We start from the raw sequence: 56,137 nt of genomic DNA, 5'->3' as shown, positions 1-56,137 counted from the left end.
TGATGCGTGGCGAGTTCGGCGGCGAGCCGGCACATGCCGTGGCCCGGGTGGAGCTCGATACGCGCAGCGGCCGCGCGCGGCAGACCCTGCAGGCGCACCACGCCGAGTTCCCGCGCATCGACCCGCGCTTCGTCGGCCGCCGGCACACAGAGCTCTTCATGGCCGAACGCGTGGCCGTGTCGAACCGCCCGGGCTTCGACTGCGTGACGCGCCTCCAGCTGGACAGCGGCAAGGTGGACCGCTACCGCTACGGCGCCGACGTGATGGTCGAGGAGCATGTGTTCATCCCCGCCCGCGGCGCAAGCGCCAAGGAGGGCGAGGGCTGGCTGGTGGGCACGGCGCTGGACCTACTCCGCCGACGCACGCTGCTCTCGGTGTTCGACGCGCGCCGGCTGGCCCAGGGCCCGCTGGCCCAGGGCAGCATGGACCGGGCGGTGCCGCTGGGCTTTCACGGGACCTTCATCCCGGCCTAGGGTGCAAAGGGGCTCGGCCCGGGCAATCGAACGCGACACCAGCGGTTTGCGTTCGATCGCGGCGTTCAGCGTTTGGCGCTTTGCGCAATGGCGAAGGCCGCGGCAGGCTGGCGGGCCAGTTCGATGAAGGCCCGCACGTAATCGATGGCGGTCTCCGCCTCGCGTGCGCCCAGGAAGATCTGCTTGGCGATGCCGCGCGCACCCAGCCGCACGGGCACTACGTCCATCTTGGCCGCGTACTCCTCGACCAGCCAGCGCGGCAAGGCGGCCACGCCGCGGCCGCTGGCCACCATCTGCAGCATGATGTCGGTGGTTTCGATCGCCTTGTGGCGTTTGGGCGTGACGCCGGCGGGCAGCAGGAACTGGTTGTAGATGTCCAGGCGTTCGATGTCCACTGGGTAGCTGATGAGCACCTCCTGGGTGAGTTGCTGTGGTTTCACGTAGGCCGCGCCGGCCAGGGCATGGCCCCTGGCCACGACGAGCACCTGCTCGTAGTCGAACACGGGCTCGAACTTCAGCCCGGGCTTGAACAGCGGGTCGGGCGTGACCAGGAGGTCGATCTCGTAGCCGAAGAGCGCGCCGATCCCGCCGAACTGGAATTTCTGCTTCACGTCCACATCCACGTCGGGCCATGCGGCCAGGTAGGGAGACACCACCTTGAGCAGCCACTGGTAGCACGGGTGGCATTCCATGCCGATGCGCAGCGCACCGCGCTCGCCCTGCGCGAACTGGCCCAGGCGCTCCTCGGCCAGATCCAGTTGCGGCAGCACCCGGTTGGCCACCGCCAGCAGGTACTGACCGGCCTGCGTCAGGCGCAGGCTGCGGCCTTCGCGCAGCCAGATGTCGGTGCCCAGTTGCTGCTCCAGCTTCTTCATGCTGTGGCTCAGGGCCGACTGGGTCAAGTTCAGCACGCCTGCGGCGGCCGTCAACGAGCCTTGCTTTTCAACCTGCTGGACGATGCTGAGGTGGATGCGCTCAAGCATTCGAATGAGCCATATTCATGGATATGTGAAATAAAACCATTTTACTTCATCATTCACCGCCAATAGCATCCACTCCCATGAAAGCAAACACGGCACATCCACTGCGCATCGTCGCGGTTTCTGGCGGGCTGCAGCGTCCCTCCAAGGCTGCAACCCTGGCAGGGCATCTGCTGGACCTGATCGCCGACGAACTCCCGTGCGAACAGCGCCTGGTCGAACTGGGCCAGCTCGCACCGCAGTGGGCCGGCGCGGTCTGGCGCTCCCAACTGCCCGACACGGTGGAGCGGGAACTGGCAGCGGTCGAACAAGCCGACGTTCTGGTGGTGGCAACGCCGGTGTACCGGGGCGCCTACACGGGGCTGTTCAAGCACTTCTTCGACTTCATCCACCAGGACGCCCTGGTCGACAAGCCCGTCTTGCTGGCGGCCACCGGTGGCAGCCAGCGCCATGCCTTGGTCATCGACCACCAGTTGCGGCCGTTGTTCAGCTTCTTCCAGGCGCGCACCTTGCCGCTGGGCGTCTATGCCACAGACCCCGATTTCGCCGACCACCGGCTGCAGAACGAAGCCCTGATCGAGCGGGCCCGGCTGGCAGTCCAACGGGCAATGCCGCTCATTGAACTGGCGCGGCACGCCAGGCCCTTGCAGGCCGAAGACGTGGTGCTGGCCTGAGCCATGAACCGCCCCTTCTCCCCCCCATCAGCCCACCCCATCGCCATGCACCAAGAACCTGCCTTTCACCTCAAGAGCATCAGCTTCGATGAAAACTACCAGCCATCGGACAGCACGCGCATCACCACCAACTTTGCCAACCTGGCCCGCGGAACGAGCCGGCAGCAGAACCTGCGCAACACGCTGCGGATGATCGACAACCGCTTCAATGACCTGGCGCATTGGGACAATCCGACGGGAGACCGCTACGCGGTGGAACTGGAGATCATCTCCGTCGAGATGAGTCTTGGCGCCAAGGGCAGCGGTGCTGCATTTCCGCTGATCGAGATCCTGAAAACCTGCATCCTCGACAGGAAAACCAACAAGCGCATCGACGGCATCGCGGGGAACAATTTCTCCTCCTACGTGCGCGACTACGACTTCAGCGTCGTGCTGCCGCACTACAACGCCCATCGCACGGAATTCGGCACGCCGGCCGATTTTGGCGACCTGCATGGCAAGCTGTTCCAGCAGTTTGCCAACTCGGCCCTTTACAAGCAGCACTTCGGCAAGCCCCCGGTCATCTGCATCAGCGCCTCGACCAGCAAGACCTACCAGCGCACCGAAAACCAGCACCCGGTGCTGGGTGTCGAGTACCAGCAGAATGAACTGTCCTCGACCGACCAGTACTTTGCAAAAATGGGGATGCAGGTGCGATTCTTCATGCCGCCGAATGGCGTTGCACCATTGGCTTTCTACTGTCACGGCGACCTGCTGGGCGACTACACGAATCTCGAGTTGATCGGCACCATCAGCACGATGGAAACCTTCCAGAAGATCTATCGTCCCGAGATCTACAACGCCAATTGCGCCGCAGGCAAACTCTACCAACCGAGCCTGAAGAACCAGGATTATTCGTCGACCCAGATTGTCTACGACCGCGAGGAACGCAGCCAACTGGCGGTCACGCAGGGGAAGTTTGCAGAAGAGCACTTCATCAAGCCGTACAAGAACGTTCTTGAACAATGGGCTGCCACCTGTGCGATCTGATATCCAACGGCCCCAGCATATGCTCACCCCATCCCTCTTTGCTTCAAAGGAATTTTCAGATGTTTGAAACCTCCATCGCCGGCAGCCTGCCCAAGCCCGCCTGGCTGGCCGAAACCAACAAGCTCTGGCCCCAGTGGATGGCCGAAGGCGATGCACTGCGCCAGGCCAAGGCCGACGCGACCCTGCTGTGGATCAAGGCGCAGGAAGACGCTGGCCTGGACATCGTGGGCGACGGCGAGCAGTCGCGCCAGCATTTCGTGCACGGCTTCCTCGAGCAGGTCGAGGGCATCGACTTCGAGCACAAGGTGAAGATGGGCATCCGCGACAACCGCTACGACGCGATGGTGCCGCAGGTGGTTTCGGCCCTGCACCTGAAGGGGCGCGTGCACGCCTTCGAGGCGCAACTGGCGCGCGCCCACACGAAGAAGAAGCTCAAGTTCACCCTGCCCGGCCCCATGACCATCGTCGACACCGTGGCCGACCGCTTCTACGGCGACAAGGTGAAGATGGCCTTCGCGTTTGCCGAACTGCTCAACCAGGAAGCCCTGGCGCTGCAGGCCGATGGCGTGGACATCATCCAGTTCGACGAGCCCGCGTTCAACGTCTACATGAAGGATGCCGCCGACTGGGGCGTGCAGGCGCTCGAGCGTGCGGCGCAGGGCCTGACCTGCACGACGGCGGTGCACATCTGCTACGGCTACGGCATCAAGGCCAATACCGACTGGAAGAGCACCCTGGGCGACGAATGGCGCCAGTACGAGGCGGTGTTCCCTGCCCTGGCCAAGAGCAGCATCGACCAGGTGAGCCTGGAATGCATCCACTCCCATGTGCCGCCCGACCTGATGAAGCTGCTGGCTGGCAAGGACGTGATGGTTGGCGTGATCGATGTGGCCAGCGACGTGGTCGAGACGCCCGAGGAAGTAGCCGACACCATAGCCCGGGCGCTGGAGTTCGTGCCCAAGGAGCGGCTGTTTCCGTGCACCAATTGCGGTCTGGCGCCGATGGGGCGGGACGTGGCGTGGCGCAAGCTGCAAGCGCTGGCAGCGGGCACCAAGCTGGCCAAGGAGCGGCTTGCCGCGGCGTGACGCGCACCCGGTCATCCATCCTGGCGCAGGCGGCCGCCGTTGATCGCAACAGCCGCAAGACAACCCATGGGGCCGGTTTGGCCGCGGCCACAGAGGCCCGTTGAATCAGCGACAAAGCACCTCCCGCGGCGGCGGGGGTGGCGCCTTGCATTGCGGGGCTCCCGACCCAGCCCCCGGCACTCCAGGTGGGGCCACCTGGTGCGGCGGGCGAGAATACGGCCCCGCGCACCATACCGAATTGCGCCAGAATTACCCCAAGCGCTGGCCCCATGCCGCCAAGTCATTGATTTAAATGGATAAAGCAGACATATCCTCGCACACCCCCATGATGCAGCAGTACTTCACGCTGAAGGCTGCGCACCCGGACACGCTCGTCTTCTACCGCATGGGCGACTTCTACGAGCTGTTCTATGCCGACGCGGAAAAGGCCGCTCGCCTCCTGGACATCACACTGACCCAGCGCGGCCAGTCCGGCGGGCAGCCCGTCATCATGGCCGGCGTGCCCTTCCATGCGCTGGAAAACTACCTGGGCCGGCTGATCAAGATGGGCGAGTCGGTCGCCATCTGCGAGCAGGTGGGCGACGTGGCCACGGCCAAGGGGCCGGTGGAGCGCAAGGTGGTGCGCGTGGTCACGCCCGGCACGCTGACCGATACCGAGCTGCTTTCGGACAAGGCCGAATCCATGCTGCTGGCCGTGCACCAGGGCCCGCGCGGGCGCTCTGGCCTGGCCTGGCTGAGCGTGACGCAGGGCCGCGTGTACCTGGCCGAGTGCACACAGGACGAGGTCGGCGCCTGGCTGGCGCGCGTGGCGCCCAGCGAGGTGATCTACAGCGCCGGCGTGACCGAGCGCTTCGAGCAGCAGTTGCAGGTGCTGCGCCAGGGCGGCGCCTTCACCTGCCCCATGGGCCCCCGGCCCGACTGGCAGTTCGATGCCACGCTGGGCGAGCGCAAGCTGCTCGAACACCTGGGCGCGGCCAGCCTGCAGGCCTGGGGCGCCCAGGAACTGACCCAGGCCCATGCTGCCGCAGCGGGCCTGCTGGCCTATGCCGAGCACACCCAGGGCCGCACGCTGACCCACGTGCACAGCGTGCAGGTGCAGCGCGGCGACGACCTGATCGACCTGCCCGCCAGCACGCGCCGCAACCTGGAGATCACCCGCACCTTGCGCGGCGAGGATTCGCCCACGCTGTTCTCGCTGCTCGACACCTGCATGACCGGCATGGGCAGCCGCCTGCTCAAGACCTGGCTGCTGGAGCCCCCGCGCGAGCGCACGGCCGCGCGCCGGCGCCTGGCCGCCACCACGGCGCTGCGCGGTGCAGGCGGGTCGGGTGGCGGCGCCGGCCCCTGGGCCACGCTGCGCGGCGAACTCAAGGGCGTGAGCGATGTGGAGCGCATCACCGCGCGCATCGCCCTGCGCCAGGTGCGCCCGCGCGAACTGGTGGGCCTGTGCAAGACGCTGCACAAGGCGGCCCTGCTGGCCCGTGCCGGCCAGGCCGCCGAGCCCTACCTGGCGGAGATCTTCGAGCAGCTCCACCCGCCACTGGACTGCCCCGAGCTGCTGCAGCGCGCCATCACCGAAGAGCCCGCGGCGCTGGTGCGCGACGGCGGTGTCATGGCCACGGGCTTCGACAGCGAGCTCGACGAGCTGCGCGCCATCCAGACCAACTGCGACGACTTCCTGCTCGACCTGGAGACGCGCGAGAAGGCCCGCACCGGCATCGCCAACCTGCGCGTGCAGTTCAACAAGGTGCACGGTTTCTACATCGAGGTGACCAGCAGCAACCTGGACAAGGTGCCCGATGACTACCGCCGCCGCCAGACCCTGAAGAACGCCGAGCGCTTCATCACGCCCGAGCTCAAGACCTTCGAGGACAAGGCCCTGTCGGCCAACGAGCGCGCGCTGGCGCGCGAGAAATGGCTGTACGAGCAGGTGCTGGACCAGTTGCAGCCGCATGTACCGGCCCTCACCCGCCTGGCCCAGGCGCTGGCCGCCCTGGACGTGCTGTGCGCCCTGGCCGAGCGCTCGCTCACGCTGAACTGGTGCGCACCGCAGTTCGTGGCCGAGCCCTGCATCGAGATCGAGGACGGCCGCCACCCGGTGGTGGAGGCGCGCCTGGCCGAGGTCTCGGCCGGCAGCTTCATCGCCAACCACACGCGCCTGAACGCCAACACGCGCATGCAGGTCATCACCGGCCCCAACATGGGCGGCAAGTCGACCTACATGCGCCAGGTGGCGCTCATCGTGCTGCTGGCCAGCATGGGCAGCCACGTGCCGGCCAGCGCCTGCCGCCTGGGGCCCATCGACGCCATCCACACGCGCATCGGCGCGGCCGACGACCTGGCCAACGCGCAGTCGACCTTCATGCTGGAGATGACCGAGGCCGCGCAGATCCTGCACGCCGCCACACCGCACAGCCTGGTGCTCATGGACGAGATCGGCCGCGGCACCAGCACCTTCGACGGGCTGGCCCTGGCCAGCGGCATCGCCACCCACCTGCACGACAGGACGCGCGCCTTCACGCTGTTCGCCACGCACTATTTCGAGCTGACCGAGCTGCCCGCCAAGGCGAAACACGCGGTCAACATGCATGTGAGCGCGGCCGAGGCGGGCGCCGACATCGTGTTTTTGCACGAGATCCAGCCCGGCCCTGCCAGCCGCAGTTACGGCATCCAGGTGGCCAAGCTCGCGGGCGTGCCCGGCCCGGTGCTGAACCACGCGCGCCACGCGCTGGCCGCACTGGAAGAACGCGCAGGCGAGGACGAGCTGCAGGTGGACCTGTTCGCCGTGCCGGCCATGCCCGAAAGCGCAGGCGCGAGCCCGGTCGAGGCCCTGCTGTCCACCATCCACCCCGATGCGCTGAGCCCGCGCGAGGCGCTCGACGCGCTCTACCAGCTCAAGAAGCTGGTGGGGTGAGGGAGCCTCACTCCAGCTTCAAGCCGATGTCCTTGATGAGCTGGCCCCAGCGCGCGCGCTCGACCTTGGCATAGGCGTTCATTTCCTCGGCCGTGCCGGGAACGGCCTCCACGCCCAGGGTCTGGAAGCGGGCCTTCACCGGGGTCGAGTTCAGGGCCTGCTGCAGGGCGGCGTTCAGGCGCTGCACCTCGGCAGCGGGCATGGAGGCGTTGACCGACAGGCCCTGCCAGGCAAAGGCCTCAAAATCCTTGAGGCCCTGCTCCATCAGCGTGGGCACCTCGGGCAGCGTGGCCATGCGCTTGCTGCTGGCCACCGCGATGGCGCGCAGGTTGCCGCCCGTGATGTTGGGCATGCCGCCGGCCGACTCGACGAACATGAAGGGCACCTGGCCGCCCATGATGTCCTGGATGGCGGGGGTGACGCCGCGGTAGGGCACGTGCGTCATCTTCAGGCCCGTGCGCTGGCGCAGCAACTCCATGGCCAGGTGGTGCGGCGTGCCGGCGCCCGGCGATGCGAAGTTGACGCCCTCGGGCTGGGCCTTGGCCCAGGCCACGAACTCCTGGAAGTTGCGCACCGGCAGCTTGGGCGACACCACCAGGATCAGCGGAAAGCGCACCAGCATGCCCACCGAGGCCAGGTCCTTGTCCACGTTGTAGCTGAGCTTGCTGTACAGCCAGGGGTTGGTGGCCAGCACCGCATAGTCGCCCGTGAGCAGCAGGTTGCCGGGGGTGGACGAGCGCGCCACGTAGTCGGCCGCGATGTTGTGCGCGGCACCCGGCTTGTTGACCACCACGATGGTCTGTCCCAGCGCCTTGCCCATCTGGTCGGCGACGGTGCGGGCGACGATGTCGGTGCCGCCCCCGGGGGACATGCCCACCACCCATTCGAGCGGGCGGCGCTCCTGGGCGCTGGCGCCCGGGGACAGGCAGGTGATGGCGAGCGCGGCGGCGGCGCACAGGGCCGAGCGGCGGTTGGGATGGATCGTTGGCATGGCTTGTCTCCTCACGGGTTGTTGGCAGGGAAGGTGCTTTTCAAGGTAATTAATTAACTAGCTCACTGACTAAATTTGAGTGATGGCGACGGCCTGACAGACGGTATGCTCAGTACGGGCTTGCCACGCCCGGCACGGCCTGGATGGCTGGGCGCCTGGCAAAGTGGCCGGCCAGCTCGGTCGCGGCACGCACCAGCAGCGTGGTGTCCACCCCCACGGCGACGAACAGCGCCCCGGCGTCAAGGTAGGTCTGCGCCAGCGCCCGGTCCGCCATCAGGATGCCGGCGGCCTTGCCGGCGCGGCGCACGGTGGCGATGCCATCGAGGATGGCGCGCTGCACCTCGGGGTGCCCGGGCTGGCCCCGGTAGCCCATGGATGCGGACAGGTCGGCCGGGCCGAAAAAGACACCGTCCACGCCCTCGGTCTCGGCGATGGCCTGCAGGTTCTGCAGGGCCAGCGGTGTCTCGGCCTGTACCAGCAGGCACATCTGGCCATTGGCGCGGTTCAGGTAGTCCTCCACCTGGTTCCAGCGCGAGGCACGCGCCAGCGCCGCGCCCATGCCGCGCATGCCCTCGGGCGCATAGCGCATGGCGCGCACCATCAGCGCAGCATGCTCGGGCGTGTCGACCATGGGGACGAGCAGGGTCTGCGCGCCCACGTCCAGGTACTGCTTGACCAGGGCCACCTCGCCCTGCACCGGGCGCACCACAGGCTGCACCGGGTACGGGGCCACGGCCCGCAACTGGTCGAGCACGCTGCGCACGTCGTTGGGCGCGTGCTCGCCATCGAGCAGCAGCCAGTCGAAACCGCAGCCGGCCAGGGCCTCGGCCGCGTTGGCATCGGCCAGGCCGACCCACAGGCCGATCTGCGGCCGGCCCGCGCGCAGCGCGTTGCGAAAATGGTTCTCGGGGATCTGCTGCATGGTGTGGCCTTCACACGAATCGGAAGGAGACCGAGCCCAGCGGCCCGTAGTCCACATGGAAGTTGTCGCCCTGCACGGCGGCCACGGGCCGCGTGAAGGAGCCGGCCAGCACCACGTCGCCAGCGTTGAGCTGCTCGCCGTGCGGCGCGATCTTGTTGGCCAGCCAGGCCACGCCCGTGGCCGGGTGGTTGAGCACGGCGGCCGCCAGGCCCGTCTCCTCGATCACGCCATTCTTGTGCAGCAGCGCGCCCACCCAGCGCAGATCCACGTCCAGAGGTTTCACGGGGCGGCCGCCGAGCACGATGCCGGCATTGGCGGCAAAGTCGGAGATGGTGTCGAACACCTTGCGCATGGCCCGGGTATCGCGGTCGAACTGCTCGATGCGGGCATCGATGATCTCGATGGCCGGTACCACGTAGTCGGTGGCCGAGAGCACATCGAACAGCGTCACGCCCGGGCCCTTGAGCGGCCGCGCCAGGATGAAGGCCAGCTCCACCTCCACGCGCGGTGCGATGAAGCGCTCAAACGGGATGTCGCCACCCGCGTCGAAGAACATGTCGTCCATCAGCGGCGCGTAGTCGGGCTCGGTGATCTGGCTGGCCTGCTGCATGGCGCGCGAGGTCAGGCCGATCTTGCGGCCCTTGATGCTGCGGCCATCGGCCTGTTCGAGCTGCACCCATGCGCGCTGGATGGCATAGCCGTCCTCGATGGTCATCTCGGGGTACTGGGCGGAGAAGTGGCGCAGTTGCGTGCGTTGCTTGCGCGCTTGGTAGAGCTGCTGCGCCAGGGAGGCGATGGTGTCGTTGGAGAGCATGGAGGGTCAGCCCTGTGCAGGCTTGTTGAACAGGGGGTGAAGGGAGCTGTGCTTGGCGTCGAAGACCTCGGGGCCCTCGTCGATCTGCAGGGTGACGCCGATGGGACGCGACGCGAGCAGCGGTGCGAAGTGCGCCTGCGCCACGGTCGACAAGGCCTGGCCCACGGCCTGGTGCGTGGCGGCACTGCGACCGCGCCCCATGCGCAGGTTGAGGTAGACGAAGCCGTAGCCCGGCGATGGGCCTCCCGCCGGCTCTGCCTCGCCGTCATCGGCCACCGCGTGGTGCGCCGCCGGGTAGGCCAGCACGCGGATGCCGCCGGTGGGAAAGACGGGTTTGCCCGCCTCGTCCACCTGCCGGCGCATGGCGCCCGCCAGGGCCCGGCACAGGGCACCCAAGTCGCTACCGCCCTGCTCCACGGGCCGGTCCAGGTCGGGGGTGTAGAGGATCACCAGGTGGGGCATGGCGCGCTCCTCACAGCCGGCCGGCCGATGGCTGGCCACCCGCCGATGCCTGCGGCCCGGGCACCGCAGCACCCGTCTGCGGCGTGACCGGGAACACGGCATTGATCTGCCCCGTACCCGAGGCACCGAAGTACGGCGTGAGCACCTCGGCGCGGCCGGTGTAGTCCGACCAGCCCAGCGCACCCATGAGCATGGCCGTGTCGTGCATGAAGCCCTCGCCATGGCCCTTGGCTGCGTACTCGGGCAGCATGGCGCAGAAGGTGGCCCAGTCGCCCGCCTGCCACATCTCGACCACGCGGTGGTCCAGCGTTTCGAGGAAGGGGCTCCAGATCTTCGTGGCGAAGTCGGGCGCCGTGCCGTTCTGCGCGAAGCGGTGGCTCAGGCTGCCGCTGGCCAGGATGGCCACGGTGCCGTCGTACTGCTCCTCGATGGCCTGGCGCATGGCCCAGCCCAGGCGTGCGCTGTCGTTGAGGTAATGCACCTGGCACAGGGCCGAGACCGAGACCACCTTGAAGTGCTGGTCGGCATTCATGTAGCGCATGGGCACCAGGGTGCCGTACTCGGGCGCCAGCGTGGTCGCTGGGTGGGCCAGCGTCTCCACGCCCTGGGCGCAGCAGGCCTTTGCCAGCAACTGGCCCAGCTCGGGGTTACCCGGGAAGGCGTAGGGCAGGTTGCTGATGAAGTGCGGCAGCTCGTTGCTGGTGTACACGCCCCCGAAGCGCGGCGCACAGTTGATGTGGTAATTGGCATTCACCAGCCAGTGCGTATCGAACACGACGATGGTGTCCACGCCCAGTTCGCGGCAGCGCCGGCCGATCTCCACGTGGCCGTCGATGGCCGCCTGGCGAAAGCCCTTGCGCGGGCCGTCGAGCTCGCTCAGGTACATGGACGGCACATGCGTGATCTTGGCCGCGAGGGCGAGGGTACCCATGCTCAGACTCCCCAGTGTGGAATGTGGTGGCTGCCCAGCGAGACGGCGACGTTCTTGGGCTCCAGGAACACCTCGTAGCTCCAGCTGCCGCCCTCGCGCCCGGTGCCGCTGCCCTTGGTGCCGCCGAAGGGCTGGCGCAGGTCGCGCACGTTCTGGCTGTTGACGAAGCACATGCCGGCCTCGATGCCCGCGGCCACGCGGTGGGCACGGCCGATGTTCTCGGTCCACACATAGCTCGACAGGCCGTACTGCGTGTCGTTGGCCAGGCGGATGGCCTCGGCCTCGTCGGCAAACGGGATCAGGCAGGCCACGGGGCCGAAGATCTCGTCCTGCGCGATCTGCATGCGGTTGTTCACATCGGCGAACACGGTGGGCCGCACGAAGTTGCCCTTGTGCAGATGGGCCGGCAGCTCCGGCGCCCCCAGCCCGCCGCACAGCAGCGTGGCGCCTTCCTTCGGGCCCAGTTCGATGTAGCTGCGCACCTTGGCCAGGTGGGCCGGGCTGATCATGGGGCCGATGATGGTCCTGTCATCCATCGGGTCGCCCACGGTGATGCGCCGGGCGCGCGCCGCGAACTTCTCGGCAAAGTCGGCGTAGATCGACTTCTGCACCAGGATGCGCGAGCCCGCGGTGCAGCGCTCGCCGTTGTTCGAGAAGATCATGAACACGGCGGCGTCGAGCGCGCGGTCCAGGTCCGCATCGTCGAAGACCACGAAGGGGCTCTTGCCGCCCAGTTCCATGCTGAACTTTTTCAGGCCCGCCGCCTGCACGATGCGGTTGCCCGTGGCCGTGGAGCCGGTGAACGAGATGGCGCGCACGTCGGGGTGGGCGCACAGCGGCTCGCCCGCCTCCTTGCCGAAGCCGTGCACCACGTTGAGCACGCCGGCCGGGATGCCGGCTTCGAGCGCCAGCTGGCCCAGGCGCGCGGCTGTGAGTGGCGACAGCTCGCTCATCTTGAGCACCGCCGTGTTGCCGAAGGCCAGCGCCGGAGCCACCTTCCACGTGGAGGTCATGAAGGGCACGTTCCACGGCGAGATCAGCGCGCACACGCCCACGGGGTGGAACAGCGTGTAGTTGAGGTGCGTGGGCGTGGGGTAGGTGTGGCCGTCCACGCGGGTGCACATCTCGGCAAAGTAGTAGAAATTGTCGGCCGCGCGCGGGATCAGCGCCTTGCCGGTCTGGGCGATGACCTGGCCGGTGTCGCGCGTTTCGGTGGCAGCGATCTGCGGCACCTCGGCCGCGATCAGGTCGCCGAGCTTGCGGATCAGCTTGGCGCGCTCGGGCGCGGGCAGGCCGGCCCAGGCGGGGAAGGCGTCCTTGGCGGCGGCCACGGCCGCGTTCACCTCGGCCGCGCCGCCGCTGGCGACTTCGGCCAGCACCTCCTGGGTGGCAGGATTGACGGTCTCGAAGTACTCGCGGCCCGCTACGGGTTTGCCTTCGATCAGGTGGTCTATGCGCATGGGATCAGGTCTCCAGATGTTGATTAGATGCCGAAGGCTTCGTCGCCCACGATGGTGTTGACGAGGCGGCCGATGCCGTCGATCTCGGTCACCACCTCGTCGCCCACGTCGACGTTGACCACGCCCTCAGGCGTGCCGGTCAGGATCACGTCGCCCGCGCGCAGCGTCATGAAGCTGCTCAGGTAGGCGATCAGCTCGGGGATGTCGTTGACCATGTTGCCGGTGTGGCCCTGCTGGGTCACCTGCCCGTTGACCAGGGTGCGCAGCGTGAGGTCGTGCGGGTCGGGCACGTCGGCCGCGTCCACGAACCAGGGGCCGAGCACGGTGCAGGTGTCGCGGTTCTTCACGCGCAGGTTGGGGCGGTACCAGTTCTCCAGGTAGTCGCGGATCGCGTAGTCGTTGCACACGGTGTAGCCGGCCACATGCTGCAGGGCATCGGCCTTGGCGACATGGCGCGCGGTCTGGCCGATCACCACGGCCAGTTCGCATTCGTAGTGCATGAAGGCCGCGCCTGCCGGGCGGCGCGTCTGGCCACGGTGGCCGATCAGCGTGCCCGGGCCCTTGAGGAACACCAGCGGCTCGTCCTTGGCGGTGACGGTGAGTTCGCCCGACAGCTCCTTGAGGTGGTCGGCATAGTTGAGCCCCAGCGCAATGGTGGTGCCGACCTCGAAGGGCGGCAGCCAGACCACGGCGTCCTCGGCCACCACCCGGCCATCGGCCAGGCGGATCTGCTGCACGCCATGGGGTGTCGCTTCGTGTATTGCCCCCGCATAGGCGACGCGTGCCCGCTTCATGGCGCACCTCCTTCAGCGATGAAGTGGTTGTGCAGCTCGCCCAGGCCGTCGATGGCGATGCGCACCTGCTGCCCGGCGCGCACGCGCGGCGCACCGGCCGATGCGCCCAGCAGCAGCACGTCGCCGGGCGAAAGGGTCATGAACTCACTGACCTCGGCCAGCAGCCGGGCCACCGGGCGAATGCGCCCACCCGTGCTCGTGGCATGCACCAGGGCGCCATCGGCGTGGACCTGCACCGCAAGCGCATCGGGGTCGGCGATCTGGCTGCGCGGCACCACGCGGGGGCCGATGGGGCAAAAGCCATCGCGCGCCTTGAAGCGGATCGAGGGGCGGTAGAACGAACCGTGCGGCACGCTGATGTCGCCCACGATGGTGTAGCCGGCCACATGCTCCAGCGCCTGACCCTCGGGCACGCGGCAGGCGGTGCGGCCGATCACGATGCCCAGGCTGGCACCCACTTCGAGCTCCGGCGCATCCTGCGGCACCACGATGGCATCGCCATGGCCAGCCAGCGTGTTGCGCGGCTTGATGTAGAGCACCGGTGCAAGGGGCGGCGCCTTGTACGGCGGCTGGTGGGCGGCCGCATCCATGGCGGCCAGGGCGGGCGCATGGTTGAGCAGGGCGCCATAGACGACGCCGGACAGGCGAAAGGGCGCGACGTCGAATTCCATTCGGCATGGGGCGTGTTGCGGGGTCTGGTACATTGCTAACATGTGAGTAGTTTATTTACTAACATGCTAGTAAGTCAATGGACCCCCGGCTCCTTTTCGTTCGGGTTTGTACCGAGGGGTGTCGCGGCGGCTGTGACCTGCTCCCCTGCTTTCGAGGATGATTTCGCCCCATGGATTCCCCACCACCGCAACTGGTCCACCGCAACCTGCCGCTCCTGTTCCTGCAGGCACGCGAGAGCGTCTTTGCGCGCTTTCGGCCCATCCTGCATACGGTCGGCCTGACCGAGCAGCAATGGCGCGTGGTGCGCGCCCTGCTCGACCACGGGCCGCTGGAGCCGCGCCAGATCGGCGACATCTGCCGCCTGTCGAGCCCCAGCCTGGCCGGCATCCTCGCGCGCATGGCGGACCTGGGCCTGGTGCTGCGCGAGCGGCTGGAGCATGACCAACGGCGGGTGATGGTGTCGGTAAGCCCCGAGGGCAAGGCGCTGGCGGCAAAGCTCGCGCCCACCATCGAGGCGACCTACCGCGCGCTGGAGGAGGAAATGGGGGTGGAGTTCATCGGGCAGCTGTACGCCACGCTCGATGCGGTGATCGCGCGGCTTGGCGAGGCCCCCGGGGGCGAAGAAGGCTGAAGATGCCGCCCCGCCCCGGGGCGGCATGCATCAAAGCGTCAGAGGTCCTGCGCCACGGGCGCCAACTGGCCCAGCATGAAGTTGATGAATGGCGGCACGCAGCCGACGTGGCTCGAAGGCACGGCGGTGCAGTCGGTCAGGGTCACGAGGTCGCCCGCGCCCTGGGCGCGCATGGCCTGCAGGGTGGTGACCGAGCTGCCATAGGGCACGGTGACGTCGTCGCGGCCATGGTACAGGCGCACGGGCACCTGGGGCTTCCAGTCATGCACGCTGCTCACGCGGGCCACGGCCTGCACGTCATCGGCCAGGAAGTTGTCGATGAACTGGTTGTCGAAGCTCACGTCGGCATCGCCGGGCAACAAGGCGCGCAGCAGCAGGCGCCGCACCTCGCGCTGCACGCTGCCGCCCAGGTAGCGCAAAAAGCCGGGGTTGATCAGCGCGCCGATCACGGGCTCGCGATCGCGCACCACATTCACCAGCCCGTCGAGCGTGGCCTGCACGTTGTAGGGCCCGGCACCCGTCACCACCATGCGCAGCGCCGGGCGCTCGGGTGCATTGCTGGCCTGCAGGGCGCGGTGGGCCGCCATGGTGGCGTAACCGCCCTCGGAATAACCGGTCAGGAACAATTGGCCGTTGTCGGCCGCATTGCCCTGGCCGCGCCAGGTGCGGGCGGCCGTAAGCATGTCCAGCGTGGCGGCGGCCGTGGGGGCCGATAGCAGGTAAGGGTGGGGCGTGCCCTTGGAGACGCCATAGCCCACATAGTCCGGCGCCACCACGATGTAGCCCAGCGAGGCCATCACCACCGCCACCTCGGAGCCCACGGCGTTGTTGCTGGGCGCCTCGGCGCTCGTGAAGATGGTGCCATGCTGGTAGCCCAGCACGGGGCTGCGCGCACCCAAGGCCTTGACGGGCACGCTGACCAGGCCCGAGGCGCGCACCTCGCGGCCCTGGGCGTCGGAGGTGATGTACTCCAGCCGGTAGGAGGTGACGGAGTAGCGCGGCACGATGCCCTGCACCTTGGAGGCGTCCTTGGCGAGGGCCTCGGTGATCTGGGCTGGCGTGATGGTGTTGAGCAGCGCAGCCGACTTGAGTTCGCCGGCCGTGGCGACCGGCGGCGGGGTCGTGCCCCCGCCACCGTCCCCATCGCTCTTGCTGTCCCCGCCCCCACAGGCGGTCAGCGAAACGGCCGCAGCCAGGAGAACGCTGCGCGACAGGAGCGCAGGGTGTGCAAGGGTAGGAAAGTGGAACAAGATGCTGCTTTCAGGTGTGATTTGTGAATGATAGTAAGGAACGGCCCGCCAGGCCTTGTCGGAAAACACGCCGTGGCGGTGTCGGACATGGCCCCCTGGAACGGGGGCTTGGCCCGCAGAAAAGCCCAGGCCGTACGATTGGCCATAAAATCAGACTTTTCTGCGGCACTTGCTGGCACGTTTGCTATTGTTTTTGAAACACCAGGCTGCGCAGGTCACAGAGTCCTTCGCTGCGTCGAAGGCGCCCCACAATGCTTCCCTTTTTGCCGACCTAAGCTTTCCATGACGTATTGCGTCGCCATCAAACTCAATGCCGGGCTGGTTTTCCTGTCCGACTCCCGCACCAATGCGGGCCTGGACCAGATCAGCTCGTTCCGCAAGATGATGCTGTACGAGAAGGCGGGCGACCGCTTCATGGTGCTGCTGTCCGCCGGCAACCTGTCGATCTCGCAATCGGTGCGCGAGATCCTGCAGACCGAGCAGATCATCGACCGCGACGAGGAAGAGCCGATCACCATCTGGAACGCCAAGAGCATGTTCGATGCCGCGCGCGTGCTGGGTGCCGCCGTGCGCCATGTGCACGAGCGCGATGGCGCGGCGCTCAAGCGCTCGGGCGTGGACTTCAACGTGTCCATGGTCTTCGGCGGCCAGATCAAGGGCGAGGGCATGCGCCTGTTCCAGGTGTACTCGGCTGGCAACTTCATCGAGGCCACCTCCGAGACGCCCTACTTCCAGGTCGGCGAGTCCAAGTACGGCAAGCCCGTGCTCGACCGCGTGCTCACCCCCGAGACCCCGCTGGACGAGGCCGCCAAGTGCGCCCTGGTGTCCATGGACAGCACGCTCAAGTCCAACCTCTCGGTGGGCCTGCCGCTGGACCTGGTGGTCTACGAGGTGGACCGCTTCGCCACCGACAAGATCATCTGCATCGACGAGCACAACCCCTACTTCCGCATGCTGCACGACAGCTGGGGCCAGAAGCTGCGCCAGGTGTTCGACAGCATCGAGGATCCCGCCTGGGGCGGCGGCGACACGACCGTGCCCATCATGGTCAACCCGTCGCGCAGCAAGCCGCTCAAGAAGATCACCAACCACCTGGACAAACTCATCTGAGGGTGCACGCAGGCGGCCGGGCGCCGATCGCCCGGCGCACCCGCGCGCGCCCCGGACTTCCCGCCTTCCATGCTCCCGATCGTCTTCTCGCACGCCAACAGTTTCCCTGCGGGCACCTACCGCCTTCTCTTCAAGCTCCTGCGGCAACGCGGCTTCGACATCAGCGCAGTGGAGCGCTTCGGGCATGAACCCCAGTACCCGGTGTCCAACAACTGGCCGCTCCTGGTGCAGCACCTGGCCGACTTTGCCGGTGCGCAGGTGCAGCGCCTGGGGGAGCCGGTGTTCCTGGTCGGGCACTCGCTGGGCGGTTTCCTGAGCGTGATGGCGGCGGCGCGCCACCCGCACCTGGTGCGCGGCGTGCTGCTCATCGACTCGCCGCTGATCGGCGGCTGGCGCGCGAATGCCCTGGACGTCGCCAAGCGAACCCAGGTCGTGGGCTCCATCTCGCCCGGCAAGGTCAGCCGCCAGCGGCGCTTTTCATGGGCCAGCAACGAGGAAGCCCTGGAGCACTTTCGCCGCAAGAAGGCGTTTGCGCGCTGGCACCCGGAAGTGTTGCAGGACTACATCACCCATGGCCTGGCCGACCAGGACGGCAAGCGCGTGCTGGGCTTCGACCGTGCGGTGGAGACCGCCATCTACAACACCCTGCCCCACAACCTGGGCCGCCTGCTCGCCAGGCACCCGCTGCAATGCCCTGCCGCATTCATCGGTGGGCGCGACTCCGAAGAAATGAAGCAGGTGGGCATGGCTATGACGCTGCGCATCACCGAAGGGCGCACCATGATGCTCGACGGCAGCCACCTGTTTCCCATGGAGCAGCCCCTGGCCACGGCCGCGGCCATCGAGGCCTCGCTGCTGAATCTGGCCGCCGTGGCCGCACACGGCTAGGCACCGCTCGCTGCACCGGCTTCCTCCAGCCGGAACACAGGCCACTTGGCACATGGAGCCCCCCCTGAATGGGGGGCTTCTAATCATTCCTGTCTATTCACGGGTCCGCGCAATTGGCACCACAATGCGTGAACCGTTGAATAGAGGGGGAAAAGCGCGCTGTTGGCGGATTCTCAGGTCAAAAAAGCGGGGGATGTGTCGCAACAATCCCCTACACTGGGGTTTTGTAACAGCGTGTACATGATTCATGCCTGCTTCCAATTTGCTGACCGTCCGCCTGCCGGTGTTGATCTTCGGGCTGGTATCCGCCGGACTGATCTACACCTCAATCGGCCCCGGTAAAGCCGTCACCCTGGCCATCGCCATTGCCTCGGTGCTGATGTTCGCCGCCACCTGGGCCAGTGCCACGCGGCTCCTCGGGGCGTCCGCCGCGCTGCACTTCCTGGCGATTTCGGTCTCCCTTGGCTGGTTCGCCGAGCAGATGGGCAGCACCCACGGCTGGTTCTTCGGCAGCTACACCTATACCGAGGTGCTGGGCCTGCGCTTCGTCGGCGTGCCCGTGGTCATCCCGATGATGTGGTTCGCGCTGACCTATGCCGGTTATGTGATCAGCAACCTCATCGTCTGGCAGGCGCCGGTCGATGGCGCGCCCGGGGTGGGCAATGCGGTCTTCCTCTCGTTCCTGGCGGCGATGATCGTCACCGCCTTCGACCTGGGTGCCGACCCCTACCTGGTGTACGTGCTCAAGGCCTGGATCATGACCAAGACCGATGGCGCCTGGTTCGGCGAGACAGTGCAGGGCTTTTTCGGCTGGGTCTTCGTGAGCTTCTGCATCCTGTGCGCCTTCCGCTTTGCCACGCGCAAGATGCCCCTCAAGGCCGGCTCGGTCAACTTCCTGCCGCGCCACGCCACCGTGCCGCTTGGCATCTACAGCGCCGGCATCGTGTTCCAGGTGTTCCTGGGCCATCCGGTGGAAATCAAGTCCATCGCCCCGTTTGCCATGGGCATCCCCCTGCTGTGCGCCCTGGGTGGCCTGCAGCGCTGGCGCAACCAGCTGAAAGCCGCACAATGAGCCACAAGAACACGGAGCCCACCATCTCCGACGCGGCCCTGGCGTCCATGGAGCAGCATGCCGACCCGCTAGCCGACGACACCATTGCCGACATCCTGGGCCCCTGGCCGACCGGAATGCCGTCGGCGGATGCGCCCCAGTGGGAGCGCATCGCCACCGTCAACCGCCTGTTCGGCGAGTGGACCACCAATGCCAGCATTGACGGCTGGACGGCCACCGGCCCCGGCGTGGACGACACGCTGGCCACCGCCCTGCAGAACTACCTGGCCACAGGGCAGGCGCTGCCCGACTGGGCCGATGCCCGCAAGATCGAGCGCGCCGAAAAGATCTTTTTCGACCATGGCGCGCTGTCGTGCATCCTGCTGTTTTGCGCCAGCCTGCCCGAGTGCTATGTGATCCCGGACCTGTCCAGCGTGCTGCACACGGCCGGCCAGCTGGAGCAGCACACGGAGTACCGTATCCGCTCCACGGCGGCCATGATCTTCCCGGTGATGATGCATGGCGGACTGACCCGCGGCGATGGCGCCGGCGTGGCGCAGATCCTCAAGGTGCGCCTGATCCATGCCACCATCCGCAACCTGATCATGCGCGGCAAGCCCGAATCGGCCGTGAAGGACCTGCTGGCACAGCTGAACATCGTCGGCGCGGGCCAGCTCGGCCAGTTGCCGGGCCTGCCGCCCAAGCCCACCATGTACCAGGCGCTGTTTGCGCGCGGCTGGGACCTGGCCAACGATGGCCTGCCCTGCAACCAGGAAGAGCTGGCCTACACGCTGCTCACCTTCGGTTATGTGTTCCTGCGCAGCATGCGCCGCCTGGGCATCGGCCTGCCGGCGCATGATGAGGAGGCCTACCTGCACGCCTGGAATGTGGTCGGCCACATCCTGGGCATTGAGCGCGAGCTGATGGTCGATACCATGGACCAGGCCAAGGACCTGATGGCCCGCATGCAGGCCCGTGGCCGCGCCGAGCCGGTGAGCCCCGACCCACGGCCCGCCCTGGGCCAGGCGCTCATGGCCACCATGGCCACTTCGATCCCCTGGGACATCGCCAAGCCCTTCCCGCAGCTGATGACGCGTTTCCTGTGCGGCAAGGCCACGGCGGGCGACCTGGGCCTGACCCAGCCCGTGCCCTGGTCCTCGGCCCTGCTGTTCTGGGGCGTGCTGCTGGTGGCCCGGGTCGTCGACTGGGTGCTGCGCCTGGTGCTGCCGCGCTTTTCCATCGTGCGCACGCTCACGCGCATCCTGGGCTACCACTTCATGAGCCGCGTGCTGATGAGCCAGACCCGGCCGCTGCAGCTGCCCAGCGAGCTGCTCAACCAGGTGGACGGGGTGGTGCACAACTGGAGCGACGACCCCCACGTACCGAAGTGGATCAACCGCATCGAGGACCGCCTGACCACGCACGGCACCTGGAGCCTGAAGCTGGCCGCCAGCGCCCGCCCGGCGGCCGCCGCCGCACCCCAGCCTGCTGCCACGGCGCAGGAGACGGCGTAGCCCCATGGCCTGCCACCCCATCGCCTCCCGCTGCCCACCGGCAGGACACGCAGGCCTGCCGCCTGCGTGGCGCGGCGCATGGCGGCGGTGGATGGCATGGCTGGCCCTGGCCCTGCTCTGGCCGGCGCTGGCCGCAGCGGCAGCCCCGGCCGTGCAGCCGCTGGTGCTGGACGAAAAACAACCTTCGGTGAACGCCTGGCCCCATGTGCGCGTGCTGCCCGACGCCAGCCGGCACCTCACGGTACAGCACATGCTGGCGCGCCTGCCCGAATTCACCAGCCCCACCGGGGCGGAAGGCACCCTGGGCGTGCGCCAGGATGCGGTATGGCTGCGCGTGCCGCTGTCGGTGGCCCAGGCGCCGGCCCATCCCTGGATCCTGAGCATCGACTACCCCGTGCTCAACGAGGTGGACGTCTACCTCGCCTCGGACGGCGCGGTGGTCCAGCAGGCCCTGATGGGCAATCTGCGCCCCTTCTCCGACCGGCCGCTGCGCGGGCGCACGCCGTCGATGATGCTGAACCTGCAGCCCGGCCAGCAGTACGAGCTGCTGGTGCGCGTGCGCACCGGGGGCGCGATGATCGTGCCGCTGGTGGTCAGCAAGGCCCCGGTGCTGCTGCCGCTGGCATTGCGCGAGCAGATGCTGCAAGGCCTGCTGGCCGGCCTGGCCCTGTGCCTGGTGGTCTACAGCCTGACCCAGTGGGCCAGCCAGCGCGAAAAGCTGTTCCTTTTCTATGCCCTGCTGGTGGTCGGCAGCGCAGGCTTTTCGATCCAGTTCTTCGGCATCGGCAGCCAGTTCCTATGGAGCAACAACCACTGGATGGAGGTCCACGCCGCCAGCGCCGCCGGGCTGCTGGCCCTGGGGGCTTCGTTCCTGTTCATGGGCTATGCGCTCGCGGGAGACAATCCGCGCAGCCGCTTCCTGGCCATCATGCGCGGCGGAGCCATGTTGTGCGGCCTGGTGGGCCTGGCCTTCCTCACCGACCTGATCGACACCCGGCAGGCCACGGCCTTCCTGAGCATCTTCGGCCCGCTGCCTTCGCTCCTGAGCCTGCCGCTGGCCTTGAAGCGGGTGCGCCAGGGCGACACCGTGAGCACCACGCTGCTGGCCGCCTGGATCGCCTACTTCGTCGCGGCCGCCGTGATGGTGGGCCTGGTGCAGGGCTGGACCCCGCTGTCGTTTTGGACCCTGCACTCCTTCCAGATCGGCGCCACGGTGGACATGCTGCTTTTCCTGCGCGTGCTGGCCCTGCGCACCGACGCGCTGCGCGCCGCCACCGACGATGCGCTGCGCGAGCGCGACGCCATGCGGGCCCTGGCCTATACCGATGCGCTCACGGGACTGCCCAACCGGCGCGGCCTGCAGCTGGCGCTGAACTCGGCCATCTCGCTGTGCGCGCCCAACCGCCTGGTGGCGGTGTACCTGCTGGACCTCGACGGCTTCAAGCCCATCAACGACCTGCACGGCCACGACGTGGGCGACGACCTGCTGGTGGCCGTGAGCCACCGGCTGCAGGACCATGTACGCCGCAAAACCGACGTGGTGGCACGCCTGGGTGGGGACGAATTCATCATCATGGCCGCCGACCTGGTCCGCGCCGAGCAGGCCGAGGACCTGGGCAACGCGCTGCTGCACGCGTTCCGGGAGCCGTTCGTGATGAGCCACCTGCAGATGCACGTGGGCCTGACCATCGGCTATGCCCTGGCTCCCATCGATGCCGCCGAGCCCCGCGAACTGATCCGCTTGGCCGACGCCGCCATGTACCAGGGCAAGCAACGCGGCAAGCACTGCCTGGTCCGCAACGATGCCAGCGTGGCACTGCCAGCCTGATGACCATGCGCCTGACGAGCCCCGCCCCCCTGGTTGGCACGCTGTGTGCCCGGGGATCCCGTTCCAGAGGCATACTGGTCAGCCCAAGCCACCCAGGCCTGCAGTCACCGACCTTGCGCTCAGCCCCCTGACCACCATGTCCAGCGCCCTGCTCCTTCGCATTGCCGACGCCTGGCACCGGCTGCCAGCGCCACCCCGATGGTGCACGGCAGGCCCTGGGCGGCTGGCCTGCCCTGTGGACACCCGATGAGCGTGCTGCACGGGTTCATGCGTTCGATGGCGGCCGTGGTGGTGCTGTGCCTGCTCATGCTCCAGGGGCTGCCGGCGCGTGCCGCCACGCCGCTCGTGCTCAGCCCCGACACCCAGAGCCTGGACGCCTGGAGCGTGGCCACCGTGCAGGCCGATCCCGCGCGCGCGCTCACGGCCAGCGACATGCTCCAAAGGCTCGACAGGTTCGAGGCGCCGGCCCGCCGCGGCGGCTCGATCGGAGCGCACAAGGAGGCCATCTGGCTGCGCATTCCGCTGGCCGTGCCCGAGACCCCCACGAACCAGTGGATCGTCAACCTCGACTACGGCGCCCTGCAGGAGGTCGACATCTACCTGGCCAGCAATGGCCAGGTGCTGCAACAGGCGCTGCTGGGCTACCTGCGCACGCCCGGCAAGGCCGCGGGCGCCAGCAGGACGCCGGGCCTGGCCCTGAACCTGCACGCCGGGCAGGCGTACGAGGTGCTGATCCGTGTGCGCACGCCGGGGCCGATGATCCTGCCGATCACGGTCAGCGAAGCCCCCTACCGCCTGAAGATGGCCCTGCGCGAGCAGATGCTGCAGGGCCTGCTCAACGGCCTGGCCTTCTGGCTGCTGCTGTACAGCCTGCTCCAGTGGGTGGGCCAGCGCGACCGCCTGTTCGCCTGTTATGCGCTGGTGGTGCTGGGCAGTGCCGGCTTTTCCCTGCAGTTCTTCGGTATCGGCGTGCAGTTCCTCTGGCCGGGCAATGTGTGGATGGAATTGCACGGGGCCATCATCTTCGGTCTGGTGGCGCTGGCAGGTTCCTTCCTCTTTCTGCGGCACGCCATGGCGGGCGACGCCCCGCACGGCCGCTATGCCCGCACCATGCAGGGCGGCGCCGTACTCACAGCCGTCGTGTGCCTGGCCTTCGCGTTCGACCTGCTGAGCGTCAAGACAGCCACCGTCTTCATGAGCCTGTTCGGCATGGTGCCGAGCCTGCTGAGCCTTCCCGCCGCGCTGCGCCAGGCGCGCCGGGGAGACCCCATCGGGACCACGCTGCTGGTGGCGTGGACCGTCTACGGCGCCGCCGCCCTCATGATGGCCGCTCTGGTCCAGGGCTGGGTGCCGGTGAACTTCTGGACCCTGCATGCTTTCCAGTTCGGCGCCACCGTGGACATGCTGCTCTTCCTGCGCGTGCTGGGGTTGCGCTCGGAGGCCTTGCGCCGCGCCACGCTGGAGGCCCTGCGCGAGCGCGATGCCATGCGCTCGCTGGCCCATACCGACCCGCTCACGGGCCTGCCCAACCGCCGCGGCATGCAGATCGCGCTGAACTCGGCCCTGCAGCAGTGCGCGCCCGAGCGCATGGTGGCGGTGTTCCTGCTGGACCTGGACGGCTTCAAGCCCGTCAACGACACGCACGGCCATGACGTGGGCGATGAGCTGCTGGTGGCGGTGGGGCAGCGCCTGTCGGCCAACGTGCGGCGCCAGACCGATCTGGTGGCCCGCCCGGGCGGCGACGAATTCATCATCCTGGCCCCCCAGCTGACGCGGCCCGAGCAGGCCCGCGAGATCGGTGAAGGCCTGCTGCATGCGTTCAGCGAGCCGTTCGCGCTGCGCAACCTGCGCCTGCATGTGGGCCTGACCATCGGCTACGTGCTGGCCCCCTTCGATGGCAAGGATGTGCGCGAGCTCATCGGCAAGGCCGACGCCGCCATGTACAAGGGCAAGCAGACCGGCAAGCACCGCCTGCTGCGGGGCGATGGCGCCGTTGCCCTCGCCTCCTGACGACCATGCGAGCCCTGCTGCACCGCCCCCACGCCCACCCGCTGCCCGCAATGCGCAGCTGGTGGAGGGCCGCGGCATGCCTGGTGCTGCTGCTGTGCCTGCTGGCCGGCGCAGGCAAGGCCCATTCGACGCAGCCCCTGGTGCTGCACGACAGCGCCGCCTCGATCGAGGTATGGCCGGCGGTGCGCATGCTCTCCGACCCCACGCTCAAGCTCGGCCTGGAGGAGGTGCAGGCCCGTGCCGGTGACTTCGTGCCCCCGCCCTCCCGGGGCGCCACGCTGGGCGTGCGCTCGGACGCCATCTGGCTGCGCGCGCCGCTGGCGGTGCACCTGACCTCCGATGGCCGCTGGACGCTGGACATCAACCACCCCGACCTGAACCGGGTCGACGTCTACGTTCTCAGCGCGGGCCATGTGACCAGGCACGTCGTGCTGGGCAGCCTGCAGCCGTACTCGCAGCGGCCGCTGCAAAGCCGCTCGCATGCCGTGGCGCTCGAATTGCTGCCAGGCCAGGCCTACGAACTGCTGATGCGCGTGGAAACCCGGGCGGCCATGATCCTGCCCATCACGCTCAACAAGTCGTCGGCCATGCTTGCCACCGCGGTGGACGAGCAGATGCTGCAGGGCGTGCTCACCGGCCTGGCGCTGTGCCTTTTGATCTACAGCCTGGCCCAGTGGACCAGCCTGCGCGAGCCGCTGTTCATCTTCTACGCGATGCTGATCACGGGCAGCCTGATGTTCTCGCTGCACCTGTTCGGCATTGGCCGGCAGTACCTGTGGAGCAACAGCCTGTGGTTCACCGAGCATGCGGCGGGCCTCTCGGCGCTGCTGGCCACCTGCGGGTCCTTCCTGTTCATCAGCCAGGCCCTGGCGGGGGACCGGCCCAAGAGCCGCTTCCTGCGCGCCATGCGCTGCGGCGCCGTGCTGTGCGTGGTGCTGGGCATCGCCTACAGCCTGGACGTGCTGAGCACCCGCGCCATTGCTGCCATCGTCAGCATCCTGGGCCTGGTGCCCGCGCTCATGGGCATCCCGGGCGCGGTGCGCAAGGCCCTCGCAGGCGACGGCGTGGGCACCAGCCTGCTGGCGGCCTGGCTGATCTACTTCGTGACCACCGCGGTGATGATCGGCGTCATCAACGGCTGGGTACCGGTCAACTTCTGGACGCTGCACTCCTTCCAGTTCGGTGCCACCATCGACATGCTGCTGTTCATGCGCGTGCTGGGCCTGCGCACCCATGCCCTGCAGTTGGAGGCGCTGCACGCCAACCGCGAGCGCGACGCCATGCATTCGCTGGCCCACACCGACCCGCTCACCGGCCTGCCCAACCGCCGCGGCCTGAACATGGCCCTCGCAGCCGCCCTGCCCCGCAGCAGCAAGGGCGACCTGCTGGCCGTCTACATGATGGATCTCGATGGCTTCAAGCCCGTGAACGACCAGCATGGCCACGATGTCGGCGACGAACTGCTGGTGGCCGTGACGCGCCGCCTGCAGGGCCACGTGCGGCAAAGCGACGTGGTCGCGCGCCTGGGTGGCGACGAATTCGTGGTGATGGCCGGGCACCTGGGCAGCGCCCAGCAGGCGCAGGAGCTGGGGCTCAAGCTGCTCGAGGCCTTCCGCCTGCCGTTCTCGCTGGGGAGCATCCAGGTCCATGTGGGACTGACCGTCGGCTATGCCATCGCACCCGACGACAGCAGCGATGCCGCCGGCCTGCTCAAGCTCGCCGATGCCGCCATGTACAGCGGCAAGCAGAGCGGCAAGTTCTGCCTGCGCCGCAATACCGGGGACCTGGCACTGTCATCGGCATAGGGTCAGCAGGGCCTGCGGGCACTTGGGGAATCCATTGCTGGTCAAACGCTGGGCGTTCCGGTACACAGGAGACCTCGCAACCTCTGTACGGATCCTGTGCCATGGCCCATCGCAAAAGTCCCGCCCGCATTGCCAAAGCCGCGCGTGTCGCGCAATTCCATGCCCTGGCCGCCTCGGCAGCCGATGCGGCGGGAGACGCCGGCGAGACCTCCGACACCGCCATCGCGCTGGAATCGCTGGCCCATCTGGAGCACATGCTGGTGGGCCGGGTGGTGCTGCCATCGAGCCCCGACTACAACACGGCCCGCCAGGAATCGAACCCCGCCTTCCAGTCGTTCCCCAAGATCATCGTCTACTGCGCGGTCGAGAACGACGTGATCGAGTGCCTGGCCGTGGCGCGCAAGTACAAGGTGCCCGTGGCCGTGCGCTGCGGCGGCCACAGCACGGCCGGCTACTCGGTCAACAACGGCATGGTGATCGACCTGAGCGGCATCCAGGGCGTGGTGCTGGACCCGCCGAACCAGCGCGTGTACGTGCGGCCGGGCACCGACTTCGACCACTTCAACGGCGCCATGAACCACACCGGCTGGCACGTGCCCACCGGCGCCTGCGGCAGCGTCTGCGTGGGCGGCTTCGTGCAGGGCGGGGGCTACGGCTACACCTCGCGGCGCTACGGCATCCAGAGCGACCTGGTCGAGTCGCTGCGCGTGGCACTCGCCGACGGCAGCATCGTGAACGCCAGCGAGAGCGAGAACCCGCTGCTGTACTGGTCGATGCGCGGGGGCACGGGCGGCAACTTCGGCGTGCTGCTGCAGGTCACCTACAGCATGGTGCCGCTGGACACCGTGTGGGCCTGGTCCATCGGCTGGGACATGTCCCAGGCCGCCAACGTTCTGACCATGATGCAGCAGCGGTACATGCAAAGCGGTGCGCCCGACGCGCTCGGTTACATGATGAACCTGGGCTACTACGGCGGCAAGCCGGTGGCCATGGTGCAGGGCATGTTCTGCGGCACGCGCGAGGCCGGCCTGCAGGCGATCGCCCCGCTCCTGGACATCCCCAGCGCCCAGCTGCTGGTGGACCAGACCGGCACCTACCCGGACATGAACATCTGGCTCGAAGACCACCCCTATTCGTTGCCCGACAACCTGCCCGACGGCATTGCCGAGAGCAAGGCCTCGGGCTACATCAGCCGCCCGCTCACCACGGCGGACTGGCAGTCCATCATCGACTACTTCCTGACCTCGCCCAACCAGTGGTCGCTGGCCTACCTGGAGCCCTATGGCGGTGCCATCAACCGCTACCCCATCGAGGCCAGTGCCTTCATCCACCGCCGCGTGGATGCCGACCTGGTGGCGGACGTGTTCTGGCGCAACCCGGCCGAACGCGCGCAGACCGAGGCCTGGCTGGCCGGCTTCATGAAGCTCGTGCAACCCTTCCTGAACGGGCACGTGTACCAGAACTACCCCGACGCCAGCCTGCAGGATTTCGAAGAGGCCTACTGGGGCCCCGCCTACCCGACCCTGCAGCAGGCCAAGCAGGAGTACGACCCGACCAATTTCTTCAAATTCCAGCAGAGCATTCGCCTGCCCAGGAAAGAGTCGTAGCCCAGCCACACCCCGGGGTTCCCGCAGGGCGGGCCCAGGGGCCTGGGTCAGGTCTGCTGCAGCTCGCGCTGCGCGTAGTGCAGCCGGCCCTTGCCCGCGCGCTTGGCGGCGTACATGGCCTGGTCGGCGCGGTTCATGAGGGCGTCGGTCTCCCCCTCGAGCGGGGGGTGCACCGCCACGCCGATGCTGGCACCGATGCGCAGCTCGCGGCCCTCCACCCACATGGGCTCCTGCAGCGCGTCGATGATGCGCTGGCCGATGCCATCGGTCACGTCGCGCGTGACCTCGCGGTCCAGCATGACCAGGAACTCGTCGCCCCCGAGCCGTGCCATGGTGTCCTCGCCGCGCACCGTGGCCGCCAGCCGCCGGGCCACGATGCGCAGCACCTCGTCACCCGCACGGTGGCCTTCCGTGTCGTTCACGCGCTTGAAGCCATCGAGGTCGATGAACAGCAGCGCCACCGAGCCGGCAGCGTGGTGGCGCACCCGGGCCAGCGATTGCTCGAGGCGGCTGTGGAAGGCCGCGCGGTTGTACAGGCCCGTCAGTGAATCGTGGTTGGCCAGGTACTGCTGCTGGCGCGCGATCTGTATCTTGGCCGAGACATCCTGCACCAGGGCCATGATGGACGTCACCCGCCCTTCGGCGTCGGTCAGCGCGGAGTTGAACCACTCGCAGTGCACCTCGGAGCCATCCTGGCGCGTGAAGGAGGTCTCGGCCCGGTTCTGCGCCTCCTGGCCCTCCTGCAGGCGCTGCAGCGCCTCGTGCAGGCCTTCGTCCGAGGTGTGGCCCAGCAGCTGCGTGAGCGATCGCCCCTCCAGGTGCGCCACGGGGAGCCAGCCCATCAGTTGCACCGCCCGCTGCGAGCAGTGCAGCAGGCGCAGGTCCTGGTCCATCTCCAGCACCGCCAGGGGGCTGTTTTCCATGTGTGACGACAGCCGCTGGTTGGCGGCACGCAGGGCGTTCATGGTCACCTGCAGTTCATGCACATCGAGCGCGGTGGTGATGAAACCGTCGATGACGCCATTGCGTGCGGGCCAGGGCGTCAGGCAGATCGTGCGCCACTCGTCAAAGCCGTACGGGGTGCGCAGCAGCCGCTGGTATTGGACGCGCTCGCCGCTGAGCACGCGCTCGACGAAGGGCATGAAGCGGGCACAGTCGTGCTCGCCATACAGGTCGACCAGGGTCTTGCCCACGAGCAGCTCGGGCGTACTGCCGAACCAGCGCGCGTACTCCTCGTTCACATAGACCATCTGCAGGCCCCGGTCCACCGCGGCCAGGGTGGCGCCCGCACTCTTGGTGATCAGTTCGAGCAACTCGTCCTTGGACCAGTCGGAATGCCTGGCACGGCGGAGCAATCTTTCTGGCTCATCTGGCGTCATGTGGCGAAAGTCCCGGGGCAAGGATCATCTATTGGCCAAGCGAAAGCAGGGTGGGCGCTGCAGGACAACGCAACCACACGTTACAGCTTATCACCTTCGCAGCCCCCCATGGCTGGGGCGTTCCCGCTATTCGGCCCAGCGCACCCACCCGCCCCAGGCCGTGATCAGCACCACCATGCCGAACACGATGCGGTAGTAGGCAAACGGCACGAAGCTGTGGCTGCTGATGTAGCGCAGCAGCCAGCGCACGCACAGCCAGGCACTGAAGAACGAGAACACCAGCCCGGTGGCGAACATCGGGATGTCGGCCACCGACAGCAGGGCGCGCTCCTTGTACAGGCTGTACACCCCGGCACCGATCAAGGTGGGCATGGCCAGAAAGAACGAGAAATCCGTGGCCGCCTTGCGCGACAGCCCGAGCAGCATGCCGCCGATGATGGTGGCGCCGCTGCGGCTGGTGCCCGGCACCATGGCCAGGCACTGCACCAGGCCGACCTTGAGCGCGTCGAGCGGGCTCATGTCGTCCACCTCGTGGATACGGGTGGCGCCCGCCGGGCGCTTTTCGGCCCACAGGATCACGAAGCCGCCCAGGATGAAGGTGCTGGCCACCACCACCGGGATGAACAGGTGCGCCTTGATGGCCTTGCCCAGCAGCAGGCCCAGCACCACCGCCGGCAAAAAGCCGATGAGCACGTTGAGCACCAGGCGCTGCGCGCTGCGCTCGCGCGGCAGGGCCACCAGGGTGGCGCGGATCTTCTGCCAGTAGACCAGGATGACGGCGAAGATGGCGCCGGTCTGGATGGCGATGTCGAACACCTTGGCCTTGGCATCGTCGAAGCCGAGCAGGGAGCCCGCCAGGATCAGGTGGCCGGTGGATGAGATGGGGAGAAATTCGGTCAGGCCTTCGACCACGCCCATGAGGGCAGCCTTTGCCAGCAAAACGAGGTCCACGCGCGTCCTTTGGCCCTGGAGGGCCTGCAAAAAAGTGCCGATTATCCCTGCCCGCCCGCCCCCGGCGACCGCCGGAACACCTGCATTCCGCTCCGGTCCGCTGCATTTCGCTCCATTGCGCCTGCATTTCATCGCAGGCCGGTGGCAGGCCCGGGGGGCGATCGGCACAGTACGCCCATCGCTGAAACCTGCCTCCAGGAGCCCCACCATGCAGATCACCCCCGTCATCGCCATCCACATGGCCGCCTCGCTGGCTGCCGTCGCCATCGGACCGCTGGCCCTGTGGGCCCGCAGAAGCCGCGACCAGCGCCCTCGCCTGCACCGCGCCGCCGGGTATGCCTGGGTCACGCTGATGCTGATGGTCGCCGTATCGGCCGTGTTCATCAGCGGCGACAAGGGTCCGCGCCTGGCGGGCTTTGGCGTGATCCACCTGCTGGTTCCCGTCACCCTGGGCCTGATCGCCCTGTCGTTCTGCTTCCTGGTGCGCGGCAACGTGACGGCGCACCGCCGGATCATGCAGGGCACCTATGTCGGCTCGTGCCTCGTGGCCGGCGCCTTCACCCTGCTGCCCAACCGCCTGCTCGGCCAGTGGCTCTGGAGCCAGCTGGGCATTGCCTGACCACCTACCCACCCACCGCCCGTTTTTCGTCCCCCTCACCGGAGCAACGCCATGATCATCGACCTTCTCATCCACCACCCCGAAGCCCTTGGCACCGTCCTGCAGAAGACCCCCACCTGGGTCTGGGGCCTGCTCGCCGCACTCGTCGCCCTGGGCGCGAGCCAGCTGGTGGCCCGCACCGCCAGCCTGACCCGCGTCGCCGTGATGCCCGTGGCCATGACCCTGTTCTCGGCCTATGGACTGGTGTCGGCCTTCGGCAGCTCGGGCCAGGTGCTGGGCACCCTGGCCGCCTGGCTGGCCGCGGCCGCCGCCGTGGCCACCATCGCCCTGGCGCTGATGCCCGCCACGCCGGCCGGCACGCAGTACCAGGCCGCCTCGCGCAGCTTCCAGCTGCCCGGCAGCCCCCTGCCCCTGCTGCTGATCCTGGGCATCTTTTTGACCAAGTACCTGGTCGGCATCGAGATGGCCATGCAGCCTGCCCTGGCGCACGACGCCACCTTCGACCTGCAGATCGCCGCGCTCTACGGCGTGTTCAACGGCCTGTTCATCGCCCGCTCGGCCCGCCTGTGGCGCATGGCCCTGGCCCCCCAGGCCGCAACCGCCGCATCCGCTCCCGCCACCGCCTGATCCGCCGCAGTACTTGCCCAGCCACCCTTCATTCCAAGGAGATCCACCATGTCCCGCCGCTACCCCCTGTCGAGCGACCCCATCGAAAACCTGGCCCGCCGGCGCGCCGGCGCCAAGCTGGGCTGGTTCATCCACGCCACCGTGTATGTGCTGGTCAACCTGCTGCTGGTATCGCTGTCGCTGTCCAGCGGCCGGCACTGGGCGGTGTTCCCCGCCGCGGGCTGGGGCATCGGCCTGCTGGTGCACGGCATGGTGGTGTTTTTCCTGACCGGTGGTTCGAACTGGCACGAACGCATGGTTCAATCCGAGCGCGAGCGCATCGCCCACAACAACAACCGCCCCTGAACGCGGGCGCAGGAGACGACAACCATGCACCAATCCATCCACTTGGCATGGGCGGGCCTGCTCGCCCTGACCGCCAGCCTGGCCCAGGCAGGGGTCGGCCTCAAGGAGATCGCCGGACTGCAGGGCGATGGCCCGGTCACCGTGTACTACCCCAGCAGTGCCGCCGACCAGTCCCTGCAACGCGGCCCGTTCAAGCTGCAGCTCGCCTGGCAGGGCGCACCGGTGGCGGGCAACGGCAGGCTGGTCGTGGTCTCGCACGGCTCGGGGGGCAACCCCTGGGTGCACTCCGATCTTGCGCGCACCCTGGTGGGCGCCGGCTTCGTGGTGGCCATGCCAGAGCATGCGAGCGACAACGCAAAGGATCCCTCCACCCCCGGTCCCGAGAGCTGGAAGAAGCGGCCTGCCGAGGTCTCGCGCGCCATCGATGCCGTGGCGGCCGATGCCGCGCTGGCGCCGCTGCTCTCGCTCGACCGGGTCGGCATGTACGGCATGTCCGCCGGTGGCCACACGGCGCTGAGCCTGGCCGGCGGGCGCTGGTCCCCGACGCTGTTCAAGCAGCACTGTGAGGCCCACATCGCCGACGACTTCGCCACCTGCGTAGGTCTGTTCACCGAGCTCAAGGGAAATTTCCTCGACGGCGTGAAGAAAAGCGTGGCCCTGGGCGTGATCCGCCAGCGCTTTGACGATGCCACCTGGCAGGCGCACGAGGAGCCCCGCATCGCGGCCGTGGTGTCGGGCGTGCCGGCCGCGGCAGACTTCGACATGGAGTCGCTGGCCAAACCGCGCGTCCCGCTGGCGCTGATCACTGCCGGCAAGGATCTGTGGCTGGTGCCGCGCTTTCACAGCGACCGGGTGATCAAGGCCTGCGCCGAGCGCTGCACGGTGCTGGCCGCCCTGCCCGACGCCGGCCACGGCGCGCTGCTTTCGCCCCCGCCCCCGCCAGATCGCCTGCCGGCCCTGGCCGTGCGCCTGCTGGGCGACCCGCCCGGTTTCGACCGCGGCCAGATGCGCGCGGTGGACACAAAGATCGTGCGCTACTTCGAGCAGCAGCTGCTGGTGCCTGCGCCCGTGCAGGCCAAGGCGCCGTAAGCGCGCCGCCCGGTCCGGAACAGGCCCATGCTGTCGGTCATCACCCTGCTCGCCCTGCTTGGCGCACTGCCGCAGGGCCACCCGCTGCGCAGGATGGCGTGCCGCAGGGCATCGGCCCTGCTGCTGGCATGCACCCTGCGGCTGCCCGGCGCGGCATGGCGCCGCCGCCACGCTGCGGCCTAGAATCCCCCCATCCATGACTGAACCCCTGACCCCCGAAGCCATCGAGCAGCTCGCCCGCAAACGCGCCGGCGCCAAGCTCGGGTGGTACATGCATGCCGTCCTCTATGTGGTGGTCAACCTGATCGTGTTCTCCATGTCGCGCTACGGCTTCGGCAACCGCCCCTGGTCGGTGTACCCGCTGCTGGGTTGGGGGTTGGGGCTGGCCTTGCATGGCGTCTCGGTGTTCATCCTGGGCACCGGCAGCGGCCTGCGCGAGCGCATGGTGCAGAAGGAGCGCGAGCGCCTGCTGCGCCAGCGCGACGGCAGTGGCCGCTGACTCCACAGGCCGCGGCACGCCATGAAGATCGACTGGCTCGACAAGCTGCAGCGCCTGCTGCAGACCCTGGCCTTCTGCCTGGCGATCTCGGCCATCCAATACGCCTTCCAGCCCGAGAAGTCCTATGACATCCCGGCACGCTACTCGCTTTCCATTGGAACTTTGAGCTGGGCCCTGATCGATTTCGGGCGCCACCTGTTTCCGTCCAGCAAGGAATTCGGCTGGCCCCAGGGCGTATCGGCCATAGCGCTGCCCGTGGTGGCCATCGTGCTGGGCTACCTGGGCGGCACACTGGTAGGAGACTGGTGGTGTGGCCAGTCGTCGTGGGAAAGCGGAGGACGCGCGCAGTTGCGCATCTCCATCGGCATCACCGTGATGGCCGGCACCGTGATCAGCTACTACTTCTACGTCAGCGGCAAGAGCGCCTGGCTGCAGGCGCGCATGACCGAGGTGCACAGCCAGGCCACCGAGGCCCAGCTCAAGCTGCTGGAAACGCAGCTCGAACCCCACATGCTGTTCAACACCCTGGCCAACCTGCGCATGCTGATCGGCACCGACCCGGTGCGCGCGCAGGACATGCTGGACCGCATGATCGCCTACCTGCGCGCCACGCTCAGCGCATCGCGCAGCACCCAGCACCCGCTGGCCGATGAATTCCAGCGCCTGACCGACTACCTGGAGCTCATGGCCGTGCGCATGGGCCCGCGCCTGGCCTACACGCTGGAACTGCCCGAGGCCCTGCGCGAGGTGCCCGTGCCCCCGCTGCTGCTGCAGCCGCTGGTGGAAAACGCCATCCGCCACGGGCTGGAGCCCCAGGTGGAAGGCGGCCACATCACCGTGCAGGCGCGCACGCAGGCCGGCCCTGCGGGCAGGACACTGCTGGTGCTGGAGGTGCGCGACACCGGCGCGGGGTTGGGCACCCTCCCACCCGCCGCCGCCACGGCACCGGGCACCAGCTTCGGGCTGACCCAGGTGCGCGAGCGCCTGGCCACGCTGCATGGCGCGGCCGGCCACTTCGTGCTGGCGGCGAACACGCCCAAGGGCACGCGTGCCACCATCACCTACCCCCTGAGCACCCCCGCATGAACACCACCGCAGCGCCACGCGCCCTGATCGCCGAAGACGAACCCCTGCTGGCGGCAGCGCTGCAGCAGGAGCTGGCACGCGCCTGGCCGGAACTGCAGGTCGCCGCCACCGTGGGCGATGGCCTCTCGGCCGTGCGCCAGGCACTGGCGCTGCAGCCCGAAGTGCTGTTCTTCGACATCCGCATGCCAGGCCAGAGCGGTCTCGACGCCGCCGTGGAGCTGGCCGACGCCTGGCCCGGGGACAAACCTTTCCCGGCCCTGGTGTTCGTGACGGCCTACGACCAGTACGCCGTGCAGGCCTTCGAGGCCCAGGCCGTGGACTACCTGCTCAAGCCCGTGCAGGCCGCGCGGCTGCAGAAAACCGTGCAGAAGCTGCAGCAGGCCCTGGCCGCCCAGGCCCCCACGGCCAATGCCCTCGAAGCCACCATGGCCCAGTTGCGCCACCTGCTGGCGGCGCCCGGCGTCGCGGCCGCAGCACCGGCCAGCGGCCCTGCGGCCGCCGGGCCGCTCACGCTGATCCAGGCCAGCAGCGGCAGCCAGATCCACATGGTGCCGGTGGCCGAGGTGTTGTACTTCGAGGCCGCCGACAAGTACGTGCGCGTGCTCACCGCCGGGCGCGAGTTCCTGATCCGCACGCCGCTCAAGGAGCTCACGGAGCAGCTCGATACCAGCGTGTTCTGGCAGATCCACCGCAGCACCCTGGTACGCGCCAGCGCCATCACCACCGTGACGCGCGACGAGGCCGGCAAGCTGCACCTGGCCCTCTCGGGCCGCCCCGAGAAGCTGGCCGTGAGCCGCTTGTACGCGCACCTGTTCAAGGCGATGTGAGCCCGGGCGCGCCCGTCTGGTAAAATCAAGGCTGGGTGTACGCGCTACAGGGGCGCGGCAGGTTCAGCGTCGGTCGGGCCGCCACGCGGCTTTGTTGCGACTGGAACCTTTTCGCCATGCATACCCATGCCATCCAATGGACAGCGGCCGCCATCTTCGGCCTGGCCCTGCTCCATACCTTTGCCGCCCCGCTGTTCGAGCGGCTGTCCCACCACCACCCGCGCCATGCCGGCCTGTTCCACCTGTTGGGCGAGGTCGAAGTCGTCTTCGGCTTCTGGGCCATCGTGCTGGTGCTGGCCATGGCCGCCGTCTCGGGCGGCGGCGAAGCGCTGCGCTACGCCGAATCGCGCAACTACACCGAGCCCTTGTTCGTCTTCGTGGTGATGGTCATCGCCGCTTCCAGCCCGGTGCTGCGCACAGTCGCCGCCGTGGTGGATGCCACGGCCCGGCGCATGCCCCTGCCCACGCCGCTGGCCAGCGCCTGGCTGGGGCTGGCCGCCGTGCCGCTGCTCGGTTCGCTGGTCACCGAGCCGGCGGCCATGACCATTGCCGCGCTGATGCTGGCGCCGCAGATCTTCCGCCCGGCGGTGCCCGAGCGCGTGAAGTACTTCGCATTGGGAACGCTGTTCGTCAACGTGTCCATCGGCGGCACGCTCACCTCGTATGCCGCACCACCGGTGCTGATGGTGGCCGGCACCTGGCAGTGGGACAGCGCCTTCATGTTCGCCACCTTCGGCTGGAAAGCCGCGCTGGCCGTGCTGCTCAACGCCACCGTCTGCGCCGCCGTGCTGCGCCGCCACCTGCTGGCGGACCCACCGGCCACCGCGCGCTCGCTGCCCCCCGTGCCCCTGGCCGTGGTGGCCGTGCACCTGGCGCTGCTGGCGGGCGTGGTGCTGTCGGCCCACCACCCGGTGGTGTTCCTGGCGCTGTTCCTGATGTTCCTGGGTTACACCCAGGCCTACGCGCGGCACCAGAGCCCGCTGATCCTCAAGGAGGCGCTGCTCGTGGGCTTCTTCCTCGCGGGCCTGGTGGTGCTGGGCGGCATGCAGCAGTGGTGGTTGCAGCCCATCGTCTCGGGCCTGCAGCCGCTGGCGCTGTTCGCCGGGGCCCTGGGCCTCACGGCGGTGACCGACAACGCCGCGCTGACCTACCTGGGCTCGCTGATCGAAGGCATCTCGGACCCGGCCAAGTACATGCTGGTCGCAGGCGCGGTGGCCGGCGGCGGGCTCACGGTGATCGCCAACGCACCCAACCCGGCCGGCATCGCCCTCGTCAAGGGCGGTTTTGCCGACGGCACGGTGGGCATGGGCGCATTGCTGCTGGGTGCGCTGCTGCCGACGGCAGTGGCGGCCGCAGCGTTCCTGCTGCTCTAGTCAGTCGGCCTTCAATTGCATGGACGGGCGCGCCTGCACCCGCGCCAGCCACGCCTGCACATGCGGGTGCGAGGCCACGGGCGCACCGATGTAGGCGCTGTAGCCAATGACCGCGCCCACGATCAGGTCCACCAGCGAGTAGTCGGCACCCATCATCCAGGGCTGGGCGGCCAGGCGTGCATCGAGCAGGGCCAGCAACTGGTCCAGGCCGCTGCGCGCCGACTCCGCCCAGACTTCGCTGCGCAGCGCCGCGTCGCCCTGCGTGGACAGTTGCAGGCGCACCAGCACGGCGCCATAGGTCACGTAGGCCCAAGTGGCCCAGGACATGGCCTGCAGGCGTTCGGGCGTGTCCTCCTTGGGCCACAGGCCGCGCTCCACACCGTACTTGCCGGCCAGCCAGAAGTGGATGGCCAGGGTCTCGAACATGGGGTTGCCGTCCACCACCACGGTGGGCACCTTGCCATTGGGATTGAGGGCCAGGAACTCGGGGCGGCGCTGGTCGCCGGCCTGCAGGTCCAGCGTGACGCGTTCGTGCGGCAAGCCGAGCTCGACGAGGGCGTTGGCAATGGGGGTGGCGCTGGACATGGGGTGCCAGTAGAGGACGATGGACATGGAAGGCTCCTTGAAGGGGTTGTTGAGGGGGTCGATCCGTTGCGGCACTGCGCCGTGAACGTGGATGCAATGTAGGATGCATTGCGGACAGATTCAGCCCTCGATTCGACGTACATTCATTTCCATGCTGTCCTCGTCCTCCCGCCTCCTGCGCGTGCTCTCCCTGCTGCAGACCCGCAGCCACTGGACCGGCCCCGAACTGGCCGAGCGCCTGGAAATCCACCCGCGCACCCTGCGCCGCGACATCGACCGGCTGCGCGAGCTGGGCTACCCCATCCACGCCAGCAGCGGCGTGGCCGGCGGCTATGCCTTTCGCGCCGGGCAGGCGCTGCCGCCGCTGCTGCTCGACGACGAGGAGGCCCTGGCCGTGGCCATTGCCCTGCGCATGGCCACGGCCGGCACCGTGGGCGGGGTGGAGGAAAGCTCGCTGCGCGCCCTGGTCAAGCTTGAGCAGGTGATGCCCACGCGCCTGCGCAAGCGCATCGACGCGCTGCGCTCGGCCATCCTGCCCACCGAGCACATGGGCCCCACGGTGCAGGCCGCCGCGCTCGCGGTGCTGGCCGCGGCCTGCCGCGACCAGTTGCGGGTGGCCTTCGCCTACCTGGACGCGAAAGGCCAGGCCAGCCAGCGCACGGTGGAGCCCCAGGGTCTGGTGCACACCGGCCACCGCTGGTACTTGGTGGCCTGGGACCCGGCGCGCAGCGACTGGCGCAGCTTTCGCATCGACCGCATGGTGGGCGAGGCCGTGGCCGGCGCCCACTTCGCACCGCGCCCCGGGCCGGACGGAGGCGACCTCAGGGGGTATGTCTCACGCTCGGTGGCACTGTCGCAGTTTCCGCAACAGGCCCGCGTGGTGCTGCACCAGCCCCTGGCCACCATGGCGCGGCGCATTCCGGCCTCGGCCGGCGTGCTGCAGGCCCTGGACGCCGAGCGCTGCGTGCTGGCCTGCGGCGCGCACCAGCAGGGCACCCTGGTGTACTGGCTGCTGGCCCTGCAGGTGGAGTTCGAGGTGCTGGAGCCGCCCAGCCTGCGCGAGTACCTGCGGGAAGCCACGGAGCGCGTGGCGCGCGGCCTGGCGCGCGGGTCTGGCAATATGGCGCCCTTGCCATGAACACCATGCCCTACCCCGACCTGTTCCAGCTGCTGGGCCGCCCGCTCCGACCCACGGACGCGGTGGACCCGCAGGCCATCGCCAAGGCCGAACAGTCCCTGGACACCGCCGCACCGCAGGCGCTGCGCGACTTCTACCTGCTGGCCGGCAATGCGCGCGACTTCACCACGGTGTACGACCAGTTTTTGCCGCTCGCCGACTGGAGCCTGCAGGAGGGCAAGCTCGTCTTTCTCGAAGAGAACCAGGACGTGGTGCGCTATGGCGTGGACTGCGGCCCTGCAGCGGGCGACGACCCGCCCGTGTGGATCACCACCACCGGCGATGCCACCGAGTGGCACCTGGTGTGCGACAGCTGCTCGGAATTCATCGCCACCATGCTGGTCTGGCAATGCAGCTTTGGCGAGGCCCTGCCGCATGGCGCATCGGGCCTGGCGGGGCCCGGCACCGAGGCGGCGCTGAAGGCCGGCTGGCACTTTGTGGGAACGGTCAATGAAATGCGCGCCTATGTGCAGCCCGGGCAGGTGGCCTGCCTGGTGGAATGGAGCGACGGCCTGCGCGTCTTCGTGGGCGCACTCAGTGACGACGCACTCTGGGCGCTGGAGGGTGCGCTGGACGTGGCGCTGGAATCCGAAGATTGAGCGGCTACGCGAGCAAACAGGCCAGCACCTTGGCCAGCAGGTCGTGCACATCGGCAGCCGGCACGGCCCCGGGCAACTGCACGCCGCCGTAAAGCTCGAACACCGGCTTGCCCCACTTGAGGCCCAGGGCCATCTCGGACAGGGTGCCCAGGTTGCTGCCAATGGCCACCAGGCACACGCCGCTGCGCGCGACGATGGCATTGCGCATTTCGCCCATGCCGGTGGGCACGGCCACACTCAGCCACTCGTTGGCGTTGGCATCGTCGTCTTCGGGCAGGATGCCCACGGCCATGCCGCCGGCCTCGGTGGCGCCGCGCGATGCGGCGGCCATGACACCGCCGCGCCCGCCGCAGATGACCACCATGCCGGCGCCGGCCAGCGCATGCGCCACGGCATGGGCGGCGGCGCACTCGGCCTCGCCCGCATCGCCAGGGCCGATCACGGCCACGGGCTGGCGGTGGCGCCCGGGCCCTTTCTGCCGTTCGGCCAGGCGCCGCAGCGCCTGCACCACCGGCTCCGACCAGGTTTCAATGGCCTGCACGGCGTTCGCGTTGTCGCGTAAAGACATCACCCACTCCCATCACCACCACACACACCACCATCAGCACCAGCGACAGGGCCGCCGCCACCGCGAAATCCGACCCGCCATCACTGACCTGTGCCAGCAGCATCAGCGGCAGGATGTTGAGCTGCGTGCCCACCAGCGCCAGCGCCGTGCCATAGGTGCCCATGGCAATGGCAGCCACCATGCAGGCGTTGGACAGCACCGAGGGCACCACCTCGGGCACCACCGTGTCCCAGAAGGCCCGCGCGCGCGATGCGCCCAGCGTGCGCGCCGCCTGCGCGGGGCGCAGGTCCAGGTTGGTGAACACCGGGTACAGCGACAGCGCCACGCGCGGGATCAGGTAGTAGGCATACGCCACGCCCAGGCCCGAGACGCTGTAGATCCAGCTGCCGATCACCGCCGGGTCACCACCCAGGCCCGCCAGCAGTTGCGTGACAAAGCCCGCACGCCCAAAGGCCAGGATGAAGCCGTAGGCGATCACCAGGCCCGAAAAGGCCAGCGGCAGGCCCAGCAGGGCCATCATCCACTGGCGCCGCGCCGCGGGCTGGCGCGCCAGTTCGATGGCGATGCAGGTACCCACCAGCGCCGACACGGCCCCCGCCGCCAGCCCCAAGGCCAGCGTGTTGCGCAGCGCGCCCATGAACAGCGGGTTGCCGAACAGCCGCCCGAAGGCGCTGGCACCATCGCCAAAGGCCTCGGGCAGCAGCGCGGCCAGCGGCACCGCAAAGAAGAGCGCCATGAAAGCCCACGCGGGCCAGGCGCCGAAACGTCGCATAAGGCTTGATCTGCCTACGACTTGTTGCCCAGCGCGGCCTGCGCCCACAGGCGGTCCACATCGGCCTTGCGCTCGGACGCCTTGACCACGTCGAGCGGGCGGATCTGCGGCGCGGCCGGCATCTTGGCGGCCACGTCGGCGGCCAACGGCGTGCCGGGCACGGCGGGGCGCACGAAGCCCTGGGCAAACAGCGACTGGCCGGCCTCGCTCATGATGAAGTTGAGCCAGAGCTTGCCCGCATTGGGGTTGGGGCCGTTCTTGACCAGGCTGATCGCATAGGGTGCCGCCACGCTGGCCTCTTTGGGGATGACGACTTCCACCGCATCGCCCATGCCATCCACGTGCTTGGCCTTGAGGCCGTCGTTCTCGTAGCTGATCCACACGGGGATCTCGCCCTTGAGGAACTTGGCGTAGGGCGTGGTGCCTTCCACGCGCAGCACATTGCCTGCGGCATGCAGCTTGCCCAGGTAGTCGGTGCCGGGCTGCACGTTGTCCACGCTGCCGCCGTTGGCATACGCCGCGGCAAAGGCCAGCACCTGGCCGATGCCGGTGGAGCGCGGGTCCAGGTAGACCACGGTGTTCTTGAACTCGGGCTTGAGCAGGTCGGCCCAGCCGGTGGGCACGTTCTTCACCAGCTTCTTGTTGACCAGGAAGGCGATGTTCAGCGTGTGGATGGTGAACCAGCGGCCCTCGGCCTCGCGGAACACGGGCGGCAGCTTGTCGAAGTTGACGGGCTTGAACGGTGCGACCACGTCCTTCTTCGCGGCGTCCACGGCCGATGCGGCGAAGTAGTAGGCCGTGTCGGCCTGCGGGCGGCGCTTGGTCTTTTCGAGCGCGACCACGGTGGCGGCCGAGCCGATGTCGTTGTAGGTCAGCTCGATCTCGGGGTAGCGCTTCTTGAAATCGCGGAACAGCGACTTCCAGTTGGCCCATTCGGGGCCGGTGTCGAAGGAGACGCACAGGCCTTCCTTCTGCGCCTCGGCGTACAAGGCCTTTTCGCCCGCATAGAGCTCGGGGCCGTCGAAGGCAAAGGCGGTGCGGGCGGCGAGCGTCGCCAGGGGCAGTGCGCCGGCGGCCTGGATCAGTTGTCTGCGTTGCATGGTGTGGCTCCTCGGTTTCGGGTTGGGAGAGGTAAGGGAGAAATCAGTGGTCCAAAAGGCGGATGTGCTCGGGGGCGATGGCAATCGCCTCGGCGGCCGGCAGGGCCGACTCGGCGAGGAATGGCTTGCCCGCACCGGGCACTTCAAAGTCGTAACGCGTAAGCGCGCCCAGGTAGCGCTGGGCACCGGTGCGCCCTTCCAATCGGTTCACGCTGCCGGGCGCCGGGTCGGCGCGCACATGCTCGGGGCGCACCATCGCGTGCAGCGTCGTGCCCACGGCCCGGCCGCCGGTGTGGGCGTGGATTTCGGCAAAACCCAGGTCCACCCGGCCCGGCGCGCTGACCTTGCCCGGCAGGATGGTGGACAGGCCCACGAATTCGGCGACCGCACGGCTCGCGGGTTGCTCGTAGAGTTCGCGGGGTGTGGCGATCTGCAGGAGGCGTCCGTCCTTGAGCATGGCCACGCGGTCGGCCATGACCAGGGCCTCCTCCTGGTCGTGCGTGACCAGCAAGGTGGTGGCGCCAAAGCGCTGCTGGATGGCGCGGATCTCGTCGCGCAGGTGGCCGCGCACGCTGGCATCCAGGGCCGAGAGCGGTTCGTCGAGCAGCAGGGCCTGCGGGTCGATGGCCAGGGCCCGCGCCAGCGCCACGCGCTGCTGCTGCCCGCCCGAGAGCTGGCCAATGCCACGCTGCGCATACCCTGCCAGGCCCACGATGCCAAGCAGTTCCTGCGCGCGCCGGTGGCGCTCGGCCACACCCACTTTGCGCAGCTTGAGGCCGTAAGCCACGTTGTCGAGCACGCTGAGGTGCGGGAACAGCGCATAGTTCTGGAACACCATGCCCATGCGGCGCTGGTGCACGGGCATGGCCGACATGTCCTGCCCGCCGAAGACGATGCTGCCCGTGTGGCCGGTTTCCAACCCGGACACCAGCTTGAGCAAGGTGGACTTGCCCGAGCCGCTGGGCCCGATCACGGCCACCAGCTCGCCGGCACGCACGTCCAGGGAGACTTCGTGCAGGCCGTGCGTGCTGCCGGGGTACTGGTAGCTGACGTTGTCGAGGACGAGGCTCATGGCTGGACTTTGCGGGCTTGGACGAGGGAGGACGACAGCAGGGCCGATGCGCCTGCCAGCACCAGCAGGACCACCGTGGCGGCGCAGGCAAAGCCCGTGGCGCCGTAGAAGGCCTGCAGCAGCACGACAGGGTAGGTGCGGTTCTGGAAGCTGGTGAGCAGGTTGGAGACACCGAACTCGCCCACCGAGATCGCCGCCACCATCACCAGGCCGCTGAGCAGGCTCTGGCGCAGGCTGGGCAGCACGATGCCCGTGAACTGCTGCCAGCCCGAGGCGCCCAGCGTGGCCGCGGCCTGCTCCAGCCGGTGCAGGTCCAGGTGGCGCAGGTCGGCCAGCAAGGTGTTGGTGAGGTAGGGCAGCGTGAGGATGGCGTGCGCTGCGATGAGCAGCGGCATGGAGCCCAGCCAGGGCGCCAGGTCGGTGTTGAACACCACCATGTAGCCGAAGGCCAGGGTGATGGCCGGCACGGCTACCGGCATGGCGCTCACGATGCGCGCCGCCAGGCCTCCGCCGCGCCGTGCGCCGTGGTACAGCGCATAGGCCAGCGGCAGCGCCAGCACGGTGTTGATGGCACAGGCCGCCAGCGCCACCACCAGGCTGCTCACGAAGGCCTTGCGGAACGAGCTGTCCAGCCACAGGTCCTGGTACCACTGGCCGGTGATGCCGCTGGGCAGGAGCGTATTCGTCCAGCTGCCGCCCACGCTGCCCACCAGCAGCAGTGCGATGGGCAGCAGCAGGTACAGGCCGTAGACCAGTGAAATTCCGCGGATCACCTTGTTGTCTCCCATGTCCTAATTGCCGGCATACTTTCCAGATGCACAACTGTCAGGCCATGCCCGCTGCTGCGATGGCCAAATTTTATGAAACACAGCGGCTTTCATGGGTGAATCATGGAACACAACACTTGAGCCATTGGAAAATGTTTTTCGCCAACACGTCATCAAGCTGCGCTAGCGTGGACGGGCTGCGCAAGGGGCTCCGGGCATGAAGCGCGACTGCCCCACCATCCAGGAGCTGCTGGCCTTCGACGCCGTGGCGCGCCACCAGAGCATCACCCTGGCTTCGGGTGCGCTGTGCATCACGGCCAGCGCGGTCAGCAAGCAGGTGGCGGGGCTCGAAGCCTTTCTGGGCCGCCAGCTGCTGCAGAAGAACGGGCGCGGCGTGGAGCTCACGCCCCAGGGCCGGGTGTACTGGCAGAAGATCTCGGGCGGACTGCGCGCCATCGAGGCGGCGACCTTCGAGGCGCGCTCGGGCGATGCCGGGGCAGGCCTGCTCACGCTGGCCAGCGTGCCCACCTTTCTCACCAAGTGGCTGATCCCGCGGCTACCGGCCTTCAGCCAGCAAAGCCGCCATGTGATGCTGAGCTTCAGCCGCCACCTGGAGCCCAGCGACGGCATCCCCGCCGGGGTGGACGCCGCCATCCGCTATGGCCCCGACGGCTGGCCGGGCGTGGTGTCGGAGTACATCGCGGGGCGCGAGTTCGTGCTCATCGTGGCGCGCAGCCTGGTCGAGGGGCGCCACCGCATCACCCAGCCCACGGACATCCTGGGCCACACCCTGCTGCACCATGAGGGCGCACCCACCGCCTGGCGCCAATGGGCCGCCCAGCACAGCGTGCCCGAGGTGCAGACGCTGGCGGGCCCGCGCTTCGCCCAGTACTCGGCCCTGATCCAGGCCGCACTCAACGGCCTGGGCATCGGCCTGGTGCCTGCCCTGCTGGTGCAAAAGGAAGTGGCCGAGGGCGCATTGCTCAGCCCCTGCGGCAGCCCGGTGCGTGTGGACCAGGGCCACTACCTGTGCTACCGGCCCGACCGGCTGGACCTGCCGGCGTTTGCGGCCTTCCGCACATGGTTGCTTGATGAAGGCGCGCAGTCGCGCGGAGGCAGCACGGAATGACCGCACCGAACATCCACTGGACACCCTTGCTGCGCACCCTGTGCGAAGAACTGACCCGGGATGGCAGCAACCACACCTTGTTGCTCTACGGGTCACGGGCCGCTGGCACCGCGGACAAGGACAGCGACTACGACATCGCCGCCTTCGGCGCGCGCGACAGCACAGGCCGTGACACGCGCATCATCGACGGCGCCTTTCTCGACGTATTCCTGTACCCGGAGTCAACGCTGGTGCAGCGTGGCCCTGAGTGGCTCAAGCTGCGCGGCAGCGTGGTGCTGCTGCAGCGGGGACAGGAGGCGGATCGATTCCTGCAGGGGCTGGATTCCGTCTTCACGCAAGGCCCTCCCCCGCTGCTCGCCGACGAGATCAGCGCGCGCACCACCTGGGCCTGGAAGATGGCAGTACGCATGGAGCGCGGCGATGCCGAGGGCCACTACCGCCGCGCCTGGCTGCTGACGGCCTTGCTGGAGGACTACTTCGCCCTGCGCAAGCAGTGGTTCGAAGGGCCCAAGAAGGCCTTGCAATGGCTCCAGGCACACGATCCCGAGACGGCGCAGGCACTGCAGACCGCCTTGCGCCCGGATGCCTCGCATGCCAGCATCCGCCAAGCGGTGGCCCGGGTGGCAGGCCCCGCACCCAATGCAGGAGGAGATCCATGCCCGTGAGCCCTGACATGACCGGCGAGATCCGATCTTTCTTCGATGCCTTCGTGGCGGCCTTCGCCGAATTCGACGGCCCCCTCGTGGCCCGGCGCTATGCCGTGCCCTGCATCGCCGTGGACGCACATGGGGCGGTACGGGCCTTCCATACAGCGCAGGAAGTTGGCGACTACTTCCAGGCGGTGCTCACCACCTACCATGGCCAGGGCTGCCGCTCGTGCCGCTTCGGCGATCTGCAAGTCGTACCCATGGGCACGCTCAGCGCGCTGGCCAGTGTTTCCTGGGAGTTGCTGCGCGCCGATGGCAGCGTGGCCAGCGGCTGGCGCGAGTCCTACCACCTGCTGCGCACCGGCCAGGGTTGGCGGGTGGTGGCCTCCACCGACCACGCGGACTGAGCCGCTCGCACCGCTTCACCTGGCAAGCGGCTCCCAGTTCCCCGCGACGTTCTTGAGCAGGATGTTCACGGCCGCGAGACGGCGGTTCTTCACGTCGATCAGGCTGCGCTGCGAGGACAGCACCGAGGCCTGGGCCGTGATCACGTTGAGAAAGCCCACGGTACCCGCACGGTACTGGTTGTTCACCACGTCCAGCGCGCGCTGGGAGGCGGCCAGGGCCTCGGCCTGCAGCTGCTGCTCCTGCGCCAGGGCGGTAGCGGCCGTGAGGTTGTCCTCCACCTCCTGCAGCGCCGTGAGCACGGTCTGGCGATAGGCGGCCGCGGCCTGTTCGTTGCTGGCGCGGGCCGACTCCACCGCGGCATTGCGCGCGCCGCCATCGAACAGCGAAACCGCGAGCGCCGGGCCCAGCGACCAGAACAGGTTGGGCGCGCTCAGCAGGTTGGAGAGCTCCGAGCCCCGGTAGCCGGCCGAGCCCGACAGCGTGAGCGCCGGGAAGAAGGCCGCGCGCGCCACGCCGATCTGTGCGTTGGCTGCGGCCACGCGGCGCTCGGCCGCGGCGATGTCGGGGCGGCGCTCCAGCAACTGCGAGGGCAGTTGCGCCGGCACGGGTGGCGGGGCCGGCAGCTCGGCCGTGGCCGGCAGGCTGAAGGCCGCGGGCGCCTGGCCCACCAGGGCGGCCAGCGCATGTTCGAGCTGGCTGCGGTTGGTCTCGGATTCGAGCAGCTGCACCTGGGTGCCCTTGTACTGCGCCTCGGCCTGGGCCACGTCGGCCAGCGAGGCCACGCCCGCCGCCTGGCGGTTGCGCGTGAGCTCCCAGCTGCGCGCATAGGCATCCAGCGTCTCGCGCAGCAGCCGGGCCTGGGCCTCGGCCGCGCGCAAAGAGAAATAGGTCTGCGCCACCGTAGCCTGCACCGACAGGCGCATGGCGGCCAGGTCATCGGCGCTGGCCTGGGCGCTGGCGCGCGCAGCGTCCACCGTGCCCGAGATGCGGCCCCACAGGTCCAGCTCCCAGCTCGCATTCAAGCCCAGCGAATGGCTGGTGCTGATGCGCGCATTGCTGCTGCCATCGGCCTGCAGCGTGCTGCCGCTGCGCGCGCGCGAACTGCTGGCGCTGGCGCCCAGGTTGGGCAGCAGGCTGGCGCTGCTGCTGGCCACGGCCGCCTGCGCGGCGCGCAGGCGCGCCAAGCTCTGCGCGATGTTCTGGTTGCCGGCGGCAGCCTGCTTTTGCAACGCATCGAGCGTCGCGTCGCCATACAGCGACCACCATGCTGCCGGCACGGCCTCGCCGCCGCCGGGCTGGGCCGGCTGCCACAGGCCTTGGGCCGCAGCGCCGCTCTCCTTGAACGCCGGTGGGATGTCCATGGCCGGGCGCTCGTAGGCCTGCTGGTTGGCGCAGGCGCCGAGCAGGGCGAGCACGGCCAGCGACAGCGCCAGGCGTGCGGGGGAAGGGAAGAAAAGTGTCGAAGGCATCAATCGTTTCCTTGGAACGCCGCTGCGGCACCGGCGGATGGCGCCGGGTGGCTGCGGCGCCAGCGGCGCGCCATGCGGTGGGCGCCCATGCGCAGGCGGTCCAGCGCCACGTAGACCACGGGCGTGGTGTAGAGCGTCAGCACCTGGCTGAACAGCAGTCCGCCCACGATGGCAATGCCCAGGGGCTGGCGCAGCTCGGCGCCGTCGGCCCGGCCCAGGGCCAGCGGCAGCGCGCCGAAGATGGCCGCCATGGTGGTCATGAGGATGGGGCGCAGGCGCAGGTTGCAGGCGCGGTAGATGGCTTGGGCGGCGCTCACATGCCCGCCACGCTGGCGCACCAGTGCGAAGTCGATCATCATGATCGCATTCTTCTTGACGATGCCGATGAGCAATATCACCCCGATCAGCGCGATCAGCGAGAACTCGGTCTTGAACAGCATCAGCGCCAGCAACGCCCCCACGCCGGCCGAGGGCAGCGTGGACAAGATGGTGAGCGGGTGCACCAGGTTCTCGTACAGGATGCCCAGCACCAGGTAGATGGTGATGATGGCCGCCAGGATCAGCAGGGGCTGCCCCGCCAGCGCATCCTGGAAGGCCCCCGCCGTGCCGCCGAAGGTGCCGCGGATGCCCACGGGCACGCCCAGTTCGGACACCGCGTTGTGCACCGCATCGGTGGCTTGCGAGAGCGAGACGCCGGGCGCCAGGCTGAAGCTCACCGTGCTGGCCGGCGTGCCCCGGTCGTGGCTGACCGACAGCGGCGTGTTGGTCTGCGTGATGCGCGCAAACGCCGTGAGCGGGATCTGCTGGCCCTGGTTGTTCACGAAGAAGAAGCTGCGCAGGGTCTCGGGGTCCTGCAGGTACTGGGGCGCGGCCTCCATCACCACGCGGTACTGGTTGAGCGGGTTGTAGATCACGCCCACCTGGCGCTGGCCGAAGGCGTCGTTCAGGGTCGCGTCGATGGTCGACACCGTGAGCCCCAGGCGCGACGCCGCGTCGCGGTCGATCACCAGCGTGGTCTGCAGGCCGTAGTCCTGCACGTCGCTGTTCACGTCTTCCAGTTCGGGCAGCTGCGACAGGGCCTGGCGGATGCGCGGCTCCCAGGTGCGCAGCTCGGCGATATCGTCGGCCTGCAGCGTGTAGTCGAACGAGGCACTGCTCTGCCGCCCGCCGATGCGGATGTCGCGCTGGGGTGTCATGAACAAACGCGCGCCGGGCTCGTTCTTGAGCTGCTCGCGCAGGCGGTTGATCACCACCTCGGAGCTTTCCTGCCCCGGCCCGCGCTTGAGCGACATGAACATCATGGCCGCATTGCGCTGCCAGCCGCCCGTGAAGCCGGTGACATGCTCCACGGCCGGGTCGGCCTGCACGATGGCCAGAAAGCGCTGCAGCCGCTGCTCCATGGCCTGGAACGAGGTGGCCTGGTCGGCCCGGATGAAGCCCGAGATGCGGCCCGTGTCCTGCTCGGGCATGAAGCCCTTGTCGATGGCGGTGTACAGGTACACATTGCTGGCCACCACGCCGGCCAGCACCAGCAGCACCACGGGCTGGTGGCGCAGGCACCAGGCCAGGCTGCGGCGGTAAGCGCGCAGGGCGCGGTCCTGCAGCCGATCGACCCAGCGCGAAAAACGCGCCCAGCGGGACGGGCTCTGCACCTTGGGGGCCCGGTGCTGCTTGAGCAGGGCTGCGCACATCATGGGCGTGGTGGTCAGCGAGACCAGGAGCGACACCAGGATGGCGGCCGACATGACGATGGCGAACTCGCGGAAGAACCGCCCTACGATGCCGCCCATGAACAAAATGGGCACGAACACCGCGATCAGTGAAATGCTCATGGACACCACGGTGAAGCCAATCTCGCGCGCCCCGTCGAGCGAGGCCTGCAGCGCCGTCTTGCCGCGCTCCATGTGGCGCATGATGTTCTCGAGCACCACGATGGCATCGTCCACCACGAAACCGGTGGCCACGGTGAGCGCCATGAGCGAGAGGTTGTCGAGCGTGTAGCCCGCCAGGTACATGATGCCAAAGGTACCGGCCAGCGACACCGGCACCGCCACGCTGGGGATGAGCGTGGCGCGCGCATTGCGCAGGAACAAAAACACCACCAGGATCACCAGCGCCACGGCGATGGCCAGGGCGCGCTCCACCTCCTTGACCGAGGCGCGCAGCGTGGGCGTTCGGTCCGAGACGATCTCGATGTCGATGGCGGCCGGGATGGAGGCCTTGAGCGCCGGCAGCAGCGCGCGCACGCGCTCCACCGCTTCGAGGATGTTGGCGCCCGGCTGCTTGTACACCTGCAGCAGGATGGCCGGCTTGCCGTTGGCCACGCCGAAGTTGCGCACGTCCTGCACCGAGTCGGTGACCTGGGCCACATCGGCCAGGCGGATGGCGTTGCCGTCCTTCCAGCGCAGCACCAGCGGCGCATAGTCGGCCGCCACGCGGGCCTGGTCGTTGGCGGTCACCTGCCAGTAGTGGTCCTCGCGCTCCACCGAGCCGAGCGGGCGGTTGGCATTGGTGCTGGTGATGGCCGCACGCACCTGCTCCAGCGAGACGCCGTTGGCCGCCAGGCGCAGCGGGTCGAGCTGCACGCGCACGGCCGGCAGCGCGCCGCCGCTGATGGAGGCCTGGCCCACGCCCTCGACCTGCGAGAGTTTTTGCGCCATGACGGTGGAGGCCGCGTCGTACATCTGCCCGCGCGTGAGCGAATCCGACGTGAGCGCCAGGATCATGATGGGCGAATCGGCCGGGTTCACCTTGCGGTAGGTCGGGTTGCTCGGCATGCCCGTGGGCAGCAGCGTGCGCGAGGCGTTGATGGCCGCCTGCACGTCGCGCGCGGCGCTGTCCACCGTGCGGCTCAGGTCGAATTGCAGCGTGATGGAGGTGCTGCCCAGCGTGGAGCGGGAGGTGATCTCGTTGACGCCCGCGATCGCGCCCAGCGCCCGCTCCAGCGGCGTGGCCACGGTGGCGGCAATGGTGTCAGGGCTGGCCCCGGGCAGGCTGGCCGAGACCGAAATGGTCGGGTAGTCCACCTGCGGCAGCGGCGCCACGGGCAAAAGGAAGTACGACACCGCCCCCGCCAGCGCCAGGCCGATGGTCAGCAGCATGGTGGCGATGGGCCGGTGGATGAAGGGGGTGGAGATGCTCACAGCACCCCCTCGCCCTGGCGGGCCAGGCTACGCATGGCTGGCCCCTTCGGCCTGTGCTGCCTTGGCCGCGCGGCGCGCACGCCAGCGCTCGGCCGCGTTCTCGAAGGTCAGGTAGATCACCGGCGTGGTGAACAGGGTCAGCAACTGGCTCACGATGAGCCCCCCCACCATGGTCACGCCCAGTGGATGGCGCAGCTCGCTGCCCACGCCCGTGCCCAGCATCAGCGGCAGCGCACCCAGCAGCGCCGCCAGCGTGGTCATCAGGATGGGGCGAAAGCGCAGCAGGCAGGCCTGGTAGATGGCTTCGCGCGCGGGCAGGCCTTGGTCGCGCTGGGCCTCCAGCGCGAAGTCGATCATCATGATCGCGTTCTTCTTGACGATGCCGATGAGCAGCACGATGCCGATGATGGCGATGATGTCCACGTCGAGCCCCGTGACCAGCAGCGCCAGTAGCGCGCCCACGCCAGCCGAGGGCAGGGTGGAGAGGATGGTGACCGGATGGATGGTGCTCTCGTACAGCACGCCGAGCACGATGTACATGGTGACCACCGCCGCCAAGATGAGCAGCAGCGTGTTCGACAGCGAAGCCTGGAAGGCCAGCGCCGCGCCCTGGAAGCTGGTCTCCACCGACAGCGGCAACAGGCCCGCCTCCTTGGCGCCGGCCTGCTCGGCCTGGATGGCCTTGACCGCGTCGCCCAACGCCACGCCCGGCGCGGTGTTGAAGGAGATGGTGGCCGCGGGCAACTGGCCCACGTGGTTCACGCCCAGGGCCATGGGCCGCTCCTCGATGCGCGCCACGGTGGACAGCGCCACCGGCTTGCCGGCCGTGGAGGTGACGTAGATGTTGTTCAGCGCCTCGGGCCCCACCTTGAACTGCGGCGCCACCTCCAGCACCACGCGGTACTGGTTGGACTGGGTGAAGATGGTGGAGATGAGCCGCTGCCCGAAGGCGTTGTACAGCGCCGTGTCGATGCCCGAGACCGTCACGCCAAGGCGGCTGGCCTGGGCCCGATCGATCTGCACGAAAGCCTGCAGGCCCTGGCTCTGCAGGTCGCTGGCCACGTCGGCCAGTTGCGGCAGGCCGCGCATGCGGCGCACCAGGTCGGCGGTGCTGGCCTGCAGTTGCGCGGAATCGGGCGAGGAGATCAGCAACTGGTACTGCGTGCGCGCCACGCGGTCTTCGATGGTCAGGTCCTGCACCGGCTGGGCGTACAGGCGGATGCCCGGCAGGTCGGCCGTGTCGTCGGCCAGGCGGCGCACCACGGTGGACGCCTTGTCGCGCTCGCCATGGGGTTTCAGGTCGATCAGCAGGCGCCCGGTATTGAGCGTGGTGTTGGCGCCGTCCACGCCGATGAAGGACGAGACGCTTTTCACCGCAGGGTCACGCAGGATGCGCTCGGCCAGCTGCTGCTGGCGCTCGGCCATGGCTGCGAACGAGATCGACTGGTCAGCCTCGGTGGTCGCCTGCAGCGTGCCCGTGTCCTGCACGGGGAAGAAGCCCTTGGGCACCACCATGTACAGCAGCACCGTGAGCGCCAGCGTGGCGATGAACACCACCCAGGTCAGCAGCTGGTGGCCCAGCACCCAGTTCAGCGCGCGGCCGTACTGGGCGATGGTGCGGTCGAAGAAGCGGCCCGTGGCCTGGTACAGGCGGCCATGGCTTTCCTCGGGCGTGTGGCGCAACAGGCGCGCGCACAGCATGGGCGTGAGCGTGAGCGAGACCACGGCCGAGATCAGGATGGCCACGGCCATGGTGATCGCGAACTCATGGAACAGCCGGCCCACCACGTCGCCCATGAAGAGCAGCGGGATCAGCACCGCGATCAGCGAAATGGTCAGCGAGATGATGGTGAATCCGATCTGCTTGGCGCCCTTGAGCGCGGCCTGCAGCGGGTGCTCGCCGTCTTCCACGTAGCGCGCGATGTTCTCGATCATCACGATGGCATCGTCCACCACGAAGCCGGTGGAGATGGTGAGCGCCATCAGCGTGAGGTTGTTGATGGAGAACCCCGCCAGGTACATGATGCCGAAGGTACCCACCAGCGACAGCGGCACCGCCACGCTGGGGATCAGCGTGGCCGAGGCGCTGCGCAGGAAGACGAAGATCACGGCCACCACCAGGCCGATGGCCAGGGCCAGCTCGACCTGCATGTCCTTGACCGAGGAGCGGATGGTCACCGTGCGGTCGGTCAGGATCTGCACGTCCAGCGAGGCCGGCAGTGTGCTCTGCAGCTGGGGCAGCAAGGCCTTGATGCGGTCCACCGTCTCGATCACGTTGGCGCCGGGCTGGCGCCGGATGTTGAGGATCACCCCGGCGCGCGCCCCCGTCTCGGGCGTGCCGGCCCAGGCGGCCAGGCGGGCGTTCTCGGCGTCGTCCACCGTGGTGGCCACGTCGCGCAGGCGCACGGGTGTGCCGTTGCGCAGCGCGATCACCAGATTCTGGTACTCGGCGGCGGACTGCAGCTGGTCGTTGGCATCGATGGTCGATGCGCGCGCCGGCCCGTCGAAGCCGCCCTTGGCCTGCTTGGTGTTGGAGGCCGCGATCACGCCGCGCACGTCCTCCAGCGTCATGCCCACGGCGGCCAGCGCCACCGGGTTGACCTGGATGCGCACGGCCGGCCGGCGCCCGCCCGCAATGGCCACCAGGCCCACGCCCTTGACCTGCGAGAGCTTGGGCGCCAGGCGGTTTTCCACCAGGTCGTTGACGCGGATCACCGGCAGCGAGGGCGAGGTGATGGCCAGCGTGAGGATGGGTGCGTCCGCCGGGTTCACCTTGCTGTAGATGGGCGGCATGGGCAAATCATTGGGCAGCAGGTTGCTGCCGGCATTGATAGCCGCCTGCACCTGCTGCTCGGCCACGTCCATGGCCATGTCCAGCGCAAAGCGCAGGGTGATGACCGAGGCCCCGCCCGAGCTGGTGGAGGACATCTGCTCCAGCCCCGGCATCTGGCCGAACTGGCGCTCCAGCGGCGCGGTGACGTTGGAGGTCATCACGTCGGGGCTGGCGCCCGGGTACAGCGTGGTGACCTGGATGGTGGGGTAATCCACCTCGGGCAGGGCCGAAATGGGCAGCAGCCGATAGGCCAAAAGGCCTGCGATCAGCAGCGCCACCATCAGCAGCGAGGTGGCGATGGGGCGCAGGATGAAGATGCGCGAAAGGTTCATGGCGGCGGTGCCCGCTTCAGAGGAGTCGGGACGGCATCAGCGCGAGGCTGCGGCGCCAGGGGCCGCGACACCGGCGGCCTGCATCTTGCCGCGGATGTAGGCGCGGCGCTCGTCGGGCGCCATGGCCTGCAGCTTCTGACGCTCCTCGGGGCTCATCTTTTCGAGCAGGGCCCGCACCTCGGGCGACATGCCGGGGCGGCGCTCACCATCGGGGGCACCGCCTTCGGCACGCGGGCCGCCGTCAGCGCGCGGGCCGGGCGTTTCACGCGGCGCACCGTCCTGCGCGCCCCGGGGGCCTTCGGCGCTGCGGCCACTGGCAGGGCGCGACGCACCCGGCGCAGGGGCCGAGGCACCGGCCGCAGGCGCAGCCGCCTCACCGCCCACCGTGCCACTGGCTGCGCCCGCAGGCCCGGCGGCACCGGGCTGGTTGCGCTTGCTGCGGAAGAAGGCGCGGCGTTCCTCCTGCGTCATCTTGGCGAGCTTGTCGCGCTCTTCCTGCGTCAGGTTGCGCATCATCGCGGCGCGCCGCGCGCCGGCGTCCTGCGCGGCTTCGTCGGCGCGGGCGGCGGCGCCCGAATCGATCACGGCCACCTTGGCGCCTTCGCGCAGGCGGTCAATGCCGTCTACCACCACTTGGTCGCCGTCCTTGAGCTCGCCCTCGACCGCCACGCGGTCGCCGTCGGCCACGCCCACGCGGATGCGCCGCTGCGTCACCGTGCCATCGGGCTGCACCAGGTAGACGTAGTTGTTCTGGATGGCCGTGCCCGGCACGGTGACCGCGTCCTGCAGCAGGTTGACCTGCAGGCGCACGTTGACGAACTGGTTGGGGAACAGGGTGCCGTCTTCGTTGCCGAAGGTGGCCTTGACCTTGATGGTGCCGGTGGTGGCGTCGATGGCGTTGTCCAGCGCACCCACCTTGCCGCGGCCCAGGCGGCGCTTTTGCTCGCGGTCCCACAGTTCCACGGGCAGCTCGGCGCCCTCGCCCAGGCGCTGGTTGATCTGCGCCAGGTGCGCTTCGGGCACGGAGAACACCGCGTCGATGGGGCGCACCAGGTTGATGGTGACGATACCGTTGGCGTCCGAAGGGCCGACCACGTTGCCCCGGTCGGCCTGGCGCAGGCCCAGGCGCCCGGCAATGGGCGCGGTGATGCGGGTGTAGCTCAGCTGCAGTTTGGCGGCATCCACCTGGGCCTGGTCGGCGGCCACCGTGCCTTCGAGCTGGCGCACCTGGGCGGCCTGGGTGTCCACCTGCTGGCTGGCGATGGAATCCTTGGCCAGCAGGTCCTGGTAGCGCTTGAGGTCGAGCTGGGCATTCTTGAGCAGGGCCTGGTCGCGCGCGAGGTTGCCCTGCACCTGGCTCAGCGATGCCTGGTAGCTGCGGGGGTCGATTTCGGCCAGTAACTGGCCGGCCTTGACCTCCTCACCCTCCTTGAAGCGCAGGCTGGTCAGCTCGCCGCTGACCTTGGCGCGCACCACAGCCGTGGCGCGTGCGCTCATGGTGCCGATGGCATTGACCTGCACACGCACGTCCTGGCGCCGCACCACGCCGACCGACACCGGCTGCGTCTGCCCGCCTGCACTGAAGCGTGCTGGCCCCCGGCCACCGGGACCGCCCGGGCCGCCGCGCCCTGCAGGCGCATCGGCCTGCGCCGGCGCCGCCTGGCGCTGCTTCCACCACAGCCCCCCACCCACGGCGGCCGCAATGAGCACCAGCAGCAGCACCCACCACAGGGCGCGCCCTTGCTGGTGCAGGAAGGGCCGCGCGGGCCGAAGCGAAGAACGAAGGGACAGCATCGTGGGCGTAACAAATGGATTCGTGGCTATGGTAGCCACCCGCCGCGACACTCCGGAGCCCATGCGCCGGGATTTACCCTGCCTTTACCCCCGCTTTACGGCGTTTTCAAGGCAGAAACCCAGCGCAGTGTGGCTCAGCGGTTGGTGGCCAGCAGCAGGCCGCCCGCGCCCATGAAGAAGCCGCCCGTGGCCTTGTTCAGGCGCACCACGCCGCGCGAGGTGCGGATGAAGCGGCGGATCTGCCGCCCGCCGGCCGCATACACCGCCGTGGCCACGAACTCGGCCGCCAGGTACACGCTGCCCAGCACCAGGAACTGGTGCGCCGCCGGCTGGGTGGGGTCGATGAACTGCGGAAAGATGGCCGCGAACAGAATGATGGCCTTGGGGTTGGTGATGCCCAGGAGGAATTCCTGCGTGATCAGTGACCACAGGCGCACCGGCGCCGCGCTCGCAGCCACCTCAGCCCCATCCACAACCTCCAGGCCATTGAACTCGCGGCTGCGCCAGGCACGCCAGCCCAGCCAGAACAGGTAGCAGGCCCCCACCCACTTCACGGCGGTGAAGGCCGCCTCGGACGCCAGCAGCATGGCCCCCAGTCCCACGGCCGACACGGTGAGAAAGATCGCAAACGCCGCCGCCCGCCCGATGGTACCCACCAGGGCCGCACCCACGCCGGCACGGATGCCGTTGTTGAGACCACAGAAGTTGTTGGGGCCGGGCGTCAGCGCGATGGCCACGGCGACGGGGGCGAAAAGCAGGGCGTCCATGGGAAGGCATATCCAGAGAAAACGGCCGCCGGTGCGGCCCAGCCCACCAGTTTAGGGCTTTGCATGCGGTGCTGCAGGGCGCTGGTATTTGCCAGAAGGGTTTGCCGAGCAGCTTTCTGCATTGTGGAATGAACCACGCGTTTGCGGGACCGAAACGATCGTGGACGGACGAGGCGCTGCGGCAGGGCAGCCGGGCCGGCGAGCGGGGGTGGCCATGGCGTGTACGATCTTGCCGCGGTCTTTTCGGGGCCGCCCCTGGTTGCGCGCAGCGCCCGGCGCGACCCT

General features: G+C 68.6%; 51 protein-coding genes (1 of these 51 running past the window's edge). 28 read left to right on the top strand and 23 right to left on the bottom strand.

Annotated features, from left to right (window positions below):
- Positions 1–473, top strand: the final stretch of a protein-coding gene (locus tag PMI14_RS10345) for a carotenoid oxygenase family protein (protein ID WP_007853695.1). The gene continues 1,060 nt to the left of window position 1, outside the view; 473 of the gene's 1,533 nt are visible here — the last part of the coding sequence; its start codon lies off the left edge, out of view; its stop codon occupies positions 471–473.
- A 65-nt stretch (positions 474–538) separates the two neighbouring features.
- Here PMI14_RS10345 and PMI14_RS10340 read toward each other — a convergent pair whose 3' ends face one another.
- On the bottom strand, positions 539–1,456 hold the full coding sequence (locus tag PMI14_RS10340; RefSeq protein WP_007853682.1) for a LysR family transcriptional regulator: 918 nt from the start codon (positions 1,454–1,456) through the stop codon (positions 539–541).
- Between the two features lie 77 nt (positions 1,457–1,533).
- Between PMI14_RS10340 and msuE the strand changes: the two genes are divergently transcribed.
- From msuE to mutS, 4 genes are all read left to right on the top strand, one after another.
- Positions 1,534–2,127, top strand: a complete 594-nt coding sequence (gene msuE / locus PMI14_RS10335) for an FMN reductase (protein WP_007853681.1) — start codon at positions 1,534–1,536, stop codon at positions 2,125–2,127.
- 45 nt (positions 2,128–2,172) lie between these two features.
- The gene (locus PMI14_RS10330; RefSeq protein ID WP_035203170.1) at positions 2,173–3,156 is read left to right on the top strand and encodes a DUF1852 domain-containing protein; all 984 of its coding nucleotides are present in this window, start codon (positions 2,173–2,175) and stop codon (positions 3,154–3,156) included.
- Positions 3,157–3,215: 59 nt separating this feature from the next.
- The gene (locus PMI14_RS10325) at positions 3,216–4,241 is read left to right on the top strand and encodes a methionine synthase (RefSeq protein WP_007853677.1); all 1,026 of its coding nucleotides are present in this window, start codon (positions 3,216–3,218) and stop codon (positions 4,239–4,241) included.
- Positions 4,242–4,533: 292 nt separating this feature from the next.
- Positions 4,534–7,155 carry a DNA mismatch repair protein MutS gene (mutS, locus tag PMI14_RS10320; protein WP_035203149.1) on the top strand — a complete coding sequence of 874 codons (2,622 nt, stop codon included), beginning with the start codon at positions 4,534–4,536 and terminating at the stop codon, positions 7,153–7,155.
- 7 nt (positions 7,156–7,162) lie between these two features.
- On the opposite strand, the gene PMI14_RS10315 is transcribed toward mutS, so the two are convergent.
- The 8 genes from PMI14_RS10315 to PMI14_RS10280 form a co-directional block, all read right to left on the bottom strand.
- The gene (locus PMI14_RS10315) at positions 7,163–8,146 is read right to left on the bottom strand and encodes a tripartite tricarboxylate transporter substrate binding protein (protein WP_007853673.1); all 984 of its coding nucleotides are present in this window, start codon (positions 8,144–8,146) and stop codon (positions 7,163–7,165) included.
- Between the two features lie 109 nt (positions 8,147–8,255).
- A complete protein-coding gene (hpaI, locus tag PMI14_RS10310; protein ID WP_007853671.1) occupies positions 8,256–9,068 on the bottom strand; it encodes a 4-hydroxy-2-oxoheptanedioate aldolase in 813 nt (270 codons plus the stop codon).
- A 10-nt stretch (positions 9,069–9,078) separates the two neighbouring features.
- Entirely contained in the window at positions 9,079–9,882 is an 804-nt protein-coding gene (gene hpaH / locus PMI14_RS10305; protein WP_007853669.1) for a 2-oxo-hept-4-ene-1,7-dioate hydratase, read from the bottom strand.
- A gap of 6 nt (positions 9,883–9,888) precedes the next feature.
- A complete protein-coding gene (locus PMI14_RS10300) occupies positions 9,889–10,344 on the bottom strand; it encodes a 5-carboxymethyl-2-hydroxymuconate Delta-isomerase (RefSeq protein WP_007853668.1) in 456 nt (151 codons plus the stop codon).
- A gap of 10 nt (positions 10,345–10,354) precedes the next feature.
- Positions 10,355–11,275, bottom strand: a complete 921-nt coding sequence (hpaD, locus tag PMI14_RS10295) for a 3,4-dihydroxyphenylacetate 2,3-dioxygenase (RefSeq protein ID WP_007853666.1) — start codon at positions 11,273–11,275, stop codon at positions 10,355–10,357.
- A 2-nt stretch (positions 11,276–11,277) separates the two neighbouring features.
- Complete coding sequence (gene hpaE / locus PMI14_RS10290) at positions 11,278–12,735, bottom strand: 5-carboxymethyl-2-hydroxymuconate semialdehyde dehydrogenase (protein WP_007853664.1); 1,458 nt, start codon at positions 12,733–12,735, stop codon at positions 11,278–11,280.
- A 23-nt stretch (positions 12,736–12,758) separates the two neighbouring features.
- Positions 12,759–13,529 (bottom strand): fumarylacetoacetate hydrolase family protein, encoded by a 771-nt coding sequence (locus PMI14_RS10285; protein ID WP_007853662.1) that lies wholly within the window; start codon positions 13,527–13,529, stop codon positions 12,759–12,761.
- Positions 13,526–14,200 (bottom strand): fumarylacetoacetate hydrolase family protein, encoded by a 675-nt coding sequence (locus tag PMI14_RS10280; RefSeq protein ID WP_035203147.1) that lies wholly within the window; start codon positions 14,198–14,200, stop codon positions 13,526–13,528. The genes PMI14_RS10285 and PMI14_RS10280 overlap by 4 nt, the downstream gene beginning before the upstream one ends.
- A gap of 170 nt (positions 14,201–14,370) precedes the next feature.
- Between PMI14_RS10280 and hpaR the strand changes: the two genes are divergently transcribed.
- Positions 14,371–14,832: a homoprotocatechuate degradation operon regulator HpaR gene (gene hpaR / locus PMI14_RS10275; RefSeq protein WP_007853657.1), complete on the top strand. Its 462-nt coding sequence runs from the start codon at positions 14,371–14,373 to the stop codon at positions 14,830–14,832.
- A 38-nt stretch (positions 14,833–14,870) separates the two neighbouring features.
- Here hpaR and PMI14_RS10270 read toward each other — a convergent pair whose 3' ends face one another.
- Positions 14,871–16,082, bottom strand: coding sequence for a S9 family peptidase (locus tag PMI14_RS10270; protein WP_007853656.1), 1,212 nt, complete (start codon positions 16,080–16,082; stop codon positions 14,871–14,873).
- A gap of 282 nt (positions 16,083–16,364) precedes the next feature.
- Between PMI14_RS10270 and PMI14_RS10265 the strand changes: the two genes are divergently transcribed.
- The 8 genes from PMI14_RS10265 to PMI14_RS10230 all read left to right on the top strand — a co-directional run bounded on the left by PMI14_RS10265 (position 16,365) and on the right by PMI14_RS10230 (position 27,895).
- Positions 16,365–17,192, top strand: a complete 828-nt coding sequence (locus PMI14_RS10265) for a proteasome-type protease (RefSeq protein WP_007853654.1) — start codon at positions 16,365–16,367, stop codon at positions 17,190–17,192.
- Positions 17,193–17,261: 69 nt separating this feature from the next.
- Complete coding sequence (locus tag PMI14_RS10260; protein ID WP_007853652.1) at positions 17,262–18,080, top strand: alpha/beta fold hydrolase; 819 nt, start codon at positions 17,262–17,264, stop codon at positions 18,078–18,080.
- A gap of 247 nt (positions 18,081–18,327) precedes the next feature.
- Positions 18,328–19,152: a carotenoid biosynthesis protein gene (locus tag PMI14_RS10255; RefSeq protein ID WP_007853651.1), complete on the top strand. Its 825-nt coding sequence runs from the start codon at positions 18,328–18,330 to the stop codon at positions 19,150–19,152.
- Positions 19,149–20,645, top strand: a complete 1,497-nt coding sequence (locus PMI14_RS10250; RefSeq protein WP_007853649.1) for an oxygenase MpaB family protein — start codon at positions 19,149–19,151, stop codon at positions 20,643–20,645. Before PMI14_RS10255 ends, PMI14_RS10250 begins: the two co-directional genes overlap by 4 nt.
- 91 nt (positions 20,646–20,736) lie before the next feature.
- A complete protein-coding gene (locus tag PMI14_RS10245; protein ID WP_007853647.1) occupies positions 20,737–22,473 on the top strand; it encodes a diguanylate cyclase in 1,737 nt (578 codons plus the stop codon).
- A gap of 246 nt (positions 22,474–22,719) precedes the next feature.
- Positions 22,720–24,483 carry a diguanylate cyclase gene (locus tag PMI14_RS10240; protein ID WP_007853645.1) on the top strand — a complete coding sequence of 588 codons (1,764 nt, stop codon included), beginning with the start codon at positions 22,720–22,722 and terminating at the stop codon, positions 24,481–24,483.
- 5 nt (positions 24,484–24,488) lie between these two features.
- A complete protein-coding gene (locus tag PMI14_RS10235) occupies positions 24,489–26,288 on the top strand; it encodes a diguanylate cyclase (RefSeq protein WP_007853643.1) in 1,800 nt (599 codons plus the stop codon).
- Between the two features lie 101 nt (positions 26,289–26,389).
- Positions 26,390–27,895 carry an FAD-binding oxidoreductase gene (locus PMI14_RS10230; protein ID WP_007853641.1) on the top strand — a complete coding sequence of 502 codons (1,506 nt, stop codon included), beginning with the start codon at positions 26,390–26,392 and terminating at the stop codon, positions 27,893–27,895.
- A gap of 47 nt (positions 27,896–27,942) precedes the next feature.
- Here the strand turns inward: PMI14_RS10230 and PMI14_RS10225 are convergent, their stop codons facing one another.
- Together PMI14_RS10225 and PMI14_RS10220 are read right to left on the bottom strand one after the other, a co-directional pair.
- Complete coding sequence (locus PMI14_RS10225) at positions 27,943–29,274, bottom strand: diguanylate cyclase domain-containing protein (RefSeq protein WP_007853638.1); 1,332 nt, start codon at positions 29,272–29,274, stop codon at positions 27,943–27,945.
- Between the two features lie 126 nt (positions 29,275–29,400).
- Positions 29,401–30,225: an undecaprenyl-diphosphate phosphatase gene (locus PMI14_RS10220; RefSeq protein WP_007853636.1), complete on the bottom strand. Its 825-nt coding sequence runs from the start codon at positions 30,223–30,225 to the stop codon at positions 29,401–29,403.
- Between the two features lie 208 nt (positions 30,226–30,433).
- Between PMI14_RS10220 and PMI14_RS10215 the strand changes: the two genes are divergently transcribed.
- The 9 genes from PMI14_RS10215 (at position 30,434) to PMI14_RS10180 (ending at position 36,690) form a co-directional block, all read left to right on the top strand.
- The gene (locus PMI14_RS10215) at positions 30,434–30,844 is read left to right on the top strand and encodes a DUF2306 domain-containing protein (RefSeq protein ID WP_007853633.1); all 411 of its coding nucleotides are present in this window, start codon (positions 30,434–30,436) and stop codon (positions 30,842–30,844) included.
- A 51-nt stretch (positions 30,845–30,895) separates the two neighbouring features.
- Positions 30,896–31,471: a DUF6622 family protein gene (locus tag PMI14_RS10210; RefSeq protein WP_007853630.1), complete on the top strand. Its 576-nt coding sequence runs from the start codon at positions 30,896–30,898 to the stop codon at positions 31,469–31,471.
- A 48-nt stretch (positions 31,472–31,519) separates the two neighbouring features.
- Positions 31,520–31,816 carry a 2TM domain-containing protein gene (locus PMI14_RS10205; protein ID WP_007853616.1) on the top strand — a complete coding sequence of 99 codons (297 nt, stop codon included), beginning with the start codon at positions 31,520–31,522 and terminating at the stop codon, positions 31,814–31,816.
- A 24-nt stretch (positions 31,817–31,840) separates the two neighbouring features.
- The gene (locus PMI14_RS10200) at positions 31,841–32,905 is read left to right on the top strand and encodes a hypothetical protein (RefSeq protein ID WP_007853611.1); all 1,065 of its coding nucleotides are present in this window, start codon (positions 31,841–31,843) and stop codon (positions 32,903–32,905) included.
- 27 nt (positions 32,906–32,932) lie between these two features.
- Positions 32,933–33,088, top strand: coding sequence for a hypothetical protein (locus PMI14_RS34840; protein WP_007853609.1), 156 nt, complete (start codon positions 32,933–32,935; stop codon positions 33,086–33,088).
- Positions 33,089–33,101: 13 nt separating this feature from the next.
- Positions 33,102–33,404, top strand: coding sequence for a 2TM domain-containing protein (locus tag PMI14_RS10195; protein ID WP_007853606.1), 303 nt, complete (start codon positions 33,102–33,104; stop codon positions 33,402–33,404).
- A 21-nt stretch (positions 33,405–33,425) separates the two neighbouring features.
- Entirely contained in the window at positions 33,426–34,490 is a 1,065-nt protein-coding gene (locus PMI14_RS10190) for a sensor histidine kinase (RefSeq protein WP_007853604.1), read from the top strand.
- Entirely contained in the window at positions 34,487–35,317 is an 831-nt protein-coding gene (locus tag PMI14_RS10185; protein WP_007853601.1) for a LytTR family DNA-binding domain-containing protein, read from the top strand. Before PMI14_RS10190 ends, PMI14_RS10185 begins: the two co-directional genes overlap by 4 nt.
- Before the next feature lie 116 nt (positions 35,318–35,433).
- Positions 35,434–36,690, top strand: coding sequence for a putative Na+/H+ antiporter (locus PMI14_RS10180; protein ID WP_007853600.1), 1,257 nt, complete (start codon positions 35,434–35,436; stop codon positions 36,688–36,690).
- Here PMI14_RS10180 and PMI14_RS10175 read toward each other — a convergent pair whose 3' ends face one another.
- Positions 36,691–37,302 (bottom strand): glutathione S-transferase family protein, encoded by a 612-nt coding sequence (locus PMI14_RS10175; protein ID WP_007853599.1) that lies wholly within the window; start codon positions 37,300–37,302, stop codon positions 36,691–36,693.
- A 124-nt stretch (positions 37,303–37,426) separates the two neighbouring features.
- Between PMI14_RS10175 and PMI14_RS10170 the strand changes: the two genes are divergently transcribed.
- Both PMI14_RS10170 and PMI14_RS10165 read left to right on the top strand, forming a co-directional pair.
- Positions 37,427–38,413, top strand: coding sequence for a YafY family protein (locus tag PMI14_RS10170; protein ID WP_007853596.1), 987 nt, complete (start codon positions 37,427–37,429; stop codon positions 38,411–38,413).
- Positions 38,410–39,051 (top strand): SMI1/KNR4 family protein, encoded by a 642-nt coding sequence (locus PMI14_RS10165; RefSeq protein ID WP_007853591.1) that lies wholly within the window; start codon positions 38,410–38,412, stop codon positions 39,049–39,051. Before PMI14_RS10170 ends, PMI14_RS10165 begins: the two co-directional genes overlap by 4 nt.
- Before the next feature lie 4 nt (positions 39,052–39,055).
- On the opposite strand, the gene PMI14_RS10160 is transcribed toward PMI14_RS10165, so the two are convergent.
- Genes PMI14_RS10160 through PMI14_RS10140 form a run of 5 tightly spaced genes read right to left on the bottom strand, consistent with a single transcriptional unit; the run spans position 39,056 to position 43,351 of the window.
- Positions 39,056–39,619, bottom strand: a complete 564-nt coding sequence (locus PMI14_RS10160; RefSeq protein ID WP_007853589.1) for a TIGR00725 family protein — start codon at positions 39,617–39,619, stop codon at positions 39,056–39,058.
- Positions 39,579–40,391 (bottom strand): ABC transporter permease, encoded by an 813-nt coding sequence (locus PMI14_RS10155; RefSeq protein WP_035203138.1) that lies wholly within the window; start codon positions 40,389–40,391, stop codon positions 39,579–39,581. The genes PMI14_RS10160 and PMI14_RS10155 overlap by 41 nt, the downstream gene beginning before the upstream one ends.
- 14 nt (positions 40,392–40,405) lie before the next feature.
- Positions 40,406–41,491, bottom strand: a complete 1,086-nt coding sequence (locus PMI14_RS10150; protein ID WP_007853585.1) for an extracellular solute-binding protein — start codon at positions 41,489–41,491, stop codon at positions 40,406–40,408.
- A gap of 43 nt (positions 41,492–41,534) precedes the next feature.
- The gene (locus PMI14_RS10145; protein ID WP_007853582.1) at positions 41,535–42,563 is read right to left on the bottom strand and encodes an ABC transporter ATP-binding protein; all 1,029 of its coding nucleotides are present in this window, start codon (positions 42,561–42,563) and stop codon (positions 41,535–41,537) included.
- Complete coding sequence (locus PMI14_RS10140; RefSeq protein WP_007853580.1) at positions 42,560–43,351, bottom strand: ABC transporter permease; 792 nt, start codon at positions 43,349–43,351, stop codon at positions 42,560–42,562. The genes PMI14_RS10145 and PMI14_RS10140 overlap by 4 nt, the downstream gene beginning before the upstream one ends.
- Before the next feature lie 196 nt (positions 43,352–43,547).
- Between PMI14_RS10140 and PMI14_RS10135 the strand changes: the two genes are divergently transcribed.
- From PMI14_RS10135 to PMI14_RS10125, 3 genes are read left to right on the top strand one after another with little or no spacing between them, the layout of a single operon-like run.
- Positions 43,548–44,459 carry a LysR substrate-binding domain-containing protein gene (locus PMI14_RS10135; RefSeq protein ID WP_007853578.1) on the top strand — a complete coding sequence of 304 codons (912 nt, stop codon included), beginning with the start codon at positions 43,548–43,550 and terminating at the stop codon, positions 44,457–44,459.
- On the top strand, positions 44,456–45,124 hold the full coding sequence (locus PMI14_RS10130; protein WP_007853576.1) for a nucleotidyltransferase domain-containing protein: 669 nt from the start codon (positions 44,456–44,458) through the stop codon (positions 45,122–45,124). The genes PMI14_RS10135 and PMI14_RS10130 overlap by 4 nt, the downstream gene beginning before the upstream one ends.
- Entirely contained in the window at positions 45,115–45,513 is a 399-nt protein-coding gene (locus tag PMI14_RS10125; RefSeq protein WP_007853574.1) for a hypothetical protein, read from the top strand. Before PMI14_RS10130 ends, PMI14_RS10125 begins: the two co-directional genes overlap by 10 nt.
- A 15-nt stretch (positions 45,514–45,528) precedes the next feature.
- Here the strand turns inward: PMI14_RS10125 and PMI14_RS10120 are convergent, their stop codons facing one another.
- From PMI14_RS10120 to PMI14_RS10100, 5 genes are all read right to left on the bottom strand, one after another.
- Complete coding sequence (locus tag PMI14_RS10120; RefSeq protein ID WP_007853571.1) at positions 45,529–46,983, bottom strand: efflux transporter outer membrane subunit; 1,455 nt, start codon at positions 46,981–46,983, stop codon at positions 45,529–45,531.
- Positions 46,983–50,126, bottom strand: a complete 3,144-nt coding sequence (locus PMI14_RS10115; protein WP_007853567.1) for an efflux RND transporter permease subunit — start codon at positions 50,124–50,126, stop codon at positions 46,983–46,985. Before PMI14_RS10115 ends, PMI14_RS10120 begins: the two co-directional genes overlap by 1 nt.
- A gap of 27 nt (positions 50,127–50,153) precedes the next feature.
- Positions 50,154–53,291 carry an MdtB/MuxB family multidrug efflux RND transporter permease subunit gene (locus PMI14_RS10110; RefSeq protein ID WP_007853564.1) on the bottom strand — a complete coding sequence of 1,046 codons (3,138 nt, stop codon included), beginning with the start codon at positions 53,289–53,291 and terminating at the stop codon, positions 50,154–50,156.
- Positions 53,292–53,327: 36 nt separating this feature from the next.
- Entirely contained in the window at positions 53,328–55,085 is a 1,758-nt protein-coding gene (locus tag PMI14_RS10105) for an MdtA/MuxA family multidrug efflux RND transporter periplasmic adaptor subunit (protein WP_007853562.1), read from the bottom strand.
- Positions 55,086–55,219: 134 nt separating this feature from the next.
- Complete coding sequence (locus PMI14_RS10100) at positions 55,220–55,852, bottom strand: LysE family translocator (RefSeq protein ID WP_007853560.1); 633 nt, start codon at positions 55,850–55,852, stop codon at positions 55,220–55,222.
- Positions 55,853–56,137: the final 285 nt, after the last annotated feature.

The sequence above is a fragment of the Acidovorax sp. CF316 genome, from assembly GCF_000276605.1.
Taxonomy (GTDB): domain Bacteria; phylum Pseudomonadota; class Gammaproteobacteria; order Burkholderiales; family Burkholderiaceae_C; genus Acidovorax.
The sequence above is the reverse complement of the archived record's forward strand: the minus strand, read 5'-3'. Positions and strand labels throughout refer to the sequence as shown.

Bases quoted from the DNA above. Each gene is read 5' to 3' on its own strand.
- PMI14_RS10340 (WP_007853682.1), bottom strand. From the start codon at position 1,456: ATGCTTGAGCGCATCCACCTCAGCATCGTCCAGCAGGTTGAAAAGCAA.
- msuE (WP_007853681.1), top strand. From the start codon at position 1,534: ATGAAAGCAAACACGGCACATCCACTGCGCATCGTCGCGGTTTCTGGC.
- PMI14_RS10330 (WP_035203170.1), top strand. From the start codon at position 2,173: ATGCACCAAGAACCTGCCTTTCACCTCAAGAGCATCAGCTTCGATGAA.
- PMI14_RS10325 (WP_007853677.1), top strand. From the start codon at position 3,216: ATGTTTGAAACCTCCATCGCCGGCAGCCTGCCCAAGCCCGCCTGGCTG.
- mutS (WP_035203149.1), top strand. From the start codon at position 4,534: ATGGATAAAGCAGACATATCCTCGCACACCCCCATGATGCAGCAGTAC.
- PMI14_RS10315 (WP_007853673.1), bottom strand. From the start codon at position 8,146: ATGCCAACGATCCATCCCAACCGCCGCTCGGCCCTGTGCGCCGCCGCC.
- hpaI (WP_007853671.1), bottom strand. From the start codon at position 9,068: ATGCAGCAGATCCCCGAGAACCATTTTCGCAACGCGCTGCGCGCGGGC.
- hpaH (WP_007853669.1), bottom strand. From the start codon at position 9,882: ATGCTCTCCAACGACACCATCGCCTCCCTGGCGCAGCAGCTCTACCAA.
- PMI14_RS10300 (WP_007853668.1), bottom strand. From the start codon at position 10,344: ATGCCCCACCTGGTGATCCTCTACACCCCCGACCTGGACCGGCCCGTG.
- hpaD (WP_007853666.1), bottom strand. From the start codon at position 11,275: ATGGGTACCCTCGCCCTCGCGGCCAAGATCACGCATGTGCCGTCCATG.
- hpaE (WP_007853664.1), bottom strand. From the start codon at position 12,735: ATGCGCATAGACCACCTGATCGAAGGCAAACCCGTAGCGGGCCGCGAG.
- PMI14_RS10285 (WP_007853662.1), bottom strand. From the start codon at position 13,529: ATGAAGCGGGCACGCGTCGCCTATGCGGGGGCAATACACGAAGCGACA.
- PMI14_RS10280 (WP_035203147.1), bottom strand. From the start codon at position 14,200: ATGGAATTCGACGTCGCGCCCTTTCGCCTGTCCGGCGTCGTCTATGGC.
- hpaR (WP_007853657.1), top strand. From the start codon at position 14,371: ATGGATTCCCCACCACCGCAACTGGTCCACCGCAACCTGCCGCTCCTG.
- PMI14_RS10265 (WP_007853654.1), top strand. From the start codon at position 16,365: ATGACGTATTGCGTCGCCATCAAACTCAATGCCGGGCTGGTTTTCCTG.
- PMI14_RS10260 (WP_007853652.1), top strand. From the start codon at position 17,262: ATGCTCCCGATCGTCTTCTCGCACGCCAACAGTTTCCCTGCGGGCACC.
- PMI14_RS10255 (WP_007853651.1), top strand. From the start codon at position 18,328: ATGCCTGCTTCCAATTTGCTGACCGTCCGCCTGCCGGTGTTGATCTTC.
- PMI14_RS10250 (WP_007853649.1), top strand. From the start codon at position 19,149: ATGAGCCACAAGAACACGGAGCCCACCATCTCCGACGCGGCCCTGGCG.
- PMI14_RS10245 (WP_007853647.1), top strand. From the start codon at position 20,737: ATGGCATGGCTGGCCCTGGCCCTGCTCTGGCCGGCGCTGGCCGCAGCG.
- PMI14_RS10240 (WP_007853645.1), top strand. From the start codon at position 22,720: ATGAGCGTGCTGCACGGGTTCATGCGTTCGATGGCGGCCGTGGTGGTG.
- PMI14_RS10235 (WP_007853643.1), top strand. From the start codon at position 24,489: ATGCGAGCCCTGCTGCACCGCCCCCACGCCCACCCGCTGCCCGCAATG.
- PMI14_RS10230 (WP_007853641.1), top strand. From the start codon at position 26,390: ATGGCCCATCGCAAAAGTCCCGCCCGCATTGCCAAAGCCGCGCGTGTC.
- PMI14_RS10225 (WP_007853638.1), bottom strand. From the start codon at position 29,274: ATGACGCCAGATGAGCCAGAAAGATTGCTCCGCCGTGCCAGGCATTCC.
- PMI14_RS10215 (WP_007853633.1), top strand. From the start codon at position 30,434: ATGCAGATCACCCCCGTCATCGCCATCCACATGGCCGCCTCGCTGGCT.
- PMI14_RS10210 (WP_007853630.1), top strand. From the start codon at position 30,896: ATGATCATCGACCTTCTCATCCACCACCCCGAAGCCCTTGGCACCGTC.
- PMI14_RS10205 (WP_007853616.1), top strand. From the start codon at position 31,520: ATGTCCCGCCGCTACCCCCTGTCGAGCGACCCCATCGAAAACCTGGCC.
- PMI14_RS10200 (WP_007853611.1), top strand. From the start codon at position 31,841: ATGCACCAATCCATCCACTTGGCATGGGCGGGCCTGCTCGCCCTGACC.
- PMI14_RS34840 (WP_007853609.1), top strand. From the start codon at position 32,933: ATGCTGTCGGTCATCACCCTGCTCGCCCTGCTTGGCGCACTGCCGCAG.
- PMI14_RS10195 (WP_007853606.1), top strand. From the start codon at position 33,102: ATGACTGAACCCCTGACCCCCGAAGCCATCGAGCAGCTCGCCCGCAAA.
- PMI14_RS10190 (WP_007853604.1), top strand. From the start codon at position 33,426: ATGAAGATCGACTGGCTCGACAAGCTGCAGCGCCTGCTGCAGACCCTG.
- PMI14_RS10185 (WP_007853601.1), top strand. From the start codon at position 34,487: ATGAACACCACCGCAGCGCCACGCGCCCTGATCGCCGAAGACGAACCC.
- PMI14_RS10180 (WP_007853600.1), top strand. From the start codon at position 35,434: ATGCATACCCATGCCATCCAATGGACAGCGGCCGCCATCTTCGGCCTG.
- PMI14_RS10175 (WP_007853599.1), bottom strand. From the start codon at position 37,302: ATGTCCATCGTCCTCTACTGGCACCCCATGTCCAGCGCCACCCCCATT.
- PMI14_RS10170 (WP_007853596.1), top strand. From the start codon at position 37,427: ATGCTGTCCTCGTCCTCCCGCCTCCTGCGCGTGCTCTCCCTGCTGCAG.
- PMI14_RS10165 (WP_007853591.1), top strand. From the start codon at position 38,410: ATGAACACCATGCCCTACCCCGACCTGTTCCAGCTGCTGGGCCGCCCG.
- PMI14_RS10160 (WP_007853589.1), bottom strand. From the start codon at position 39,619: ATGTCTTTACGCGACAACGCGAACGCCGTGCAGGCCATTGAAACCTGG.
- PMI14_RS10155 (WP_035203138.1), bottom strand. From the start codon at position 40,391: ATGCGACGTTTCGGCGCCTGGCCCGCGTGGGCTTTCATGGCGCTCTTC.
- PMI14_RS10150 (WP_007853585.1), bottom strand. From the start codon at position 41,491: ATGCAACGCAGACAACTGATCCAGGCCGCCGGCGCACTGCCCCTGGCG.
- PMI14_RS10145 (WP_007853582.1), bottom strand. From the start codon at position 42,563: ATGAGCCTCGTCCTCGACAACGTCAGCTACCAGTACCCCGGCAGCACG.
- PMI14_RS10140 (WP_007853580.1), bottom strand. From the start codon at position 43,351: ATGGGAGACAACAAGGTGATCCGCGGAATTTCACTGGTCTACGGCCTG.
- PMI14_RS10135 (WP_007853578.1), top strand. From the start codon at position 43,548: ATGAAGCGCGACTGCCCCACCATCCAGGAGCTGCTGGCCTTCGACGCC.
- PMI14_RS10130 (WP_007853576.1), top strand. From the start codon at position 44,456: ATGACCGCACCGAACATCCACTGGACACCCTTGCTGCGCACCCTGTGC.
- PMI14_RS10125 (WP_007853574.1), top strand. From the start codon at position 45,115: ATGCCCGTGAGCCCTGACATGACCGGCGAGATCCGATCTTTCTTCGAT.
- PMI14_RS10120 (WP_007853571.1), bottom strand. From the start codon at position 46,983: ATGCCTTCGACACTTTTCTTCCCTTCCCCCGCACGCCTGGCGCTGTCG.
- PMI14_RS10110 (WP_007853564.1), bottom strand. From the start codon at position 53,291: ATGAACCTTTCGCGCATCTTCATCCTGCGCCCCATCGCCACCTCGCTG.
- PMI14_RS10105 (WP_007853562.1), bottom strand. From the start codon at position 55,085: ATGCTGTCCCTTCGTTCTTCGCTTCGGCCCGCGCGGCCCTTCCTGCAC.
- PMI14_RS10100 (WP_007853560.1), bottom strand. From the start codon at position 55,852: ATGGACGCCCTGCTTTTCGCCCCCGTCGCCGTGGCCATCGCGCTGACG.